Annotated in this window: 43 protein-coding genes and 1 riboswitch (1 of these 44 running past the window's edge); of the genes, 20 read left to right on the top strand and 23 right to left on the bottom strand. The window is 61.4% G+C overall.

What is annotated here, in order from left to right; translation table 11 throughout:
• From Q0L57_RS32615 to Q0L57_RS32605, 3 genes are all read left to right on the top strand, one after another.
• Positions 1 to 180, top strand: partial view of a type I secretion system permease/ATPase gene (locus Q0L57_RS32615; protein ID WP_296747226.1) — the 3' end only. It extends 1,953 nt beyond the left edge of the window; the window shows 180 of its 2,133 coding nt (coding positions 1,954-2,133); its start codon lies beyond the left edge, outside the window; the stop codon is at positions 178 to 180.
• Entirely contained in the window at positions 177 to 1,598 is a 1,422-nt protein-coding gene (locus tag Q0L57_RS32610; RefSeq protein ID WP_296747210.1) for an HlyD family type I secretion periplasmic adaptor subunit, read from the top strand. Before Q0L57_RS32615 ends, Q0L57_RS32610 begins: the two co-directional genes overlap by 4 nt.
• A gap of 369 nt (positions 1,599 to 1,967) precedes the next feature.
• Positions 1,968 to 2,183: a hypothetical protein gene (locus Q0L57_RS32605; protein WP_296747209.1), complete on the top strand. Its 216-nt coding sequence runs from the start codon at positions 1,968 to 1,970 to the stop codon at positions 2,181 to 2,183.
• Between the two features lie 44 nt (positions 2,184 to 2,227).
• On the opposite strand, the gene Q0L57_RS32600 is transcribed toward Q0L57_RS32605, so the two are convergent.
• The 4 genes from Q0L57_RS32600 to Q0L57_RS32585 all read right to left on the bottom strand — a co-directional run bounded on the left by Q0L57_RS32600 (position 2,228) and on the right by Q0L57_RS32585 (position 7,394).
• Positions 2,228 to 3,370: a LuxR C-terminal-related transcriptional regulator gene (locus Q0L57_RS32600; RefSeq protein WP_296747208.1), complete on the bottom strand. Its 1,143-nt coding sequence runs from the start codon at positions 3,368 to 3,370 to the stop codon at positions 2,228 to 2,230.
• Between the two features lie 200 nt (positions 3,371 to 3,570).
• A complete protein-coding gene (locus tag Q0L57_RS32595) occupies positions 3,571 to 4,023 on the bottom strand; it encodes a hypothetical protein (RefSeq protein WP_296747207.1) in 453 nt (150 codons plus the stop codon).
• A gap of 219 nt (positions 4,024 to 4,242) precedes the next feature.
• Positions 4,243 to 6,282, bottom strand: coding sequence for an ankyrin repeat domain-containing protein (locus tag Q0L57_RS32590; RefSeq protein WP_296747206.1), 2,040 nt, complete (start codon positions 6,280 to 6,282; stop codon positions 4,243 to 4,245).
• Positions 6,279 to 7,394 carry a hypothetical protein gene (locus tag Q0L57_RS32585; RefSeq protein ID WP_296747205.1) on the bottom strand — a complete coding sequence of 372 codons (1,116 nt, stop codon included), beginning with the start codon at positions 7,392 to 7,394 and terminating at the stop codon, positions 6,279 to 6,281. The genes Q0L57_RS32590 and Q0L57_RS32585 overlap by 4 nt, the downstream gene beginning before the upstream one ends.
• A gap of 364 nt (positions 7,395 to 7,758) precedes the next feature.
• On the opposite strand from Q0L57_RS32585, the gene Q0L57_RS32580 reads away from it, so the two are divergent.
• The 5 genes from Q0L57_RS32580 (at position 7,759) to Q0L57_RS32560 (ending at position 25,067) form a co-directional block, all read left to right on the top strand.
• A complete protein-coding gene (locus Q0L57_RS32580) occupies positions 7,759 to 8,196 on the top strand; it encodes a MucR family transcriptional regulator (protein ID WP_296747204.1) in 438 nt (145 codons plus the stop codon).
• A gap of 602 nt (positions 8,197 to 8,798) precedes the next feature.
• Positions 8,799 to 9,785: a hypothetical protein gene (locus Q0L57_RS32575; RefSeq protein ID WP_296747203.1), complete on the top strand. Its 987-nt coding sequence runs from the start codon at positions 8,799 to 8,801 to the stop codon at positions 9,783 to 9,785.
• Positions 9,782 to 13,207 (top strand): ATP-binding protein, encoded by a 3,426-nt coding sequence (locus Q0L57_RS32570; RefSeq protein WP_296747202.1) that lies wholly within the window; start codon positions 9,782 to 9,784, stop codon positions 13,205 to 13,207. Before Q0L57_RS32575 ends, Q0L57_RS32570 begins: the two co-directional genes overlap by 4 nt.
• Entirely contained in the window at positions 13,207 to 23,430 is a 10,224-nt protein-coding gene (locus tag Q0L57_RS32565; RefSeq protein ID WP_296747201.1) for an RNaseH domain-containing protein, read from the top strand. The genes Q0L57_RS32570 and Q0L57_RS32565 overlap by 1 nt, the downstream gene beginning before the upstream one ends.
• Positions 23,427 to 25,067, top strand: coding sequence for an AAA family ATPase (locus Q0L57_RS32560; protein WP_296747200.1), 1,641 nt, complete (start codon positions 23,427 to 23,429; stop codon positions 25,065 to 25,067). The genes Q0L57_RS32565 and Q0L57_RS32560 overlap by 4 nt, the downstream gene beginning before the upstream one ends.
• A 676-nt stretch (positions 25,068 to 25,743) precedes the next feature.
• Here the strand turns inward: Q0L57_RS32560 and Q0L57_RS34335 are convergent.
• Together Q0L57_RS34335 and Q0L57_RS32555 are read right to left on the bottom strand one after the other, a co-directional pair.
• Entirely contained in the window at positions 25,744 to 25,953 is a 210-nt protein-coding gene (locus tag Q0L57_RS34335; protein WP_366940972.1) for a hypothetical protein, read from the bottom strand.
• On the bottom strand, positions 25,954 to 26,622 hold the full coding sequence (locus tag Q0L57_RS32555) for an ATP-dependent DNA ligase (protein ID WP_366940971.1): 669 nt from the start codon (positions 26,620 to 26,622) through the stop codon (positions 25,954 to 25,956). It abuts the gene before it with no gap.
• 123 nt (positions 26,623 to 26,745) lie between these two features.
• On the opposite strand from Q0L57_RS32555, the gene Q0L57_RS32550 reads away from it, so the two are divergent.
• The gene (locus Q0L57_RS32550) at positions 26,746 to 26,931 is read left to right on the top strand and encodes a DUF3606 domain-containing protein (RefSeq protein WP_296747199.1); all 186 of its coding nucleotides are present in this window, start codon (positions 26,746 to 26,748) and stop codon (positions 26,929 to 26,931) included.
• 632 nt (positions 26,932 to 27,563) lie between these two features.
• On the opposite strand, the gene Q0L57_RS32545 is transcribed toward Q0L57_RS32550, so the two are convergent.
• From Q0L57_RS32545 to Q0L57_RS32505, 9 genes are all read right to left on the bottom strand, one after another.
• Complete coding sequence (locus Q0L57_RS32545) at positions 27,564 to 28,280, bottom strand: substrate-binding domain-containing protein (RefSeq protein ID WP_296747198.1); 717 nt, start codon at positions 28,278 to 28,280, stop codon at positions 27,564 to 27,566.
• On the bottom strand, positions 28,210 to 28,476 hold the full coding sequence (locus Q0L57_RS32540) for a substrate-binding domain-containing protein (RefSeq protein ID WP_296747197.1): 267 nt from the start codon (positions 28,474 to 28,476) through the stop codon (positions 28,210 to 28,212). Before Q0L57_RS32540 ends, Q0L57_RS32545 begins: the two co-directional genes overlap by 71 nt.
• Before the next feature lie 138 nt (positions 28,477 to 28,614).
• Positions 28,615 to 29,631, bottom strand: coding sequence for an ABC transporter permease (locus tag Q0L57_RS32535; RefSeq protein WP_296747196.1), 1,017 nt, complete (start codon positions 29,629 to 29,631; stop codon positions 28,615 to 28,617).
• On the bottom strand, positions 29,606 to 32,215 hold the full coding sequence (locus Q0L57_RS32530) for an ATP-binding cassette domain-containing protein (RefSeq protein ID WP_296747195.1): 2,610 nt from the start codon (positions 32,213 to 32,215) through the stop codon (positions 29,606 to 29,608). Before Q0L57_RS32530 ends, Q0L57_RS32535 begins: the two co-directional genes overlap by 26 nt.
• A gap of 36 nt (positions 32,216 to 32,251) precedes the next feature.
• Positions 32,252 to 33,199: a transaldolase gene (gene tal / locus Q0L57_RS32525; protein ID WP_296747194.1), complete on the bottom strand. Its 948-nt coding sequence runs from the start codon at positions 33,197 to 33,199 to the stop codon at positions 32,252 to 32,254.
• Positions 33,200 to 33,359: 160 nt separating this feature from the next.
• Positions 33,360 to 33,914 (bottom strand): glucose-6-phosphate isomerase family protein, encoded by a 555-nt coding sequence (locus tag Q0L57_RS32520; RefSeq protein WP_296747193.1) that lies wholly within the window; start codon positions 33,912 to 33,914, stop codon positions 33,360 to 33,362.
• Positions 33,915 to 33,924: 10 nt separating this feature from the next.
• Positions 33,925 to 34,707 (bottom strand): ATP-binding cassette domain-containing protein, encoded by a 783-nt coding sequence (locus Q0L57_RS32515; protein WP_296747225.1) that lies wholly within the window; start codon positions 34,705 to 34,707, stop codon positions 33,925 to 33,927.
• A complete protein-coding gene (locus Q0L57_RS32510) occupies positions 34,704 to 35,771 on the bottom strand; it encodes an ABC transporter permease (RefSeq protein ID WP_296747192.1) in 1,068 nt (355 codons plus the stop codon). Before Q0L57_RS32510 ends, Q0L57_RS32515 begins: the two co-directional genes overlap by 4 nt.
• Before the next feature lie 58 nt (positions 35,772 to 35,829).
• On the bottom strand, positions 35,830 to 36,846 hold the full coding sequence (locus tag Q0L57_RS32505; RefSeq protein ID WP_296747191.1) for a sugar ABC transporter substrate-binding protein: 1,017 nt from the start codon (positions 36,844 to 36,846) through the stop codon (positions 35,830 to 35,832).
• A 179-nt stretch (positions 36,847 to 37,025) separates the two neighbouring features.
• Between Q0L57_RS32505 and Q0L57_RS32500 the strand changes: the two genes are divergently transcribed.
• The 11 genes from Q0L57_RS32500 to Q0L57_RS32450 all read left to right on the top strand — a co-directional run bounded on the left by Q0L57_RS32500 (position 37,026) and on the right by Q0L57_RS32450 (position 47,899).
• Complete coding sequence (locus tag Q0L57_RS32500) at positions 37,026 to 38,228, top strand: ROK family transcriptional regulator (RefSeq protein WP_296747190.1); 1,203 nt, start codon at positions 37,026 to 37,028, stop codon at positions 38,226 to 38,228.
• 103 nt (positions 38,229 to 38,331) lie between these two features.
• Entirely contained in the window at positions 38,332 to 39,864 is a 1,533-nt protein-coding gene (locus tag Q0L57_RS32495; RefSeq protein ID WP_296747189.1) for a mannitol dehydrogenase family protein, read from the top strand.
• A gap of 2 nt (positions 39,865 to 39,866) precedes the next feature.
• Entirely contained in the window at positions 39,867 to 40,640 is a 774-nt protein-coding gene (locus Q0L57_RS32490; protein ID WP_296747188.1) for a glucose 1-dehydrogenase, read from the top strand.
• A 36-nt stretch (positions 40,641 to 40,676) separates the two neighbouring features.
• On the top strand, positions 40,677 to 41,750 hold the full coding sequence (locus Q0L57_RS32485) for a Gfo/Idh/MocA family oxidoreductase (RefSeq protein WP_296747187.1): 1,074 nt from the start codon (positions 40,677 to 40,679) through the stop codon (positions 41,748 to 41,750).
• Positions 41,750 to 42,586 (top strand): sugar phosphate isomerase/epimerase, encoded by an 837-nt coding sequence (locus Q0L57_RS32480; RefSeq protein WP_296747186.1) that lies wholly within the window; start codon positions 41,750 to 41,752, stop codon positions 42,584 to 42,586. The genes Q0L57_RS32485 and Q0L57_RS32480 overlap by 1 nt, the downstream gene beginning before the upstream one ends.
• The gene (locus Q0L57_RS32475) at positions 42,583 to 43,386 is read left to right on the top strand and encodes an alpha/beta hydrolase (RefSeq protein ID WP_296747185.1); all 804 of its coding nucleotides are present in this window, start codon (positions 42,583 to 42,585) and stop codon (positions 43,384 to 43,386) included. Before Q0L57_RS32480 ends, Q0L57_RS32475 begins: the two co-directional genes overlap by 4 nt.
• Positions 43,387 to 43,445: 59 nt before the next feature.
• On the top strand, positions 43,446 to 44,096 hold the full coding sequence (locus tag Q0L57_RS32470; protein ID WP_296747224.1) for a ribulose-phosphate 3-epimerase: 651 nt from the start codon (positions 43,446 to 43,448) through the stop codon (positions 44,094 to 44,096).
• Positions 44,074 to 45,069 carry an ROK family protein gene (locus Q0L57_RS32465; RefSeq protein WP_296747184.1) on the top strand — a complete coding sequence of 332 codons (996 nt, stop codon included), beginning with the start codon at positions 44,074 to 44,076 and terminating at the stop codon, positions 45,067 to 45,069. Before Q0L57_RS32470 ends, Q0L57_RS32465 begins: the two co-directional genes overlap by 23 nt.
• A 1-nt stretch (position 45,070) precedes the next feature.
• Positions 45,071 to 45,829, top strand: coding sequence for an SDR family oxidoreductase (locus Q0L57_RS32460; RefSeq protein ID WP_296747183.1), 759 nt, complete (start codon positions 45,071 to 45,073; stop codon positions 45,827 to 45,829).
• Positions 45,819 to 46,430, top strand: coding sequence for an HAD family phosphatase (locus tag Q0L57_RS32455; protein WP_296747182.1), 612 nt, complete (start codon positions 45,819 to 45,821; stop codon positions 46,428 to 46,430). The genes Q0L57_RS32460 and Q0L57_RS32455 overlap by 11 nt, the downstream gene beginning before the upstream one ends.
• Before the next feature lie 182 nt (positions 46,431 to 46,612).
• Positions 46,613 to 47,899, top strand: a complete 1,287-nt coding sequence (locus Q0L57_RS32450; protein ID WP_296747181.1) for an AGE family epimerase/isomerase — start codon at positions 46,613 to 46,615, stop codon at positions 47,897 to 47,899.
• 452 nt (positions 47,900 to 48,351) lie between these two features.
• Here the strand turns inward: Q0L57_RS32450 and Q0L57_RS32445 are convergent, their stop codons facing one another.
• The 8 genes from Q0L57_RS32445 to Q0L57_RS32410 form a co-directional block, all read right to left on the bottom strand.
• On the bottom strand, positions 48,352 to 50,028 hold the full coding sequence (locus Q0L57_RS32445; protein ID WP_296747180.1) for a RecQ family ATP-dependent DNA helicase: 1,677 nt from the start codon (positions 50,026 to 50,028) through the stop codon (positions 48,352 to 48,354).
• A 293-nt stretch (positions 50,029 to 50,321) separates the two neighbouring features.
• Positions 50,322 to 51,104, bottom strand: a complete 783-nt coding sequence (locus tag Q0L57_RS32440; RefSeq protein WP_296747179.1) for a hypothetical protein — start codon at positions 51,102 to 51,104, stop codon at positions 50,322 to 50,324.
• A gap of 206 nt (positions 51,105 to 51,310) precedes the next feature.
• Entirely contained in the window at positions 51,311 to 51,916 is a 606-nt protein-coding gene (locus tag Q0L57_RS32435) for a cold-shock protein (protein ID WP_296747178.1), read from the bottom strand.
• Positions 51,917 to 52,370: 454 nt separating this feature from the next.
• Entirely contained in the window at positions 52,371 to 53,150 is a 780-nt protein-coding gene (locus Q0L57_RS32430; RefSeq protein WP_296747177.1) for a class I SAM-dependent methyltransferase, read from the bottom strand.
• Positions 53,147 to 53,917 (bottom strand): ABC transporter ATP-binding protein, encoded by a 771-nt coding sequence (locus tag Q0L57_RS32425; protein ID WP_296747176.1) that lies wholly within the window; start codon positions 53,915 to 53,917, stop codon positions 53,147 to 53,149. The genes Q0L57_RS32430 and Q0L57_RS32425 overlap by 4 nt, the downstream gene beginning before the upstream one ends.
• Complete coding sequence (locus tag Q0L57_RS32420) at positions 53,914 to 54,954, bottom strand: iron ABC transporter permease (RefSeq protein ID WP_296747175.1); 1,041 nt, start codon at positions 54,952 to 54,954, stop codon at positions 53,914 to 53,916. The genes Q0L57_RS32425 and Q0L57_RS32420 overlap by 4 nt, the downstream gene beginning before the upstream one ends.
• The gene (locus tag Q0L57_RS32415) at positions 54,951 to 55,979 is read right to left on the bottom strand and encodes an ABC transporter substrate-binding protein (protein WP_296747174.1); all 1,029 of its coding nucleotides are present in this window, start codon (positions 55,977 to 55,979) and stop codon (positions 54,951 to 54,953) included. The genes Q0L57_RS32420 and Q0L57_RS32415 overlap by 4 nt, the downstream gene beginning before the upstream one ends.
• 241 nt (positions 55,980 to 56,220) lie before the next feature.
• Positions 56,221 to 56,465: riboswitch (cobalamin riboswitch) on the bottom strand.
• A gap of 138 nt (positions 56,466 to 56,603) precedes the next feature.
• The coding region (locus Q0L57_RS32410; RefSeq protein WP_296747173.1) for an aromatic ring-hydroxylating dioxygenase subunit alpha at positions 56,604 to 57,671 on the bottom strand (1,068 nt) is incomplete at its 5' end.

Genomic DNA, 57,671 nt, shown 5'->3' with positions numbered 1-57,671 from the left:
GAAATCGCGGAGGGCCGCACCGTGATCATCATCGCGCACCGGCTTTCCACCGTGCGCGGCGCGGACCGAATCCTTACCCTCGACCAGGGGCGTTTGGTGGAGGACGGAACGCACGACGACCTTGTCAACGGCAACGGCCGCTACGCCTCGTTGCACAGGCTGCAGGCGGGCCACAAATGAGATCCGCCAGCAAGGTCGTTCCGTTTCCGAAGGCGCCGCAGCGGCGACATGAGCTCGCCTTCCTTCCTGCGGCGCTGGAGATCATCGAGACACCGCCCTCGCCGATAGGCCGCGCCATAGCAGCGGTCATCGTGACCGTCTTCTGTCTCGCCCTCGCCTGGGCGACGCTGTGCAAGGTCGACATCGTCGCGTCCGCGCCGGGCAAGATCATCCCAAGCGGGCGGACTAAGGTCATCCAGCCGCTCGAGGCAGGCGTCGTCCGCGCCATCCACGTTCAGGACGGGCAAGCCGTGAAGGCGGGCGACGTCCTGGTCGAACTCGACCCGACCATGAACGCGGCGGAGCGAGACCACCTGCGCGGCGACCTCGTGGCGGTCCAGCTCGACATCGCCCGCCTCGTCGCGGCGCTGAGCACCGCTGCTGATCCCCTGGACGATTTCAAGCCGCCTGACGAGGCTCCGGCGGAGCTTGTCCAGAACCAGCGCCAGTTCCTGGCAAAGCAGGTCGAGGAGCACCGGGCGAAGCTGGCGTCGTTCGACCGGCAGGAGGCGCAAAAGACGGCGGAACGCGACACGATCGACGCGCAGGTCGACAAGATGAACGCGACCATACCCGTCATCGAGCAGCGCCTGGAGGTCCGCAAGAACCTCCTCGACAAGGGACTGGATTCGAAGCTCGACTACCTGGATACCTTGCAGCAGCTCGTCGAGCAGCAGCAGGATGTCGTCGTCGGAAAAAGCCGCCACCAAGAGGCGGAGGCATCGCTGGCGGCTATCGTCGAAGCCCGCCGGCAGGCCGATGCCGAATATGACCGCACCCTCTTCAGCGACCTGACCGAAGCCAGGCGGAAGGCCGCAGGCCTCGCCGCCGACCTTGTCAAGGCCGAGCAGCTCACCAATCTCCAGGTCCTGACTGCGCCGATCGACGGGGTCGTCCAGCAGCTTTCGGTGCACACGGTGGGCGGGGTGGTCACGCCTGCGCAGCCCCTGCTCGTTCTCGTGCCGACCGACAGCCATCTCGAGATCGAGGCGATGGTTTCGAACCGCGACATCGGCTTCATCAAGCCCGGCCAAGCGGCCGCCATCAAGGTCGACACCTTCGACTTCACCCGATACGGCCTCCTGCACGGGAAGGTGCTGAGCGTCTCCCGCGACGCGATACCGCGCGATGCCGGGCAGGAGAATGCGGGCGCCGCAACGCTGGAACGATCCGGTAGCGGCGAACGGAGCAGCCAGGCTTCGGTCTATGTCGCGAGGATTTCGCTCGACCGGACGAGCATGAAGGTCGATGACAACGTGATCGACCTGTCGCCGGGAATGGCGGTCACGGCCGAAGTCAAGACAGGTTCGCGCAGGGTCATCGACTACCTGTTGTCCCCTTTGCTGCGGTACGGGCATGACAGCCTGCGCGAACGGTGACCGGCCGCCGGGAAATCTGGCTGGTGGAACCCTGTTTCGGTCGCTCCAGTGCAATCAAGGCTTGCGAGCCGGAGGCACTGCTCCAGATTCCCAGGAATATACAGTAAAGCCAAATCGTCGGCGGGTAAAAGCAACCGACACGTTCGTAGTCAGCATCTTCACCCTATCGAGCCGGAATAGCCGTTCCTGTCTCCTTGGCAGACACCTGCTCCCTACAGGTATATAGCCCCTCAACAGGCCGCAATTGTAGTCGCCACGAAGTCATTCCCATGCCCCATATGGGGTATGACTGACGGACGAAATTAACTTAGTTTGGCGTGGTCGTAGATATATTGCGCTTCCGCGCGCATTTCCGAAGGGGAAACAACCATGCAAAATCGAAAGCCGCTTCAGCTGGCGCTTCTGGCCTCTATCTCGCTTTTCCTCACCGACGCCGCTTTGGCGAAGGATGCTTACAAGACGCCTTGTCATGCCGACGCACTGCGAGTGTGCAAAATGACCAATGATATCAATGCACAGGGCTGTCTTAAGCAGCACCTGAGCGAAATCACCCCGTCCTGCAAGGCCTTCCTGACCAAGAAGTGAGATTTACCAAGGCGTATGAAGCCCATCAGTCCGTATGCGCGCCGCTAGTGGGAACGCGGCTTTTCCGCAGGCGGGCGGTCTATGATGTTCGAGGCGCTTGCGATGCCGCCGAGGAGCTTTACCAAGTCTGCCTGCCTGTGAGTTCCGGTCTTGGCGAAAATTGACTTCAGCTGGACGCGCACGGTGTCCGCCGACACTCCCCGCGCCCTGGCGATCTCCTCGATCGGCGTGCCCGAGAGCATGCTGTTCGTCACGGAAATCTCCGCTGGCGTGAAATCGAAGAGGCTGAGCAGTATCTCGGGGGCGATCTTCTGGCTTGTCTCGCTCGACGCGAAGATCATCAGCGAATCCGCGACCGGGAAAATGTCCCTCCCCGCTCCGGCAACGGGAAGAACGTGGACGATCATCATCGGGCGCGCTTCGGTCGCGGAAATGGGGAACGTTCCGTTCCGATGCATTGCTGGCTTCTCGAGGATGCTGGACCACCTCTGGTCGGCTGAAGCCTGCAGGAACGTCAGGCGCTGGCGTCGGTGCTGGACGACGTCGGGCATCAATATTTCAAAAAGGCCGTTCGCCACCTCCAGCCGCCCGTCCCGCAGGGCCGCGGCGGGCAGCCCGACGGAGTTCAAGACTTCCACTGCGGCATGAAGCTGAGCGAACCTCAGCCTTGCAGTCATGACGCAGGCGCGAGCGATGTGGGGTCTTAGCCTGTTCAGCCTGTCGACGAGCTTGGGATCGAGCGGTCCTGCGTCGTAACCCCTGTGAACCGAAACTTTCACCGTATCGCCGTTCGGCGACATGACGTTCGTACCAGCGTGCCAGTACATGCCGTACGGACGCATGAAATTCTGGTAGTAGAAGTTTTCCTGCATCTCCTCGGCCGACATCACCTCGGTGGCGAGAACGAACCGAGGCTGCGAAAACCGGCGCAGGCGTTCGTCGCTCTCGACGTACGGGTTCTGGGCAATCCAATTGTCGCGAAGGTAAACGACCAGTTTCGGAAATGCTGTCTCGTTGGCGGTCCATCCTGCTAGGGCGTGGTCGCGAACTGACATTATTGCGGAGTCTGTGCAGTCACAAAGGTTGGCCAGGGTCTCCAATACGCCCCTGCCGCCCCATTTCTCAGGTATCGTGGCGGCTTCATACAGGCGGTCGATGATGGCTTCGTCTTGCTCATCACGCAGCATGTTGTAACCCCGTCCTGTACCCTGTCTGGACTATGCCCTTGCTTTTATCGCATCCATGGCGGCCGCACCATAAAAACATTAGCAGCGCATGATATTTGGTGGGCCCTAACGCGAGGCGCTCTGAGTCTGAAGACCGCCTCGTTGAAGGACTGACAAGACTGCCTGATAACGGGCTTTATCGGGCATTGTCCGAGATGGAGCTAATTGCCGATGTGCAGCGTGTCCTCGATGCTAACGTCGATGCATTTCCACGACGCTGGCGTGTCGTTTTGATCGTTGATCAGCGTTCCGTCGTTGTGACAGTCTTGGTTCAAAATTGAAGCAACTTCACCCATCTTTACCTCGAGGCAATTTTGGAAATCGCCGGCTACTGCACAAGCCTGCCGAGCTTCCCCGTACTTCTTGCATAGTGCTACCCATCTGCAAAGTTCTGCGTGCCGGGCTTGGCTCTCCGCCTGCGCTTTCGCACTCTCCGCCTGTGCCTGCTCGCGCGCCGCCGCTCGCTCCTGTTCAAACTTCAACTGTACGGCGGTTTTCGGAGTCTCTGGAGGTGGTGGATTCGTTATATGATACGCAACAAAAAGGACACCGAAGCCGAGCAAGGGTAGTAGGATGCCCAACACTTCGGAGGAAGGCTTATCTTGGTTGCCCATAGCGCCGACTGGTCCTCATGATTTAGCAGGTACATTAGTTCTAGGGCGCGTGCAAATCACAGCCTGTTCAACCCTCGCTCCGAAATGGTCGACAAGTCGCTCCAACTATTCTTGGAGAGGGTGGGCTGAAATCTAGTCAGAACCCGATCCCGATATTCAGGCGCAGTTCGCGGATTGTCCGCCGCCACCGGAAGCCGACAGCCCCAGGCGGATGAAGGCTCACTTCAGTTGGACCTCTCCTTTCCATCCTCCGTCGCCGAAAAGCAGGATCTCTTCCGAGCCATCACCGAAGACCGTGTAGCCAATCCCGTGGGAGTTCCATTCGTTCCCTCCCTTGACGCAGCCGACGAAGCTGGCGGAAGAATTCCTGTTCCTGGGGTTCCAGTCGATGACTTTCCACGTGCAACCGCCTCCTTCGCTGGGCCAAGCCAACGTCAACTTGGCATCGCCTGGTGCTGCACCTGGTCTCTCCTCGCGCGGGATTGGATCGGAACCGCTCTCCTCCATCTTCCGGATCTCCTTGCCGCGGTCCTTGAAGAACGCCGCGGCGGCCGCCAACGCCGCCTTCCCGAAAGTCCCGTCCACCTTGCCTTTGTAGTATCCCCACTGGGCAAGGAGAGACTGAAAATCCTTCTTCACGGACTGCGACGCTCCTTTCTCGAGGCCGTCAGGAAGGACACGGTCGCTCGGCAGCCGGGCCAGGGCCGCCCACGAACCCCGGGCGCGCGCCAGGTCCTGCAGCGACATATCCCCTTTCACCTTGTCCGGTTCAGTTCCGGCATCGATGAATTCTTTCACGATGTCATCGTTGTCGGCCAAGACAGCCGCCTCAAGCGGGGTTATGCCATCTCCGTCCTGCGCATTGGCCAACTGCGCGACCTGGGCTCGGTCCATAAAGGAAACAAGATCATCCAGGTAGCGGGCATGGGCGGCCATGACTACTGCCGCCGACCTTCCTTTCGCGTCCTTCATGGTCAGGAGCCGCCGGGCTACATCAGGATTTCCCTCGAGCAATGTCTTCGCGATGGAAACCGCTTCTTCCGTATCCTTGCGCGCGTAGGCGGCAAGGATAGCGGAGACAGCGCCAGGACCGACAGTCGTCGGATCAGCTCCCGCCACCAAGAGGTCATGGACCAGACGGCTGTTCCCGAAAGCGGCCGCATAGACCAGGGCCGGATATCCTTCCTCATTCTTCTGGTTAGGGTCCGTCCCGGCACGCAGGTCGGCCTTCACCTTGTCCTCGTCATTGGCCTTTATCGCGGCAAACAGATCCGTCGCGGGTTTGAACGCGCTTGACCCGCCAAGCTCCTGTGCAAGGGAGGATTGTCCCATAACCGCGGCGACGTCCGCCGGCCTGGTGCCATCGTCCCCCTTGATTCCCTTGTCCGCCTGCGCGGCAAGGAGGAGGTCCACGATTTCCTTTCTGCCCGCGGCCACGGCCAGCGTAAGCGTCGGAACGCCCTGCACCTTCATGTCTGGATATGCGTGGGCGTCCAGCAAGGCCTTGGCCATCTCCGCGTCCCCGAGAACGATAGCTACCGCCAGCGGGGTGACCTGAGCCTTCGGCGAGCCGTCCGGGCCTGCGCCGAGCTTGAGCAGCGTGTTGACCGCTTCATGGTTGCCTGCCTGGGCTGCCTCCAGGATCGGAGTCACGCCTTGGCCGTCCGCCGAATTCAGGTCCACGCCGGACTTGGCCAACTCGCGAATGGCTTCCAGGTAGCCTTTCCTGGCGGCCAAGCGAAGTCGCTCCCCGGCATCGAGGACCTTGCCGTCCAGCAGGGCCTTCATCTCGATCGAGCCTACCTTGCTCGCATAGTCGAGGGGGGTGCTTCTCGCCGTCTCCGACTTCGGATTGGCTCCGGCGGCGATCAACGCCGATGCGGCGGCTAGGCTGTCCCCTCCGATCGCGACGATCAACGCGTTCGTGCCAAACGAGTTAGGCTGGTCTGGCGAAGCGCCCAAGGCTACGAGACGCTTGATCATCTCGGCATCATTGCGGCCGGCGAGATAGGAAAGGGCGTCTCCCACCGCCTTGCCGTCAAGTGACTTGAACTCGGCTTGGGTGAGGCTGCCTTTTCGCAGGTCTTCTATCGTCTTCGTCAAGCCAGCTGACGAGGAAGACGCACCTCCCGTCGTCAGTTTCGGCTGCGCACCCGCGTCTTCCGCGAATGCCGGACCCGTCGTGGCCCCGAGGCACGCCGCCAAGGCAACGGCGGCTCCGAAAGACAGGAAGCCAAGCGTGGACCTGCGTCCGGTCATCGACACCCCCTGTTGCAGGCGCTTTGGTTGGCGTTTATGCCCATCTGGATCATGGCGCCCTGCCCTGCTGCCGAATATTGAGGAAGTAGCTGATTGTATTCCTGGATTTGCTCCAGCAGCTGCTGACACTGTGTGGCTGAATACCGGGTGCCACTTCGCCCGCCGCCGTTCGAAGCAGGGCGACCGACAACTTTCCTGTACTCACGCTGCATGCTCGCGACGGCTTCTTCGTATGCCTCTCCCCTTCCGGCATACATGCCTTGGTGCTCGCGATACGCCTCCAGTTCCTCGTCCGACAACGTGTCCGCTCCTGACGAGCCCGACGCTGGCACGTTCCCCGAGAGAAGCGTGCTGTCGGCCCGGCGTGCGTCTGAAACCATGCGGTCAATCTCCGAACTGTCGAACGACGACAGTTCGGACTGCAGGGCCGACGTCGCCGCGCTGTTGATCGCAAGGAGCTCTCTAAGCGAGTTCTTGACCATGAAGGTCCGCAGCGGCCCCCACTGCTGTAGGTCTGAGACACCACCGACCAACTGGCTTAGGTAGCCTCCGGCCCCTCCACGTCCAGAGAGGTCGCTCACCGTCTCGCCGATCTTGTTCACCTTTTCAAAGATCGCCAGGTCTGGAGGGATTTTCCCCAGTTCATCCAAGGTCTTGATGCCGTTCAGCGCCGCTGCCTTCGCCACCGGGCCGCTCAGGTCCGCGGCATACTTCCCGGGCGAACCGTAAGAGCCAAGCCGCTGTTCGTCCTGATGGGACGCCTGATATGCATACACCTGCTTCATGCAGCGAAGACGGGCGGCAGAGCCTTCGGAGCGGATTTGGGAAGCCTCGTCGAACAGCTGGCCAGACTGCGCGTAAAGGGATTTGGCTTCCGGATCGCCAGGTCCCGACTGCAGGACGATCGCCCATGCCTGGTCTCCCGCCGCCTTGGCGCGGGTGCCAACTTGATCGGCGATCGCGGAATACTGGTCATAGACCTCGTCGCATTCGCTGGCCGAAGTAGGAGAAATCGGGTCAGACGGAAGCTGGTATTCCAGCGCACGCGCCATTCCGCCTGGAACGAGCAACGCCAGCGACACGGTGACAACGGACGCGAGTTTCCCCTTCATGCCCGTCCCCCTGGGAACGCCGCATTAGATTCTCAAATTGGGCAGTTATCAATCCGCCAACTAGAGCCTAGGAAGCGTTACTGCTGGCTGTAAGTATTGGACGCGATGGCTGGCCTTCTTTGGCTTTCCGTATCGGACCTCGGCGACGATGTCACCGAGGCCCCGTTCGCAGCAACCTATCCGACGTTGGCCCCATTAGCACTCGGCGGGCCGGGAAAACATTCCCCAAAGAGTCGGAAGATTCTACGGGAGCCGACCGAGCAGGCATAAACCAGTTGCCTTTACCAATATAAAGTGCAGTTCTTCTGTTGAACAAATCAACTGGGGTTTCTTGGTAGACCAATACCTTCAAAGGAGAATTTGCTTGGCCGACGATACCGTCAATCTGATCGAGCTTACCGCCGACATCGTGTCCGCATACGTAAGTAAGAACGCGGTGCCCGTGACCTCCCTGCCCGAACTGATTTCTAGCGTGAACTCATCGCTTTCAAGGATCGGCCAGGAAGCCGAACCTGAGACGCCGGCGCAGGCGCCCGCAGTCAATCCACAGAGGTCGGTATTTCCCGACTACATCGTGTGCCTCGAAGACGGAAAGAAGTTCAAATCGCTGAAGCGCCATCTTGGTGTTCATTATGGCCTCACTCCGGACGAATACCGCGAGAAGTGGAGATTGAAGGCGGACTATCCTATGGTGGCGCCCAATTATGCAGCTGCGCGGTCGGAAATGGCCAAGTCCATGGGACTTGGTCGGAAAGCCCAAGCCAAGGTTGCAAAGAAGTCGACACCGCGGAAGGCCCGCTGATAGCTTGAGGCGTGTGGCGACAACGGGAGGACGTGCGATGGGAAGGGCCTCGCGCTTGGTTGCCTCAGCTTTCCATGGCCTCGCGCTGGCCCACGTCCTGCCGATCACAATCGCTCGCGCCGACCGAGGCTGGGGATTGTCGCCAGACGAAGTGATGCAATCTTACAAGATCACATTGACCCAATCGACGCTCGAGGAGCAACCTGACAGCTCGCCGGTGTCGCCATCTATGGCCGCCTCCATGGCCTCAATTGCCCGATGTCGCACGATCAAGAGGATGCTGTCGGAACTAGGCTCGCCCTTCGAAAAGGCCCGTCTATTCCACCGTTTCCTTATTCGGCAGAATTGCGCTCCAGAATTAACTTGTATAGTCTCCCCAATTTCATTGGGTGGGGTCGCAATCCCGTGTTTCGGGGAAATGAACTGGCGTACATGTCGGTAGACAAGCATCGGTCTCGTTCGGTGCAAGCGTCACAGTTTGCTGAGGCACGACAAGTATAATGGACCGGGCGAGCATTGCCGTTCGAATGGCCGCGCGGGGATTAGTGGAAGCTCACCGGGCCTCTGTCACCTCCGGCGATGTGCTGTGCCAAGGACCGTCGATGCCCGAGACCCTCCGCCGAGGGATGGCGTTGGTCTCTGCAATTGCCCTCCGCGACGGTTACGAGCAAGATATCGGCGCCCAAGTGAATTCCTTCACGGCGATGGCCTGTCTGCCAGTTGGAGAGTGGGGTCCTATTGCCTTTGCCCGTTGCGATGAGCGGGCTGCTATACTCGTCGACCCAGGCTATGGCACCCCGACGGAGGACTGCCTCCAACTGGCCAATATCGGTGACGAGTCAGGAATTGCCGAAGATATATTTCACGAGCGCCTTCGAACCGCGTTGTCGGCTGTCGGTGCCGCAGCGCCCCAGCTTTACCGACTCGTTCGCGAGAACATTGTCCGCCAACCCTGTCGGCGCCGTTCGGAGGTGCTTGCATTTGCACAGGAGGTGCCAGAGCTCGCAGGAGACCTTCCCAGCTTTTTCCGGCCGTTGCCGGCCTCAGCACTTCACGGACGAACACTTCGTATCTGCGGCCACTGCTCGTCGCCACTTATTCCGGTTTCCGACCGGGTCTCGTATCCGCTTGGGCGCTGTGCAGTCCGGGAGTGCCGGATGTCGTGGCCAGAAGCCATCGTCGGAGACCAACATGAAGTTGCGGCACCGAACGAGTGGAGAGTCGCAGATCCCGCAATCATGACTTATTGGGTCGGTCCCGGACTCCCGGAGATTAGTCTCTATGACTTCCTGCGGCCTCGCAGGCCCGACGTCGAGCTGTACCCTATGTGTGACGCCGCCGACATCAGCATCGGCGGAATCGAGGTGGGTATCGACGTGAAGTCCTATTCGAGCGCGGCCGTGATCGGGGAGCGCTTCGCTCGCGGTATAGGCGGCTTGGCTGCGTTTCGTCGCAGGATCGTGGCGATACCGGACTTCTTGATCCGGATCGACCGCGATTACGTTCGCACCGCTTCTCTGGTGTCCGGTTGCCCGGAGGGCATCGAGTTCATGTCGGTCGGCGATGTGATGACGGAGTTTGGTGTTTGAGGGCAAAGCCGGAGGGTTTCACACGCATCGTTGCCGTGCAGTGGCTTTGCGCGGCAGTGGATCAATTCCTCGGTCTCTCGGCTCTTGCCGACATCCCGCCTCTTTTGACCGGCTTCGGCTCCGTGTCCGACCATGCGGCCGGGGCACCCTTCGCGCGCGCCGCCTTCTCTCTTCGTCAGTTAGGCGTGAGCTATACCTCCGAGAGTGATCTGCGCCAAGCAGTTTATGAGTTCCTCACCTGGGAGGAGAGCCGCCGGCAGGAAGACGATAGCTACGTCGACCAACCGTTTCAGATTAATCCCAAGTCTCGGAATATCAGCTTCCGGCGGACGGCAGGCAACGACCCCAGGATCGTCCAGTGGTCTGACGCACTGGCGGCGGGGCTGCCGCTTCGTGAGCATGGACTTGCCGCTGCGGACGCGAGGAGGTCGTTTGCGGTCGAGCCGAGGCAGGTCGGCGGACGCCGGATTACTCTCGATCTCTCGGACGTTGCCCAGAACCTCGGAGTCGCCCCCCGCCACGACAGCGCGCTGCGGCCCCGGGCGCCTGTGACGATTCCTCTCGCTGACCTTCAGGCCATCGCTGAGCGCTTCGACTCCATCGATGCTGCGGACGCCAACCGAGCATCGAAGGGCTGGTCCCGCCGCCTCTGGGATGCCGCCGGCACTGTCAAGGTGGAGGTTCTTCAGCCCGCCGCCGACCGTTCCCAGCTCGAACCTGTCGAATATATCCAGCTTGATGGGCTCAAACACATGATCGGATTGCCGGGCACGGGCAAGACCACGCTTGTGACTCTCCTGGTGGCCTGGTTTTACGAACGATCGCTACGAACGGTCGTGCTTCTTCCATCTATCGAAGTCTCCTTCAACCTTATGTCGGAGCTATATAGTTACGGCATCGAGGTCGGCCTGCTCATGGGGCAGTCGGCCGAGACACGTCTACGCCACGCGCGCAAACTCGCGGAGCGCATCGGGTCCCTGGACGAGGCGCGGGGCTTTGGCCGGACGGTGCCGTTCGCAGACCTCATGTCCGTCAATTGCGCACTCGCCGGTTTCGACGACGACTACCGTCCCGAACAACCCTTTCCTCACCTCGACCCGCCCTGCGCGAACGTCGTCCAGGCGCGACTGAAGGCGAACGGCGAATTGCGTCCTACCGAAAGCGTTTCGCTTTGCCCGGCAGCATCCTGGTGCGGACGCATGAAGGCTTCCCGCCAACTCGCCGAGCGCCATGTCTGGCTGGGCCACGTGATGTCGCTTGACACGCGCTTGCCGCCGCATTTTGCAGAGGAGCATCTCCGCCATCTAGAGATGGTCGCCCGGACTGCGGACGTCGTTATCGCGGACGAGGCCGACGGAATCCAGTCAGCACTTGACCGGCAGGCTGTTTCGGAAATCAGCATTTCCGGCGCGAAGTCCTCCTATGAAAACCGGCTGCTTGACGATCTTCTGAAGCCTCTAGCCCTCGGCGAGAACGACCGAACCGGGAGCAACGTTGCCGACTACGCGAGCAAGGCGACGCGGTTCATGGACCTCAACCGGGCGCTTATCCGGCAGCTTCAAGACGACCGTGCGCCGAGCGGATCTCGCTTCCTTGCTGAGTATGACGACGCGTTTGTCACGGGGAACCGCGTGGCTGCAGACCTCTTTCGACGTGGCGACCGCCAGACAATGACCGACGCCGAGCGCGCGGCCGAGGACGAGCGGATCGGCGCGATCATGGCCTTCTGGGACGGTTGCGTCCGCCAGGCCCTATTCCGGTCGCAGGATGCGGCGGGGCTCGGCGAGCGCGACTTCGACCTCGTGCGGACCGCGGTCGCGCTAGGAAAAAGCGAAGACGAGGTACAAGGCGCGTTCCGCGCGTGCGTAGACGCGCTGCTCGACTGGATTTCCTATCCATCGCACGTCCAGAAGGCTGAGGCGGTGGAATTGGCACGCGAAGCCATGTTCGGGTTCGTTCCGCCGAACCCCGAGCATGCCAAGCCGCGCGCCGTGGCGCTATTCTCGTTCCTGGTGAACGTCTCAAGCGTCGTCATGCAGTTCTTGTCTTTGGTCCCGGCCCAGCATGCTATGATGGCGGAAGGTGTGCACAAGGCGCCGATCTTCCGGGACGGCATCAGCGCGGATTCTGCCCGGCTCGTGCCAGACGCGGTTACAGGCCGCCTTGCTGGCGTGCGATTTCTGTTCCAGCAGCGGGGCCGCAGAACAAGCCTGTCGCTGCACTACGTCACCTTCGAGGGGGCTCCCCGCCTCTTCCTCTATCGCCTGCACGAGCTTCTGCGCCACGACGGCGTCAGTCGCGGACCTAACGTTCTCTTGACGAGCGCGACATCCTTCCTGCTCGACAGTCCGTCGTTCCACGTCCCAGTCGGTCCGGACTACGTGCTGCGCCGGGTCCAATCGGACGAGGCTTGGCGGGATTCACGCTACCTGCTCCGGCCAATATCGGACCCTCAGGATCCATCGCGAGCGCTCCGTTTCTCCGGAGCGCCCTATGACGACCGAGAGCGAATCCTGCGGGCAATGGTCGACCATTTCGTGCGAGGTGACAACGCTGCGCTGCCAGCCTTGGTCGCGGACAGGTTTTCTGGCGGCCGAAGGGTTGCGTTTGTCGTGAACGGTTACGAACAGGTCCGCTTGGTCAAAGACCATGCTATGGCCGTCGCCGAACGCGTCGGACGCCGGATAGTCGCTGTGGTCGATAGCGTGCCGGAAAAGAACCAAGGCGATTATATCACAGCAGCCCAAGTCGAGAGGCTCGGGCAGCGCGATGACTGGGACGCAGTCGTATTTCCAATGAAGGCATTGTCCCGGGGCGTTAACATCGTGTTTGGCGGCCCATTGTTTCGGAATTCAGATTTGTTCGATAAGGCGGCCATTGGCACAGTTGCCTTTCTCACCCGTCCACACCCAGCGCAGGAGAGCTTCGACTTCGTAGCCGGGATGGTCGGCCGAGACTCCATGAACTTCGATGCGCTGCGTTTCCCGGCGCACGATAGTGTGACAGATTTGGCAAACGCGCTGCGCGCTGCGCGCCGCGCCGCGCTTGCTGACGTGAGACGGCTCCTGCGCCATTCCATCCGCGTAGGCACACTCGGAAACCTCACCGACGCGTTTGTCGCCGATGTGATGATAGATGTGATCCAGACCATCGGGCGCTCGATGCGCAATGGGTGCAAGACCCGCGTCTTGTTCGTCGATGCGGCCTGGGCGCCGAATTCCATGCACCTGCGGGACCCGCGGCCGGACGGCACGCGCACGAGCTATCTCGTGGCGATGCAATCGATTCTTGAGCGACTCGTGAATTCCGGGGATGCCATCCACCGCGAAGTTTACGACGCGCTCTACCGCCCTTACTTAGAACCTCTCTCGCGCTGCGCGGGACTTATTCAGCGGACAGCAAAAGCGGCAGAGGACGCGTGATGTTCTTCAGGAGGAAGCCCGGTTCAGAGAGCGAAAGCATCCAGGTGCTGGGCCTTTCAGTAGTCCCTGGCGCGACCGAGCCTATTGAATGCGTTCGCGTCAGTTGGACGCCCCAAGCCGCCGACGCTTTCCTGGCGATCTCGGCTGCTGCCAGGGCGACCGACCCCGGCAATCGCCTGCCCTATTCAACCTTGCGGGCGCTTCTTTCGGCTGGGCTGCCCGACCCCCTGTACGTCGCCTCCGACCTCGCCCTCATCGGTCAGGCTGAGCGCGAGACCGGAAGGCCGCCGTTCGCGGAATGCGCTGGAGGGGAAGAGGCATGCGTCCGCGCCGCAAACCTCGCGGTACGCAGCTGGGCGACGAACGTGCTCGGGCCTTGGGCTCAGGCGCGTGGGATTCAGTCGGGGCTTGTGTCCGAGGTAACAAGCCTTGCACTCGGCGGCAGCATCGCGCGCGCTGAACGGAAAATAGTTGACCTCATCGCTCCCGATCCGCTTGCAAATGGGTTCCCTGACATTCGTGATGCCATCCACGCAGCTGCATTCCGCCGGATTGCCGGGACGGAGCTCTTTGCTGGCATGGGGCCGGTCCGCGCTCTGGTGCGCTCCCACGCCCGTGACAACGCGATATCGTTCATCACCTTCCCACGCCGTGTCCCTAGCGGTTCGTGGTCGATGCGCGCCCGTCTCGCGGTCGAGACTTCGCCAGGGCTCCCGCAACCATTCGTCCGCATCGAGGTCTCGCGGATGCGCTGGTGCCCAGAAATTCCGACCAACCTCATGCCCCGTCAGCGGAGAATCTCCGCTGCAGTATTCGGGATCGACGAACGCAGGGCAATCTCCTTTGACGTTCCCGTCCACCGCGGTACCGTGCAAAACCCTGAGGATCCGGCATATGCGCTCTCCGCGCTGAGGGCGGGGATCGACCCAGGCGAGGGGTTCGCCTCGCTGGTGTCTATAGGGCCGCGAGACGGCGCATTCGTCGGCATACCATATGCCCCGGCCTACAAACCCGCTCCATCAGTAGCAACTGGCGCCACCGAGCTTGACTGGCTAGATTGCCATGACGCGGTCGCTAGAGCGATGTCCGGTATCCTTGAGCCGCTTACGGGAATTTCGGTTCCGGCGGCCAAACGCGTGGCGCGTACGAGCGAGGATATTCCGGCCCTCAAGGCCGCCAACATCCTTAGCGATGTCGCCCGAGCTCTGGGCCATAACGAGATCGACGACGAAGCCATCGCGGATGCCTGGGAGATGCTCCACGGCGGGGCGTTGCCGCGAGGCGTGAGCATATCGCCCAAGGCGGACGATGAAGCGCGTCGCTTCGACGAACTCCGGGCTTCCAACACGGAACGCCTTCGCCAGACATTCGGCACGGAGGTGCCAACGATCGTCGTGCTTTCCGCGGACGCGAGAGAGGGAGCGGCGATCGCGGATGTTATCGGAACGCTTTTCGACGGGCGCATGCACATTGAACATCGGCTGCTCCCCCAAGGCGTGCATGGCTCGAGGAACTCCCTGGCCGCCGCGGGTCGTCCGGCCAGAGAACGCTACGAGAACCGCGTGAGCATCTGGAGGCCTTTTGCTGAGCATCTTCTTAAGGAGCACGGTCCCTGTCGCATCCTGGTCCACGCGTCCCGCTTTCGAGACGACCCGGTGAACAAGATAGCCGGGCGCATCGCTCTCGCGCGCTACGGCGACAGCAACGTCCAATACCTCGACGCGCGCGGAGCGAAAGCTGACGAGTGGTTCTTCCGGATTCAAGCTGCGGTCCTCGATCTGATGTTCGGCCATTCCGGTCTCGTCTCCCCAGTCGCACGGAACGTTTCCGAGGCTTTTCCTGAAGCGGCGGCGCGGCCTCGCTCAATCATCGGCATCTCTGTGGTCTCGCAGAATCGAACGTTCAGCCGCTCGGCAGCCTCCTTCTTCCTGTCCGTCAGCATCGATGTCGCGAGCGGGCGAACATCCGCCACCGCGGCGCGCCCGAAAGATGGAACGCTCGATTTCGCTGGTCCTCTCCCATTCTATGACCTCCTCAAGGCCGTCGCCGCCTGGGACGGAGCAAGCGTCGGCAGCGGCGAGACTGCCATGCAAGACTTTCAGGAGTTCGTCGAAGAAGTCGTCGGCAATGCCTGCGAGCGGGGAGAGAACCCCCTCGTCCTGTTCGATGGGACGCACGCTCGAAACCTGTGGCGCTTGATTTCAAACAAGGGATGGGGAGGACCCTACACGCTTCGGGGGCGCCCCCTCGACCCAGCAGTCGACTGGCCTGGCGCCCGAATCGTACGGGTCCAGGACATGATCGAGCCGAATGTGGTTACGCGGAAATCCCGAACATTCGTCCAGATTGACCAAACGACAGGGAGTGAGATCGAAAGCGTCGTGCAGTCTACGCCGACTTTGACAGAGGCTGGCCGGTTGGTTCGTCTTCCTGGAACGGCGCCAAACTATGTCTCATCAGGCGACCATGACGGGCAGCAAAAGATTGCCAAGGGGCTATCGGTGTACCGCACCCCACCGCAGTTCAAGCTAGTGGCTGCAGACGACCTTCCCACTTCCCTATCAGATGAGAAACTCTACTCGCCAGCAGTCCGCGACCTGACCGAAGAACCGTACAAGCTTCCGGGTACCATCGGCATCCTTGTCGCGCATTGCCTGCCTAGCGACGACCCTGACAGGATCGCTGCGCTCTGCCACGGCCTGCGGACGGGTTTCGGCCACACGCGCTCGCCGGTGAAGATGCCCGCACCGCTATTCCAGACGCGCAAGGTAGCAGAGTACATCCCAGCCTATATCCTCGACGAGCAGGAGGACGAGGACGAAGCCGTGGATGCGGCCGAGCCCGTCGAAGAGGATTCATCCGACGAACCGACGCCCGTCTCGCAACCATCGGAAGAAGACGATGAGGAATCGGCTAAGCCAGCCAACCATGACGCGTCGTCGTCACCGTCAACTAACAGAAGCAAACCGTCTACCCTTGATGCAGACGAAATAGCCTCGCCAGTGCGAAGTGCTGTTCACGCGCTTGAATCGGAGGCTATCCGCGCCTCCAATCCCCTGTTCATCCTTTCCAAAGCAGTCGCACCGTTGTCGTTGGACAGAGCGGCAGACATCTCTTCGAGGCCAGTCCCAGCTAGCGGAACCGCCCTGCCCACAATCGCCAGGAAGGGCATCGCGCTCGCACCTTCGCTCGCAATCCCAGCGGAAATACGGAATTTGGCCGCCGGGGACACTCTCCTCGAGGAATTGCTTGAGATGTGTTGGGTTGGCCCGCTGCCTTCGTTCATGAGCGAGGCATGGCTCCTACCCCTGGTATCAGCGCACGCCGCGCCAAGGACTCGGCAGCAGGTGAAGGACGCAGTGGGCAAAAGCCATTTGCCGCTGTGTCGCTTCCTGCCGGAGTTCGATCCCAAATCCGAAACGTCCTTCGCGCACTTCATGCTCGGATTGATGCACTTGGCTGACGGGATCGGGTTCCTCTGGAAGTTCATCCCGCGCACGATGGGCCGCAACTCGAAGCGCTGGATCTTTAACCCGGTCTACGATCAGCTTTTCAGGGATGTTCGATCGGTCAGGAAGTTCGACGCGGCGGAGAGTCTTCCCTACACCCTAGCCCATTCCCCGCTCCAGATCGGACGGTCTCTGCACCTAGCGGGGCATGGAAATTCAATGCGTCATTACCTGGCGCTTGAGTCACTTTTCATGCCGAAGCATTCCTCAACCTTTGCCGAAACCGCGGCAAAGCTGCTCGACGAATTCGGCAGCGAGTACGCAGACGTCGCGGCGTTCTGCGCGCGTGCCGCAGCCTGTCAGGCCCGCGCCGAAGAGGTCCGAGCCCGGATTGACGACTATGCGAAGCGCGAAGGCTCGAAGAAGGACCTGAGAAAGCTCGGTCGAGCCGATATGACTGACGTCGAGGAGGTAATCGACCTACCGCACATCCCGAAAGCGCCCGCGCCTGGCGTGGACGCTGGTTGGCTCCGGGACAAGATCTCTTTAAGCGGCGCGTTTCGCAGCCACCTTCACGCCCATCGCTCCTTGATTCGCCAGGCACTTTCTGACCCCGGAGCATGGCCTGATGACAAGCCATCGACGGAAGCAATCACCGCGTGCGTCGCACGGCTTTTCTCGGTACCTGAGCCGGTGCTTGCGGCGATTGACCTGAAGGACAAAGAGAGTCTCTTCCGGCCCTTCTATCGAAAGATCGAAAGCACTCTTCGGGCCATCGAGGAAAGCCGGCCCGCTGGCGCACTTCCTTCGCTATCAGCGAACTGGGTCTTGTCGAGCGAGGCGCCATCCGTTTTCGCCTTTCTGTCGCGCGGCGGATACCGGAACTACGCCGCGGAATTCGCGCTAGTCCGGGCGGTGGACAATCCGAGCCTTGGCCTAGAGCAGGCAGTGACGCAGGCGGGCGAGGAGTTTGACGAGGTAGCCAAGTATGTCTCCGCGCGGCGAAAGGCGACGTTGTGGTTCGCTGCGAATGACGAGCGTGCGGAGGACGAACTATTTGCGGGATACCTCGCCGCTTTCGACGAAGGCGAGGCGAGCCTTCCCGCAGAGCAAACTTTGGAGGGGGACATGGACGAACGGAATGACGGAGAGGAAAATGAAGGCGTCGTCATCGAAGCCATGACACATCACGGCAGGTTCGATTCTTCGCCGAGGAAAATTCAACCTGAAACGGATATTACGCCGCTGCAGCTGTCTGAAGTTCTTAAAGGAATCGAAGACGAAGCCCGCCAAACCAGAAACGCCTTGAACGATAATACATTTCTGGAACTTGACGGCGCTTTAGAACGCATAGGGGAGCTCCTAGCGCAAGCACTTAAGGCTGCCGCAAGGACTCCCCGGCTTGTGGAGAACAGTGTCCTTCTCCAACGAGCCGCAACCCTTGGCCGCGAGGCCACACTCATCTCAGAACACCTTGGCGAGTCGATTTCTATGCCGGCGCTCCCTCCTCAAGGAAGGATCCGCACACGAGACGCGGGAGTCGCCGAGGGGCACTTGCGGGCCGGCGAGGCCGCCGCGGAGGCCGCCCACGACGCCCTGCGCGAAGCAGGCCAGCTGCAAGCCGAAGCAATGACCGCGAAGCTTCTGGAACGCGCGTCCATCTACGAGGCAGCGCAGCAGCGCATCCAAGATGTCCAGTTCAGCCTTGAAACCGTGGTAAGGTCGTTCTCCGAAGCTATCTCGCTGTTGAATCCCGGCGCGCCCCCCGCAGCCCTTCGCTCGGTTGTCCCAGCAGCAGAGGGGCCGAACGACGGCGTCTCAAGCCCTCGGGAAGCAGCGCCATTGCCGGAAAAGACAGCAATGGTTTCAGGCGTTGCCGTAGAATCACCCCTGTCGGAAACCGGTGTGGACTTGACAGCACTGGCGAAAGGTTTGGGCACGGTTGATTCCGTTTCATCATCAGAGGAGCCGGAAACTTCCCTTGCGGCCGATGCCGAACCACTGGTCTATGACGAACTTGCCGCTGCAGCCGATGACAGCGATGCCGAAGATACACTCGACGAGGACGACGAATCCGACCAACTGAGCTTGAGTGAACTCGCGTCCGCCGTCGCAGCAATTGAGGAGAAGGCTCCACAGCAAGTCCCTGCGCCGTTAGCCAGGATGGGGTCCGGTCTTGGGTCCGTCGCGGGCGATTTCGAAGATCTCGAGGCTACTCGGATCGATGAGGCGCTGGAGCGGCTGATGACGGCCGGCAGCTATTCCCTCGCCTACAATCTGGCTTTGGCTTCCGAGAAGGCCCTGGCTTCAAACGAAGGAAATTCTCCTCGCCGCTTTTGTGTAACTTCGGATGAGGCGAAGCTCGCGGCGCTCTCTGGGCATCTCAACCATACGGCGCTTCAAAGCAATATCGAACTTGTGAACGATTGGATCCAGGCGGGTTTCCGTTCGATCGACACAATCGCTTCCGATCCCCACACGGAGCGCGCCGCCGCTAGGTTGATAACCTTGATGCCGCTTCTATTGGAACTCGGAATCTTTTTCCCCTCACTTGGCGCAGCAGAACTCCTTCGTTCGTTCGGCTCACTGCCCGGCGACCTGGGGACGCACGCGCAGGAAGTGTTCGAGAGCATCGAGCGTATTCAGCATACCAATCTGACATTCTCGCGCGCGATGCTGGCGAATGTGCAGAACGAGCTTGACTGCTCGAAGGCTCTCGCGGACACGCGCGCAGCGCTACTCAAGAAAGCAGCGGCTTTTCAGTCCATCAAGTTCGACTTTCAACTCGGAAACAAGATTCGCAATGAACTGAACCGGGGAGATAGCCTGGTCGGGAGCCTGCGCCTCCAGTTGCAGAAAGGCCTCGACGACACGCGCACCGCGGAGATGGTGAGGAATTTCGTCGATCGCGTGAAAGACCGCAGCCGCATCCTTCAGCTGTTCGAAGAAATCGAGAGCGCCGTAAACAACAGGATTCAGGGTCTCGATGGAGTCGCTCGAAATCGTCTGGTAGCCTTCTTCGAGAGCTTCCGCGATATCGCCAGCAACTACATTGAACTCACGTCTGAGGTCGAGCAGGCGAAAAACGCAGAGCGGCCCAAGGGACGCGAGTTCGCTATGCAAATTGCTCGTTCGCTCGAGGGCATGATCGCAGCGGTTGATGCCGCAGCTTCCGATCTAGGCAGGGTCAGCATAGCAGCTAGTCATGTCGGTCCTCGTTTGCGAAAACTCGCAGCCATCCTTTCGGGCGAACTTGGAATGTCCGTGGCGCCAGGCACTGACATCTACCAGTCCTGTCATGCCGAGTTGGCGTTGATAACCGAGCTGGAATTCGGGCGCTCGTGGTTGCCCACGCCATACGAACCTAGCCGCATCGTCGACATCCTGTGTGAGATTGAACCGCCTCTCCTGTCCACCGATACGGCGACTCGCGACGAGACCTTCGAGGATGCCGTTCGTGCCCGCATGGAGCGCAACTCCTACGTAGGCGCGAGGATGCTTCTGGACGCAGCCTCTTTCTTCGGAATCGACGAGGAACTCACCGCCGCCCTTGCCGGCGAGTTCGAGACCAGCGTCGCGGACGCGAAAGAGGCTCTGAAAGACGACTTCGACCGGGTCAGGCGGATAGTCGAAAGAGTCATTCGTTTCGGTTCGCTGCGGCAAGGCAGCGACGCCGAGGAGGCCACCGCCCTGCTCGACCGCATCGACAAGCTCGAAGCCATGCAGGTTCCAGCGATCGTCGGCCCTGGTGACCGTACCGAACAGGAGGCGGATGGCATCTACGACGTCAGTGTCGCAATCGACGAGACCGAGGCCATTAAGGCTGAGGCCCAAGCTCTCCTTGACGAGCCGCGCATCCGCCTTGAAGGGCGCATCGACCGGCTCCCCGCCACTGCAGACCGTCAGCTGCGCGACCGCCTGCGCCAGCTATGCCAGTCCGACGACCTTCTGACTGCGGAGGAGCACATCGACGAGGTGGAGAAGACGGGCCGTCTCTCTGAATCTCGCCGCCGAAACTGGCGTTTCGATGCGTTCTCGGAGGTCTTGCACGCTCTTGTCGACCACCGGCGCGACCTTCCGCAGCAGGTCGCTAGCGCCCTGCGAGGAGGCACCGATTTCGCCGGAATGCGGTTCAGCCAGCTCACAGACGCCCGTCGGGAGGAGTCGGCAGATATCGCCGACATCTGGCGCGATCTCTTCCGCCGCTTCCACGACACTTCGTTTTCCGCTCACCTGTCTTCTTTCCTCGACAAGCTGGGCATCTCGGCCGAGATCAAGCATCTATCCGGCCCGGCTGGCGGCCAGCGCAGGACATTCGTCGGAGACTTCCGCGTAAAGATTCCGACTGACCAAGAAAGCTTGCTTCTACCGGATTTCGGTTCCCGTACCGAGGGGACGTATCGGCTAGTCGTGGTCCAGACCATGCCGCCGGATTCTGTGATCTCCGAACATTGCTCTCAGGGCAAGCTTGGCGTGATCCTTTTCGTGAACGACGTGGTTTCTCCGGACCAGCGCAGGAATTTCCTCCTGCGCAACATCGCGGCCCATCGGCGCGTCCTACTCGTCGACTCTGCGACCTTGTTCTACGCCCTCGCCGAGCCGTCTATACGCGCGCTGACCTTGATCGAACTGGCCCAGCCTTACAGCTACGTTGCACCCTACAAGGACTGGGGCCGCGACGCGGTTCCGCCTGAGATGTTCGTTGGCCGTGAAGATGACATCGCCCAGATTTTCGATAGCGAGGGTTCCAACATCGTGTATGGCGGCCGCCGCATGGGCAAGACCGCCATTCTCAGGCATTTGGTCACGATCAGAAACGCCCCCGAAAAGGGGACGCTTGTCGCCTTTGTCGACGCGCAGGACATCGGACGCGGCAATACTGCTACTAAAGTCGTCTGGTCCGAAATAGCGACGGCCCTTCCGGACATCTTCGGGGCCTCACCCACGCCTGAGCCGAAGCGTGTCAGAGAGGCAATTCGCAATTGGCTCGATGAGGACGACCGTCGTCGAGTCCTTCTGCTGCTTGACGAATGCGACCACTTCGTCGTCAGCGACGCCGCCCAAGGCTACCGGGAATTTCGCGATCTCCAACAGTTAATGACCGACACCCGCCGCCGCTTCAAGTTCGTGCTGGCGGGCCTTTCGGATGTGACGCGGCTCGTCCAGACGGGCAACCCCCCGCTCAAGCAGATTTCCGCCAACCCACGGCGCATCGGGTCTCTGACCGGAGAAGAGCGGAAGGACGCAGAGGACCTTGTTCTGCGGCCCTTCGCTGCGCTGGGACTGGAATTGGAGCGGACCGACGTCTGGCGCATTCTGTCCCATGCCAACTACTACCCTGTCCTCATTCAAACTTACGCCCAGCGGTTGCTCCAAGCCGTGATGGATCACGTGAAGTCCAGCCAAAAGCCGATGCGCAAGGTTCCCACGGGTCTCGTCTCAGAGGTCATGGAGGACCTCGCCACCCGCTCGGAGATCAAGAAGATTTTCGAGTTCACCCTCGGCATCGACCTTCGCTACCGCCTCATTGCCTATGTCGTTGCGAATCTGGTGTTTCAGGCCGAAGCAGAGGGACGACTCGAGGAGGGCTTCCCAACTCACGAGATCCGCGATCAGGCGATCTATTTCTGGGAGGCTGGTTTCCATGACCGAAACAGGTTCTCCCTTTTCGATGACCTTCTGGATGAGATGGAAGGCTTGGGAATCGTGCGCCGCGTCGGCGGCGATAGGTGGACTCTGCGCTCTACGGCCGTCGTGCGGCTGCTGGGAAATCGCGACGAGATCGACACTGCCCTCCTTGAATTTGCCCACCGGGACGCCCCGGTCGGGTTCGATCCGAAATCGCACCGGCGCATCCTGGCGCCTGCGAAGAACGTGCTGTCAGAGCGCCGCCCGTCTCCCCTCACGCTTGGGCAGGAGCGTGACGTTCTTTTATCGAAGGCCCGCGCGACCGTTATTGTCGGCAATAAACTAGCCGACTATCCATTGGTGGCCTGGGCCCTAAAGAGCGTGCCAGACTCTTTCTCCGACGGCGAATCCTACGATGTGCGTCTGCTGTCGGTTTCATCGTTGGCTGAACTGGATGCGACGCTGAGGGACCAGAAGGTCGCCCAGGGGCGCAAGCTGATTGCGATCGTACAGGCATCAGCACCTTGGACCGCCGAATGGGTGCGCTCGGCAATCAACGTGAAGACTGTTGCGCGCGGCGACGTGCGTGTCGTTTTCGTGGGCGGCCCCGAGCACGCATCCTCAGTGATCGGAGACGGGCAGTTGGCCGCTCTCACATCGCATGTCGACGTCGTGCCTTTAGAGCCATGGTCGACCGCGTTCTTCACTGACATGGTGAACAAGGACAACGTAGTCTCGCTTTCGACACATTTCGAGGCTGCTGCAACCTCGAACGGTGGCTGGAACCAACCCATGTCGCAGCTTTTTGCTGGCGGACAAAAGGGAAGTGCGAGGGTGCAGCCTGATCCGATAGACGCTGAAGCGATCGGCCTGACAGGCCGCTACGGCAAGGCGCTGGCAATGCTGGCTCGCCTCCATGGCCCGTCGTCCCTGTCGCTCGCAGACATCGAGGAGTACATCGGGCTTGATGAGGAACTTTCCTCGCTCGGAGTTTCGGCGCAAGCGGTCGTAGATTACGGTGTAACGATGGGCCTTCTCGTCGCCGCCCCGGGAAAGCCGGCTGGTGAGCGAGCGCGGGGTCGATATATGCCATCCCCGTTGGTAGCCCAGGTGCTGGGCCTCGCGCCAGCAGCTGCGTCCAAATGATAGACATCGACGAGAACCTTTTTTGGTCGCTCGGCGGACCAGCCGGCTTCGTACGGGCGGTCGTGGATGCGGCGCAGCGCGATGGCTTCGTCGCCGTGCAGGTGCCGACATACCGCCCACCCGGCCTCGTCGATGCCTTAACCCGCGGGCTCGAAGCAGACGGCATGGCCCCCGTTCACAGGGTTTCTGACCGCTCCCGCGCATCCATTGTGCATAGGATGGCGTTTGCCGCGGGGGAGATCCGGCAATCGCTGCGATCCGTCGGCTCGATGCTCGACTCGCCGACGCTCCGCGGCACTGCATTCGTCGCGGACGGCATCGACCTTGAAGAGTGGTCAGCATGGTCTTCATTCCTCCGGTCATTCACAGTCGAACGCCGACGCAGGCGCAGTGCTGTCCTGCTACCCGTCCTCGTCGCGTTCATCCCGCCCGACACCCCCCAGGATGACGTTGATCGCCTGTTTCCCGGCGCCGTGGTCCGATGGCGTGGTCGGGTATCGTCGTTCGATATGCGCACCTACGTTGCGCGGCGAACCGGCCGGACCCTGGGCGAGGACCTGCTGGACCGGTCCGCCATCGAAGTGGCGATCGGGCTGGCCGGCTACGACCCATATCTGGCTGAGATGCTGTGCAGACAGGAGCCGCTAACGGCGATCGACCCTTGGGAACTTCTTCAGCGAGCATACGGGCGAAGCGCCGATGTGCATCCTCGCTGGGGCAATGGCCTTGTGGATACAGTCGATGGGGAGGTGTTCCTTCACACCGCTTGCCTGCTCGCCTCCGGAAACCGCAAGGCGTTCGATGTTAGGCGGTGGCGGGCAGTCAGTGGTCCCGTGCTCGATTTTAACGCAACGGTCTGCAGACATTTCGCAGACGTCTACGCACAAGCTATTGAGGCGCGGCTCCCCTATAGGATCGAGACTGCGAGGGGCGAGCAGCTTGTCACGCACAGGTACGACATGGAGAACAAGCATCTACGCGACTGCCTCGAAGGAATGCTCGAACGACAGGATGTCAATTTCTTGCGGGCCACCAACAAGGCCAGGAATAATATTGCTCACAATGAGGTGCCGGATCCGTCCCTGCTTAGTCTCCTGGCGTCTTCGTGGAGCACGTACGCTGTAACCGGCCGCAAGGAAGTGGCCGGTTGGAACTGGCCGCGCTGTGGACAGCGGCTGGTGTTGATGATCGGCCCCAGCGGCGCAGGCAAGAGTACTTACGCTAGAGCAAACTTCGCTGCCGACGAAATCGTATCGTCCGACGACATTCGGATCGAGCTATTCGGGTCGCAAGCAACGCCCGGCTCCCAGGCGCATGTGTTTGAGGTTGCGATGAAGCGTCTGACCACGCGCCTTGCGCGCGGAGACACGGCAGTTCTCGACGCGACTAACATCCAGCGCCGCAACCGCCTACAGGTAGTCGATCTCGTTCCTACTGACATGGAAGTTGAGTACGTCGTGATTGATCGCGATATCGAGGAGAAGCGCCGCGACGGCGGCTGGCGGAATGAGCGAGAGGGTCTCATAGATGGCCATTCCCAAATTTTTGCCAACGAGATCGCGGACATACTCGGGGGAGATGGAAGGATAAACGTTAGGGTTACGGACTTACGCATGCGCAAAAGCGTCGCGGCTTGAGGGGGAGTTGTCACCGCAATTCGATACCCTTCGCGTCGTTCGTTGGGGATGGCAACTGCACTTCATTCACTGCCCTATGGCAAAACTGTCGCTGCGGATTGAGACCCCAGTATTTGAGGTCGCAGCCGAGTTCCGACCGGCCTCCTTCCGCAGAAGAACGTGGCGATCACGCGAAAGGCCATCCTCGATCCACCCAATCAGGCTGCCATGAGCGACGAACCGCCCCGCCGCCCGAGAACCTGTACCAGCATCGCGAACGAGAGCGCAGAGGGTGTTGCTTGCGACTGCGGTCGCGAATCCTTTCAGGCGTATGGATCTTCCGATTTCAAGGGCTGGGAGGACTGACCCGCCCTCGCTGTTCAGGAGAACAACAGCCTGGCTTTCAGTCGCCGCGATCTGATTGAAACTTGAGGTCGTCATTTGGCTCGATGACGCCAGTGACTGCGATCACGTCCGGCGAGCCAGGGGATTGAGGCAGTTTCTGCACGACCGCCGCTTTGGCAGCGCCCGAAAGAAGAAGCGCAGCGACTAACCCTACCAGCCTTCTCATTCGACCACCCGATCCGACAAAGTCTGCCCGGATGATAGATTGCACAGTATGCCTTGACCTTGAAGCCCGAAAGGCCGGGCTGATTAAACCGAGGTCCCGCCCCGCGCACTCAAGATCCGCACGGACCTAATCTTGTTCCCAGAAGTCCTTGAGCGAGGCGTGGCGAAGCCTGCCCTCCCCCTTCAGGAACTTCACGCGGCCGCGCAGCCCGGGCTTGAGCCATTCGGCCTTCTCCTTCGCCAGGCCCTTCGGCGGAGGTGCTCCCGCCTTCCCTTGCGCGAGATCCCATAGCTGCTTCCGTCGGTCGGCTCTAAAGGTGACGAAGGCGCCCCCCATTTACCGGCCGTCGTCGGCCATAAGGACCATCGCCGGCTTGCCGCTATCGCGCTTCACGCCGATGATATCCATCTCCTTCTCGACGTAGCACTTGATCTTGCGCCAAGCCATTGTCGGGCCGCTGCGGTAGACGCTGTCCAGCCGCTTCGAGACAATGCCTTCCAGTCCCGCCTCGCACGCTAGTTGGTAGACAACGTCACCAGTCCCCGGAAAGGCCTCGCTGAACTGGATATGGCCGCCAGGAGCGAAGGCGGCCTGAAGGATCTCGCGGCGGTCTAAGAGGGCCATGTCGCGCAGGTCATGGCCGTTGAGATGCAGCAGGTCGAACGCGACAAAATAGAGACCGCGCGGGCGTTTTGAGATGGCCGACCTGAGAGCATGGAAGTCCGATAGGCCAGCTTCGTTGGTGACGATCACCTCCCCGTCGATGATGAAGCTTCCCGCCGCGATCGACTTGGCTTCTTCGGCAAGCAGCCGATATTTCGAGGTCCAGTCGAAGCCATTTTTGGTGAAGAGACGTATGCCCTCGGCATCCTTGATCATCTGGGTTCGATAGCCGTCGAACTTGGCCTCGTGGCTCCATTCGGCGCCGTTGGGCGGCTGCTCGACGAGCTCCGGCTCCATGGGCCTGATGAAGGACAGCCTGGCTGCGTCGACGGGCTTTCGCATCGGAACCCACGCGACTCCATTTTGGATTCAATATCGCACGGCCGCACCCGTTCCGTTAGCGATTGCTCAACAAGCAAGGGAACAATCGCTTCTGCCTAGTGTTCCTTCCCAAGGAGCAGGTCCATGGTAAACGACAAGAGCAAACAGGACTTCCGCGACCGCGAACAGGTAGCAGCCGACGAGGACGACGAGGTCGAATACCTCGCCAAGAGACACCGCATCTCGCCAGGCGTTGTCCGGCAGTTGATCCGTCAGCACGGCAGCGACCGGAAGGCGCTGGAGCATGAGGTCAGGAAGCTGAGATCGTGATTCCCAACGTCGGCCCCGCGATCAAGGGAAAACGCGCCGGCGGCGATATCGCCGACGAGCGCAGGCGCTTCTACACCTGCCCAAGCTGCGGCAAGCCAGTCGACATGCGTGACCTTCGCCAGGTCATCCTCCATGAGACGGCTGGGCACGGGCAGGCGCGGCGGTACGTTGCCGCGCCTGCCAAGAGTGCCAGTAGCCGGCGACGGCGCCTTCGTCGCTCATGAGCTTGGCGTAAGCCCGCTCCCGGTGCCAACCAACCGAACTGCCTCCAATGTCGGTGCAGCCAACAGAGTCACCGCTTGGTCAAAGAGCCAATTCGGGAAAACATTTCCCAACCCGCAGCCTTCTCCGAGCAAGCACGGCTCTCTAAACCTAGCCGGCAACGACCCTTCAACGTAACCTGCCAACCGCGGCGCTTGAGTCCGCCTGTCTCAATGATTGCGACAGGCGGAAGCGAAGTCCGGACTTCGCACGGCCCCCGAACGCCAATCTAAGAGCCGGACCGAGAGGCTTGGCAGCCGAGTGGTTTTCGGCCTCCTGGTACGACTGATCCGTTTGTGAACGGCAGTCTTAATTGGACTGCGTTGACGCCGCCTGACGGCGGCATCAACTTTCGGAAAAGAGCCCGAGGCTCAGAACTTAAATTCCTCAACGTTGCTGGGCGTTACGATCTTGGCGGGGCCGAGCACAACTTCGCCTTTGGCGCCCACCTGGTAGCTCCCCAACCGCCCCGCTTGGAGCTTCTCGCCGTCAGTGCCTGTGAGCTTGCACTGGGCCACCGCTTGCGCCGCATAGTAGGTCAGATAGCCAAGGTCAGTGACGTTCCACCAAATGACCTGCGCAGAGCCGTTGGCCACGTACTTCTTCATCAGCGATGCCGGAGCAAGGCCGGTGAGCTTTATCTTCCCGGCCAAGCCGGCTTCATCGAGCGCGCGGGCGGCAGCCGGCAGTCCGATGCCAGCCGGCACGATAATCCCCTTCAAGTTTGGAAACGCCTGCACGAGCGCCAGCGCCTGCTGCTGGTTGATTTGTTCGCTTTCTTCGCCATAGGCAATCTGGACCAGCTTCATTTTGCCGTACTTAGGATCGCTTGATAGCTTTTGCTTCATGAAATCGATCCAGGCATTCTGGTTCGTCGCGGTTGGTGTTGAGGAGAGGATCGCGAACTCGCCCTCCCCGCCAATCAGGTCATGCATGCTCTGCAGCATCATGTCTGCGAGGCTGTCGCCTTTCGCCTGGTTCACAAAAACGGTCCGGGCCTCGGCGGCTGCGTCGGAGTCAAAAGTGACCGTTTTGACGCCCTGCTTTGCCGCGCGCTTTGAGGGCCGGCGCGATCGCGTTGGCGTCATTCGAAGACAGCGCGATTATCTTGACGCCCTGGGACACCAGGTTGTTTACGATTTCGACCTGAGCTTCCGCCGTCGCCTGCGAAGGCGCTAGCCGGACTATCTCCCCGCCAATCTCCTTCGCCGCCTCCAGCGCTCCGTCTCCGGCAACCTGAAAGTACGGATCGGTGTCGAGCTTCGGCAGCCAACCGATCTTCACCGCGGATGTGGCGCAATTCCCCGCGAAAGCGGCCGACGACCAGAGCAGCGCCGCGGCGCCCGCGAACGCTATTTTCCTCACCTGTGACATCAAATTCCTCCAAATGGTTTGGGCGGGAAAGAGGGGCGCCCGGGACCCCTATGCCTTGCGCTCGCCGAAAATCGTCCGGAAAGATCCAGCAAGGAATCCTGTGGCGTTGCTGACGAGCAGCGACACGATGAGAAGCAGTCCGATGACGGTGCCTTGGGTATCGCCGCTGATCTGGTTGAGTCCGAGAAGGTTGCGGACCGAGGCGACAAGGACGAGCGCCCAAAGAACGCCGGTGAGTTTGCCCTTCCCGCCGAACACGCTCACGCCTCCGAGAAACGCGATAGTGATCACGTCGAGTTCCATGCCGACGGCGTTGTTGGCGCGGGCGTTCGCCAGCCGCGCCGCGTAGACTATCCCCGCTCCGGCACAGACGACTCCCGTGATCGTGAACAGCCAGAAGCGGATGCGCTGCGTCATGATACCGGAATACTTGGCAGCCTCGGGACTGGCGCCGAGCGCATAGATCCGCTTCCCGATCGGCATGTATTGCAGGACAATGGCGAACAGCGGCGCGATCGCTATGAATGGCACCAATGTCCACGGCACGGGCGTGCCGGGAACGTTGTCGATGCCGAAGTTCAGGAAGCTGTCGGGAAAGACGTTGATGGAACCACTGCCAAGCAGGACGTACCCGGCACCCCTGAACAACGCCATCGTCCCGAGCGTCACCACCAGCGACGGCAGACCGAGCTTGACCACGAACACGCCGTTAAAGGCGCCGAGCAGCCCTCCCGCCAGAAGCGCGATAAGAACGGCCAGCCACAAGGGAACGTCGCTCTGGACGAGCACGCCGAAGATCACGCTGCACAGGGCGAGCATCGAGGCTACGGAGAGGTCGATCTCCCGGCAGATGATAAGCAGCACCATGGGCAGCGTGATGAGCGCCTTCTCCGACACGCCCGCCGCCAATTGCGAGATATTGAATTCGGTCAGGAATCCCGGAGTCGTAAGCGCGCCGAACGCGATGAGCGCGATGGTCGCAATCGCGAGAAACGTCTCCCAAGCTGCTAGTCGTCGAATGCCTTTCAACGCGCCCTCCTCACTTCCCATGGGCAGCGGCACCACGGCGGATGACGAGCGAGTCGACGCCGATCGCCGCGAGGATCACCAGCCCGTAGATGCCCTGGAGCCAAAGAGGATCGACGCGGACGAGCGTCAGTCCGTTCCGGATGACGAGAAGCGTGATGCAGCCGAGCAAGACACCCTTCACGGTGCCCGCGCCCCCTCTGATCGCCACGCCGCCCACCACCACCGCGGCGATGACGGTCAGCTCGAAACCGTTGGCCACGCGGGCGTCCACGGTGGCGTAACGGGATGCCCAGAGCGCGCCGCAAAGACCTGTTAGCAGTCCGGCGATCGAGAACGCCCACATGACCAGCGATCGCGTCGGAATCCCGATCAACCTCGCGCCGTCCGGGTTCGACCCAGTCGCGTAGAGCTCCCTTCCGAAGGTTGTCCGGCCGAGCAACAGGCTACCGACAATCAGCACGGCGGCGGCGATGGCGACAATGAGCGGAACGCCTGCTATCCGCGAGGTCGTCATATCGAGCCAGGCCTGCGGCACCTTGTCGGCGCTGATTTGGTGTCCGCCCGCGAAGATCGCGTTCGCTCCCCGGTAGACGAACAGCGTTCCGAGCGTCGCGACGATGGCGGGAAGTCGCCCGTAGGCCACCAGCGCGCCATTGAACGCGCCCGCCCCCATCCCCACGGCACATGCGGCGGCGATGCCTCCTGCGATACCGACCTCGGGATGAAGCTCAAGGACCCGCGCGGCGGCGTAGGCGCTGAGGCCGATGATCGACGCCACGGACAGATCGATGTTGCGGGAGACCAGGACGAACATCTGCGCGAGCGCGACGATCGACAGCAGGGCGACGTCCATGGAGACCGCGGTGAGGTTCTCGAGACTGAATACCCTCGGGTTGATCAGGCCGACTGGGATGAGGATGGCGAGAACCGCCGCGACGAGCCCTATTTCACGCTGGGCCGCAAGCCTTCGCAACCAGGGCCGCCTCGATCCCGCCACCGGGGCGTCCAAACTGCCGCCTTGACCGAAGTCGGCCGTTTCGGACCTGCTCTTCGTCGCCGCGGCAAGCACCATTTCCTGGGTGGCTTCCTTGTCGGCGAACTCGGCGGTCTTCTGACCTTCGCGGAACACGACGATACGGTCCGAAACGCCCAGCAATTCCGGCAATTCCGAGGAGATCACCAGGATAGCCAGTCCCTGGCGCGCGAGCTCCGCGATCATCGCATGGACTTCGGCCTTAGCCTGGACGTCGATCCCCTGCGTGGGTTCGTCGAGGATGAGCAGGCGCGGTTTTGTCGCCAGCCATTTGGACAAGACCACTTTCTGCTGGTTACCGCCCGACAGGGTCGAAACAGGCTGATCGAGGTCGCTGTAGCGAAGCTGCATTCGCTCGAGTTCGGCGAGGGTGAGGCCGATCGCGCGCTTGCGGCTGTTGAAACCGCGACGCGTCGCGCGATCAAGCACGGCAAGCGATGCGTTATCGAGAATGGAGAAGTCCATGACGAGGCTTTGCCCGAGGCGGTCCTCGGAGACGTAGGCCACCCCTGCGCGCATCGCGTCGGCGGGCGAGGAAAAGGAAACTGGGTTCCCCGCCAGCAAGACATCGCCTGCGGTAGCCTCGTCGATACCGAACAGGACGCGCGCCAGTTCCGTCCTGCCGCTTCCGACCAGCCCGCCGATACCTACAACCTCTCCGGCCCGCACGGTCAGGTCTATATCCTTGAACAGACCCTCCCGGGTCAGGCCCCTCGTTTCCAAAACCACATCGCCAAGCGTTGCGCCGTGGTCCGGAAAGAGGTTGGACAGTTGCCGCCCCACCATCAGGCTGATCGCCCGATCCCTGCCGAGCGTAGCGGCGGGCTCGACCCCGACCAGCCGGCCGTCGCGCAGAACGGCTATGCGGTCCGCTATTCTGAAAATCTCGTCCATCCGGTGGCCAACGAACATCATCGCGACGTCGCGCCGCTTCAGGTCGTTGACCACCTTGAAGAGGCTCTCCACTTCCCTCTGGGACAGGGCCGCGGTGGGTTCGTCCATGATGAGCACCTTGGCGCGCAACGACAGCGCCCTCGCGACCTCGACAAGCTGCTGTTCGGAGATGCGCAGCGAACCGACCTTTTCGGAGGCAGCGTGCCGGATGCCGACGATGTCCATCCACTCCCGCGCCTCGCGCTCGAGACAGGCGTGATCCACGTAGCCGACGGAAGACTTGGAGAGGTGCCCGGCGAAAATGTTCTCGGCGATGGTAAGGTCGGGAAAGAGTCCCGGATGCTGATGCATGACCGCTATGCCAGCCAACCTGGCGTCGAACGGGCTGCCGAAGGACACGTCCCGGCCGTCCATCACCACGGCGCCATGGGTAGGCCGGTAGAGCCCGGCCATCAGCTTGACGCATGTCGATTTGCCCGCGCCGTTCTCACCCAGCAACGCCAACACTTCACCCTCGCGGAGGGTGAACGTGGCCTCGTGAAGGGCAACGACGGAACCGAACGACTTCGCCGCGCCCCTCAGGCCGAGCACCTCTTTGCGAGCGGAGTGAGCATTCGGGATCATGACGGGAACCTCCCCGCCGGCTGGCCCGATCGCGTTGGCGACCGCGGCAACGCTGCGATATGCGGCCACAAAACCTTCTCCTCGCCCCTTGGAAGCCTTCGACAGTCAGGCGGCCAGTTGCCGCTGCACCATCGCACGGAGAGTCAGCAGGTCCTTCGCGAACCCGCGAATGCCCTCGGCGAGTTTCTCCGAAGCCATCTGGTCCTCGTTCATCATCCAGCGAAATTTCGCCTCGCTCATTTCGATCCGATCCATGGCGGGGACTTGGTCGGCATCGAGTCTCCGATCGAGCTGCCCGTGGTCGCTCGCCAGTTCTTCAAGAAGCGCCGGGCTGATCGTCAGGCGGTCGCATCCCGCAAGCGCCTCGATCTCTCCCACGTTGCGGAACGAAGCGCCCATGACCACGGTGGGGATGCCTTGGGACTTGTAGTAGGCGAATATCTCGCGGACCGACCGGACGCCCGGATCGGTCTCGGGCGTGAATGCGTTCCCGGTCGCTTTGACGTGCCAATCGAGGATGCGGCCGACGAAGGGCGAGATCAGGAACGCCCCAGCGTCCCCGCACGCGATCGCCTGCGCCTTGCTGAACAGCAGGGTGAGATTGCAGTCGATGCCTTCCTTCTGCAGGACCTCCGCGGCGCGGATGCCTTCCCAGGTCGAAGCCAGCTTGATCAAGATGCGGTCGCGGGCGATGCCCCGTTCGTCGTAGGCCGCGACGATGCTGCGCCCCTTGGCGATGGACGGCTGGGTGTCGAACGAAAGATGGGCATCCACCTCGGTAGAGACCCGACCGGGAACGAGCTTGGCGAGCTCGGCTCCCACGGAGATGGCGAGACGGTCGGCGACCGCCGCCGCGGCGTCGCCGCTTTGGCGCTTGCCCCAGGCTATAGCTTCCGCGACGGTGTCGGCGAACTGGGCGTTGCCGACTGCCTTCAACACGATCGAAGGGTTCGTCGTGCAGTCCGTAGGCTTGAGGCGGGCGACCGCTTCGATGTCGCCGGTGTCGGCGACCACGGTCGTCATCGCGCGCAGTTGTTCAAGCTTCGATACCATTGGAAATCCGCATCGTCCGTTTGTTGAAGTCAGTTTTCTCCGGCTGCACCGAGCCGATTGCATTCAGCAGACGCGCCGCTTGCATTTCATTCCATCCTCCCTGCGCCGACCTCGTGCCGGGAGAGCTCGATCGCGCCGCCAGCCTTCGCGGCGAAGAAGGTCAGTCGGCGCGGTCGACGACCCGTAGTCCGTCGCCGCCCACGATGACCCGCTTTGCCATTCCCTTTTCGAGGATTTCCCCGTAGTCGTTCCCCGCTTCGGTATCGCAGACCCAAACGAACACCAGCGGCTCCGGGCCAACGTTGATCGAGCGGTGAGCCCAGTTGGGCGGGATGAACGAGCAGGTGCCGGGCAACATGTCCAAAAGCTCGACACGGCCGTCGCGGGACTGAAGGACCAGAACGCCTTTGCCGGACTGTGTGTAGTAGACCTCCCCCATGTCGTGGCGTTTGTGGAAATGGCCCCGGGTCATGAAGTACTCGCCGCCCACGTCGCCTGCTTCGATGATGGTCGTTCCGAACCAGAGGTCGCTGCCGTCCTTGCGGTAGGCGAGCACTTTGTAGACGAGAGGGTCCCCCTCCACGACCATGCGGCCGAGCGCTTCCCTGTCGGCAAAGATCTGGCTCAGCTCGGACAGCCGCTTCTCGTAGCGTTCGGTTTCCGGTGCGATCGCGCCGGAAACGCTGTCTATGCGGACGTTTTCAGGAACAAGCATCGGCCCGCCCTCAATCCGGTTTCCGCGCGCCCGTCATGATCGCGACCGCGTCCGACATCGTGTAGTCGGAGGGCTTGATCACGGCGATCCGCTTCCCGAGGCGGTGGACGTGGATTCTGTCGGCGATCTCGAAGACGTGCGGCATGTTGTGGCTGATCAGGATAACGGGCAGTCCGCGTCGCTTGACGTCCAGGATCAGGTCGAGGACCTTCCGGCTCTCCTTCACGCCAAGTGCGGCCGTGGGCTCGTCCATGATGATGACCTTGCTGCCGAAGGCCGCGGCGCGGGCGATGGCCACACCTTGCCTTTGGCCGCCGGACAGCGTCTCCACCGCCTGGCCGATGTTCTGGATGGTCAGCAAACCGAGTTCCGAGAGCCGTTGCCGTGCGAGCGCCTGCATGCCCTTGCGGTCAAGCAAACGGAACCATGTGCCCAGCGGGCCCTTCGCTCGCACCTCCCGGCCGAGGAAGAGGTTGTCGGCGATGGAGAGGGCGGGAGCCAGAGCCAGGTTCTGGTAAACCGTCTCGATCCCGGCGTTGCGCGCCTCCACCGGGGAGCGGAAGTGAACCTGCTGTCCGTCGAGATGTATCGAGCCTTGGTCGGGCGAGACCGCGCCGCAGAGCGCCTTGACCAAGGTCGACTTGCCAGCCCCGTTGTCCCCGATGACCGCGAGGATTTCGCCCGGCATCAAGTCGAAATCGGCGCTGTCCATTGCGACCACGCGTCCGTACCGTTTCGAAAGTCCACGCGCCTGCAGCATAGGGGTCTGGGATGGAGGATCCGCTTGGATCATGCCGCGATCCTTCTGATCCACTGGTCGATCGTGACTGCGACGATGATCAGCCCGCCGACGGCGAATTCCTGCCAAAGGACATCGACGCCCCAGAGAGCGAGGCCGTTGCGGAAAGTGCCGACGATCAAGGCTCCCACCAGGGTGCCCACGATGGAACCCCGGCCGCCGAAGAGCGAGGTGCCACCGATGACGACGGCGGTGATGGCGTCGAGATTGGCGTTGGCGCCGGAGAGCGGCGACACGGCTCCGATGCGGCCGATCACGATCCATCCGGCCAGGGCGCAGATAAACCCCGCGATCGTGTAGACTTTGACGAGGGTGGCAGCGGAGTTAATGCCTGCCAGCCGGACGGCTTCAGGGTCGTCGCCGGTCGCGTAGACATGGCGGCCGAAGGCGGTGCGGTTGAGGACGTACCAGATGAGGATCGCCAGGGCGATCATCAGCAGCGAGCCAGTCGTGACTACGGCGCCGCCGCCTATCGGGAACTTCGTGCCCATCCACTGCAGCATCGGGGCAGCTGCAGCGACGTCTTGAGACCGGATGGTTTCGGAGTGCGACACATAGAGCACCATTGCGCCGAACATCGACCAGGTGCCGAACGTAACGATGAAGGGCGGGAGCCTGATCAGGGCGACGAACAGACCGTTGATGAAGCCGCACGCAGTGCCGGTGAGCAGCCCGATCGCGAAAGCGAGTTCCGGCGGCAGCCCGAAAACGACCGCGAGACGACCCATCACGACTGACGACAGGACCATGATCGCACCGACGGAGAGGTCGATGCCGGCAGTCAGGACAATCAAGGTCTGGGCAATGCCGAGCGTGCCGATGATCGTCACCTGCTGGAGGACGAGACTGAGGTTAAACGGCGCGAAGAAGGTGCGACCGACGCCGACGGCGAACACCAACAAGCCGAGGGAAAGCACGAAGAATGGTATCGATGCGGGGTGTTTATGCAGGAAGCCCTGGAGCCGCCGCATCGGGCCATGGCGGTTCGTGGCAAATGCGGCCACGTCCGTCGGCGCGCCCTCAAGCCCGGCCTCGGCCGATATTGTTTGATCGCTCATTGTAACTGCGTCCGGTGGAAGGTCGCGTGGAGGCAGTCGCGCCTCCACGCCTTAGGGATCAGCCCCAGCAGAGCTTGAGGCCCTGCTGCGTGTCGATGGACTTGAGTCCCTCGACGGGCTTGTCGGTGACGAGCTCCACGCCGGTGTTGAAGAACTTCAGTCCCGGGGTCGCCTGCGGCTTAGCGCCGGTCTTGATGTATTTGTCGAGCGCCTCGACGCCCAGCGAACCCATGTTCTTGAGGAACTGCATGCTGGTTGCGCCGATCACGCCCGCCTTGACGTTCTTGACGCCGGGGCAGCCGCCGTCGATGGAGACGACTAGAACCGTACCATCATCCTTGCCTACCGCCTTGAGCGCTTCCCACGCTCCCGCAGCGGCCGGCTCGTTGATCGTGTAGACAACGTTGGTGTCCGGACACTTCTGGAGAAGTTTCTCCATCGCGGTGCGCCCGCCATCCTCGGCGCCGCCCGTCACCTCATGGCCGCAAATGCGCGGATCCGTTTCGTCGCCGTAGTGGTTCAGGTTCTTGAAGTCGATGCCGAAGCCGTTCATGAAACCGTGGTCGCGCAAATAGTCGACGCTCGGCTGGTTAACGGCAAGGTCGAGGAACGCAATCTTGGCCTTGGCGGCCTTGTCGCCAAGCGTCTTCTGCGCCCACTGGCCGATCAGCTCGCCGGCATGGAAATTGTCGGTGCCGAACGTCATGTCGGCGGCGTCGATCGGCTCCAGCGGGGTGTCGAGCGCGATGACGAGGACGCCTGCCTTGCGTGCAGCCTGGACGGCCGGAACGATGGCCTGGGTGTCGCTCGGGGTGATGAGAATGCCCTTAGCGCCGGAGGCGACGAGGTTTTCGATTGCCTGGACCTGGGTGTCGTTGTCGCCATCGAACTTGCCCGCGAAAGACCGCAGCTCGAGACCGAGTTCCTTGGACTTCTCCTCGGCCCCCTCGCGCATCTTCACGAAGCCCGGATTGGTATTGGTCTTGGTGATGATGCCGATGATTTCTGCCGAAAACGCGCTCGACGCGAACATTCCGGCGAGGCCAAACGCGACGGCGGCCGTTACGAACTTCATGGAGTTCCTCCCGTTGGATAGCCGCTCCTCCTTGAGCGGCGGCGACAAACAAGCATCGTCGTGCGACTTCTGTCAATAATTTTTTTAGTATAGTAATTAATTAGGGCCTTGCGTTGGCTTTCCAAGTGGCATCCGCTACTGATGTAACAAATTATCTCGTCCCGGGACCGAAGGCCGCCATGGCAGACCAGACCCTAGCCAAATACGTGAACGAACTCAGCATCCTGACCGTGCTCCGGACACAGGGCGGACAGAGCCGCGCAGACATCGCCCGAAAGCTCTCGTTGACCCCTGCAACCATTACTCGGCTGATCGCGAATTTGGAGGTTCGAGGGCTCGTCCGGGAGGTCCGCCAGCAACGTGTTTCCGGAGCCAGGGAGGTCGGTAGGCCCGGACTAAACGTCGAGATCGACCCCGAGGGGGCCTATTTTCTTGGAATCGAAATCGGCGTCGGCATCATCCGGTTTGCCCTCCTCAACCTGCTCGCCCTCACCGTCAACTCGTCCGAGGTTTTCGTTTCCAGGTCACTGGAGCCGGCCGAGGCTGTCAAGGCGATCGGCGACCACATCGCCATGCTGTCGCACGACATCCGGTTCCGCGACCGCATCCTCGGCGTCGGGGTCACCATCCCCGGACTCGTCACCAACAGCGGCTACATCATCAACCTTCCGATCCTCGGCTGGAAGGACGTCGATCTTGGCGCGCTGCTCAAGGAAGTCACGTCGCTCCCCTGCTCCATCGAGAACAACGCCAACGCCGCGGCCTTCGGATCGGTCTACACGCAGCCCGGGCTTTCAAGCGTTTCAGCCGTGTTTCTCAAGCTCGGAACGGGCGTGGGCGGCGCCGCCATCCTGAATGGCCGGCTTCTCCGCGGAGCCACAGGAACGGCGGGCGAACTGGGGCACATCAAGCTCTCCGAGAACGGCCCCCTTTGCAGCTGCGGGCAGCGCGGGTGCCTCGAGGCAAGGACCAATCTCCGAGCCCTGGCGCGCGGCTACCTCGGAACTGACGAGCTGTCCGAAGAGAAGCTCTTCGCTCTCCCGGCGGAAGTCGCGATGAAGGCCGCGGACGGGGACGCCAAGGCCATCGAGGCGATCAAGCAGCTATCCCACTGGCTTGGCATAGGGCTCGTCTCTCTGGTCAACGTGTTCAATCCCGGCACCGTGGTGCTGGGCGGGGCGATGCTGCCAGTCGCGGAGGCATGCCTCGAGGAGGTCAGGGACAAGATCAGGACCTCTATCATCCCAGGCATCGCTATGCCCGACGTCAGGCTCTCTCCCCTTGGAAAATACGAATGCGCGGTCGGCGCGGCCGCGATCGCGCACCACAACGCGTTCGACATTTCGAGGGTGAGCCTGGCCGAGCCTGAGGTCCACCCTTAACGAAAACCCGCATGCGCCGTCCAAAAAACGCCTTGATGACAATTTATTTCTTTTGTAAAGGAATTAATGGGACGGGGTTTGTTGTTGACTGGGAGGAGCCTTGATGGCTTTCAAAAATACCAACCGCGCGGAGCGTCAGGCGGGCGGCCGCGAGCGGATTTCACTCACCCCGGAAACAATTTCGCGGATACATGGTCGCGCCTCCGCCTACGGCTATGACCGTTCCGCCGTCCGGCCTGGCATCGTCCACATCGGTGTCGGCAACTTCCATCGGGCGCACGAAGCGCTTTATGTCGACCGCTGCCTCCACCTACCTGGGGTGAGCGATTGGGGCATCATCGGAATCGGATTGGGGGACAGCCCTGCGGCGTCGGGTAAGGCACGGGCCATCAGCCAGCAGGACGGGCTCTACAGCCTTACGGAATTCGCGCCCAATGGCACCAGCGCTACGCAGATCATTGGCGCGCTGCTCCGTTACATCCACGCGCCTACGGCAGGCGCTGACGCTCTTGCCGCGCTGACCGCCCCCAGCACGCGCATCGTCTCTCTGACCATCACCGAAGGCGGCTACAACATCGATGAGGCGTCGGACGCGTTTAATCTCGCCAATCCCGATGTAGTGGCGGATTTGCGCCAGCCAAGCCAACCCCGCACGGCATTCGGTTACATCGTCGAGGCGCTCGAGCGCCGTCGCGCGGCAGGTCTGGCCGGATTCACCGTCCTGTCCTGCGATAATCTGCGCAGCAACGGCAAGGTCGCCGAGAAGGCGATCCTCGGCTTTGCCGGCGCCCGCGATCCGGAGCTTGCTTCGTGGATTGCCGCCAACGTCACCTTCCCGAACAGCATGGTCGACCGGATTGCGCCACGGGTCGACGATGCAACCATAATGCAGATCCGCGACCTGACCGGAATTGATGACCGGGCTCCGGTGACGGCCGAGTCCTTCACCCAATGGGTGGTCGAGGACCGCTTTGTCGCGGGACGGCCGCCCCTCGAGCAGGTCGGAGTTGAACTGCGCGACGACGTGGAGCTCTTCGAAGCCGTGAAAGGGCGGCTGCTCAACGCCTCCCATATGATGCTCAGCTATCCGGCGCTGATGTGCGGCTACCGCCTGGTGCACGACGCGCTGGGTGATCCGGCCATCCGCGCCTACCTTGACGGTTTCCTCGAGCGCGATGCCATGCCGCGTGTGTCGGGCCCGCAAGGCCTGTCGCTGGCCGCCTACAAGGATATGGTCCTCGAGCGTTTCGCAAATCCGGCGATCGGCGACCAGCTGGAACGCATCGCCAACAACGGCGCCGCCAAGCTGCCGGTGTTTCTGACCAAAACTCTGTCGATGATGCTCGCCGGCGAAGCCTCGTTTGCCAGGGTGGCTCTGGCTTTGGCATGCTTCGAGCGCTACCTCGCCGGCAGCGACCTGCAGGGCGGGCCGATCCTCGTCAACGAGCCGAAGCTCACCGCCGAAGACCGCGCCATCCTTGAGACGGATGACCATCTCGCGATCCTGCGTCTCTCCATGTTCAAGTCGCTCCGGCTTGCCGATGACCCCCGCATGGTCGAAGCCTTCGAAAAGGCGCACGCGATGATCGACAATGGCGACATGCTCGGCGCCCTCGAACACGCTTCACGGGCCTGACCATGCCCGACTTTGCTGGGAAAACGGTTCTCGTGACCGGCGGGGCGGCCGGCATCGGCCGGGCGGTCGCGGCGGCGTTTGCGGTTGCAGGTGCCAAGGTTGTGGTCGCGGATGTCCGGAAGGAACGGACCGTTGCAGCCGCCGCCGAGATCGGACGCGGGGCCGTGCCGCTCGAGCTCGACGTCGCCGACGTCGCGAACATCGGTGTACGCCTCACGAAGCTGGCGGACGAGGTCGGCCGGATCGACGTGCTGGTCAACAATGCAGGCGTTTTCGGCATGGAGCCGTTGCTGAACGTGTCGACCGAGAATTTCGACCGCCTGTTCAACGTCAACGTGCGCGGCCTGTTCTTCGTAATGCAGGCCGTCGCCCGGCAGATGAAGTCCGACGGCAAAGGCGGCTCGATCATCAATATGGCGTCGCAGGCCGGGAGGCAGGCCGAACCTGCATCGTCGGTGTACGCGGCGACCAAGGCAGCCGTTATCAGCTTCACCCGATCCGCCGCCATCGCGCTCGTCAAGGACGGCATCAGGGTCAACGCGATCGCGCCCGGCGTGATCGAGACCGAAATGTGGGACCGCATCGACGAACTCTACGCCCGCCAATACGGAGTCGCTGCTGGCGAGAAGCGCCGGCAAGCCGGCGCAGCCGTGCCGATTGGACGAATGGGAACGCCCGCCGAGATCGCCTCGGTAGCGGTGTTCCTCGCATCGGCGGATTCCGAATACATCGTCGGCCAGACACTCAATGTCGACGGCGGCAACATTTTGAGCTGACACGGGCGCACCTGCGTCCAGGATATGGAGAGAAACATGACTGAGGGTAACCGGATGTTGAAGATAGGCATCCTGGGCTGCGGACCGATCTCGCAGGCGGCGCATTTCGAAAGCGCGGTTAAGGCCAAGAACGTTGAACTCTATGCGATCTGCGATGTGGCCGACGACCTCCGCGACCGCATGGCGGCGACCTATGCCCCTGCCAGGAGCTACAGCGACTATGACGCGATGCTCGCCGATCCGGATGTGGATGCTGTCATCATCGCCACGTCCGACGCTTTCCACGTCCCGGCGTCAGTCGCAGCGCTCAAGGCGGGCAAGCACGTCCTTTGCGAGAAGCCGATCGGAACGTCGGTTGATGAGGTCGAAGAGCTTCGCACCGCCGTCGGCAAGAGCGACCGGGTGCTGCAAGTCGGACACATGAAGCGCTACGACGCTGGCCTCCAGAGCGCAAAGGAGTTCATCGGTGCCGAGATGGGCGAGATGCTCGCGCTCAAGGCCTGGTATTGCGATTCAACCCACCGCTACGCTGTCACGGACGCCGTACAGCCCTTCATGATCAAGAGCGCCAACGCCAAGAAGCCTTCGGGCAATCCCAAGGCGGACCTCGCCCAGTACTACATGCTTGCGCACGGCAGCCACCTCCTCGACACGGCGCGCTATTTCGCCGGCGAGATCGTCGAACTCCAGGCCCGCATGCGGAACCGCTTCAACGCCTTCTCGTGGTTCATCGACGTCGAGTTCTCAAACGGCGTGATGGGCCATCTCGACCTCACGGTCCCGGTCCGGATGGACTGGCACGAGGGCTTCCAGATTTATGGCGAGAACGGCAGCATCGTCGCCAAGACCTACAATCCGTGGCTCTTCAAAACCAGCGACGTCGACATCTTCAGCGAGAAGACCGGCGCGACGAGCCGGATACTCGGTGCGGACGGCCATTTCTATCGGCGCCAGCTTGAGGGCTTCGCGAACACCATTCTCAATGGCGCGCCGATGACTGGCGCGAACATCGACGACGGCGTCGCCTCGGTCAGGGGCATGGTGGCGGCGATGCAATCGGTCAAGAGCGGCAAGTCCGTCAAGCTCGCCGACGTCGGAGGCAAGGTCTGATGCGCCTCGGTATCTTCGCGAAGACCTTCCCAGGCGAAAGCCCGATCGGGGTCCTGACAGCAGCGCGCGACGCCGGGTTCGCCTCGGTCCAGTACAATTTCGCCTGCTCTGGCATCGGCGCGTTGCCGGCGTCGATCCCCGACGAGGCCGTGAAGGCGATCAATTCGGCATCCGCGGAGACGAATGTCGCGATCGCAGCGATTTCAGCGACCTACAACATGATCCATCCAGACCTCGCGACGCGCGAAAAGGGCCGGCGCAGCTTCGAGGCCATTGCCGCCGTCGCTCGCGAGATCGGCTCCGACTTGCTCACAGTGTGCACGGGCAGCCGCGACGCAGCCGACCAGTGGCGCGACCACCCGGAGAACCAGTCATCGGAAGCATGGGCGGAGATGATTGCAGAATTCCGCCATTTGGTCGCCGTCGCAGAGCGGTACGACATCTACATCGGCGTGGAGCCAGAGCTCGCCAACGTCATCAACTCCGCCCACAAGGCACGAACGTTACTGGACACGATGGGCACGGATCGCATCCGCATCGTCTTCGACCCCGCGAACCTCTTCGAGGTCGAGGACGACGACAAGCGGGCCGCGATCATCGAAGAAGCGGTGCGTCTGCTCGAAGACAGCATCGCGATCGCGCATGCCAAGGACCGCAACGCGGACGGATCGTTCGCCACCGCGGGCAAGGGCGTCATCGACTATCCAAGGTACATCGCGTCGCTAAAGGCAGCAGGCTTCCACGGCGACCTCATCACCCACGGTCTCGGTGCGGCTGAAGCCCGGGGGGTCGCCTCGTTCCTCAAGACTGCCTTGGGTGAGAAGGCGCCGGGATGAGCCGGAACTTCCAGACCGCCGGCGGTGTCCGCCTTGCCGTCTATGCGGAAGGCGAAGGAATGCCCTTCGTCTTCCAGCACGGGCTATGTGGCGACCAGGCGCAGCCGGGTCAGGTATTTCCGTCGGGCGAAGGCTTTTCGCGCGTGACAGTCGAGTGCCGCGGCCACGGAGCCTCGGACCCGGGGCCCCTGGCCGACTTTTCGATCCCGACGTTTGCCAGGGACATCGCCACGGTCATCCAAGGCGCCGGAATTGAGCATCCTGTGATCGGCGGAATCTCGATGGGGGCGGCGATATCCCTCCACCTCGCGGTGAAGCGGCCCGACCTCGTGAAAGCTCTGGTCATCGCCCGCCCCGCGTGGCTCAGTGCCAGCGGTCCCGACAACATGTTTCCCAACCTTCTTGCGGGCGAGCTGCTCGAGCTTTTCCCGCCGGACGAGGCGAGGCGCCGTTTCGAGCTCTCCGACGCCGCCGAGCATTTGGCCAAGGAAGGTCCGGACAACCTGACCTCGATCCGCGGTTTCTTTGCCAAAGAGCCGATCGGCGTCACGTCTGCGCTGCTGCGCAGGATTTCCGCGGATGGCCCAGGTGTCACCGAGGAAGAGCTCCGGGCCATTTCCGTACCGACGATTGTCATCGGACACGGCCGGGACGCCGTGCATCCGATCGAATACGCCCGCAAGATCGCGTCCTGGATTCCCGGAGCGAACTTCGTGGAAATCACCCCCAAGGCTGACGACGCCCTCGCCTACCGCAACGACTTCCGTTCCGCGCTCTCGAAATTCCTGAAGGAGATCTGACTTTGAAACCGCCCTCCGATTGGCTCGAAGCCCTGCCCACGAACCGTTTGCTAGCGGAGATGTCGCTCTGGTCGGCTGATCTCGGTAGGCTCGCCGAGGAAATCGACCGCGTCGATAGGCTCACCGACATCTACCATATCGATGTCGCCGACGGACATTTCTCGCCCGCGTTGCTCTTCTTCCCCGATCTCGTCGCCGTATGCCGGAAGAAGACGGCCAAGCCTCTCCACGTTCACCTCATGGCTACCGACGACATCCTTGAAGACCAGATCCGCCAGTTCGCCGACGCAGGAGCCGATCTCATCAGCATCCATGCGGAGAACGGCAACCTGCATCGGGGACTCGACCTCATCGCGTCGCTCGGCGCCGAAACGGGCGTCGTTCTCCAGCTCCAGACCCCCGTGTCCCATGCGGCTGGTTATGTCGACCGGATCGGCATCCTGACCCTTCTCGGGACGCGGATCGGGGTCAAGGGTCAGGGGCTCGATCCGGAGGCGGAACTCCGTCTCCAAGAAGCCAGGAAGCTGATCGCCGACGCCCACTTGCTGCAGCGAGTCCTGCTCGCCGCCGATGGCGGCATCCGGGAGCATACCGTGCCTGGACTTCGTCGGGCCGGAGCCGAGACGATCGTCATGGGCTCGCTGGCGTTCAACGCCGAGGATTTCCCCAAAAGGATGGAATGGGTCCATGCTCAAGCGATTGAGGGCTGAGGAAATGCCCGGAAATCACGCCATAGGTTTCGACCTCGGCGGGACCCAGGTCCGCGCTGCCCTGGTCCGAGACGGTGAAGTGCTCGTCCGCACCGCTGCGGCCACGGACATCGCCGGGCCCGCCGCCGTCATGCGCCAGTTCCGGAACCTCGCGGCCATGGTGCGGGGCGATCTTCCGGAGTCCGAAATCAAGGCGGTTGGAGTAGCCGCACCAGGTCCCCTGGATACCGTCAGCGGCGTCGTCGACCACATCCCGACGCTGCCTGGCTGGGATCAGTTCCCATTGCGGCGCGCTCTTGCAGACGCGTTCGGCCTTCCGGTGGCGGTGGAAAACGACGGCACTGCCGCAGCCTGCGGCGAGTGGAAACACGGTGCGGGCCGCGGCCTTGACAACATCGTCTACGCGACCGTCAGCACGGGCCTTGGCGGAGGAGCCGTCGTCGACGGCCGCCTGATGCATGGCCGTCGGGGAATGGGAGCCCATATCGGGCATTTCCAGATCGTCCCCAATGGTCCGGTTTGCTCCTGTGGAACGAGAGGCTGCTTCGAGGCCCTCGCCGCGGGCACTGCCTTGGGCAAGCGCGCCAAGGCGGCCGCCGCCGCAAACCCCAATGGCTATCTGGGACATCGGGCCGCGACCGCAGAGGTCTTGTCGAAAGACGTCGTCGAGGGCGCTCGCCAGGGCGATGCGGAATGCGTTCGGCTCATGGCCGAAGAAGCCGATTATCTCGGAGTGGGTTTCACCGGCCTAATCCACATCTTCAGTCCGGACGTCGTCATCATGGGCGGCGGGGTCTCTAAGGCCTTCGACCTGCTTTCGGACGGCATCCATGCCGTGATCAGGCGGGACGCCATGGCGCCGTTCAAGGACGTGAAGGTCGTCCCCGCGGAGCTCGGCGACAACGCGGGATTGGTCGGCGCGGCATCGCTCGCGCTTGACTTGATCAAACAACCTGCGGCCATCGGAGGCTAAGATGGACTACTTCTCGAAATTCAGATTGGACGGCATGAAGGCCGTCGTCACTGGCGGGGCCGGAGGCATCGGCGCTTCCTGCGTGGACGCGTTGCTGCAGGCGGGAGCCGAGGTCATTGTAGTCGACTACAGTGCCAATAACCTCGCAGCCGCGAAACAGCGTCTCGACGGGTTGGCGGTGTCTTTCGAACAGCTTGACATCACCGACGCGAAAGCGGTGCGCGCTCTCGCCGACCGGCTGCCGCCGGTCGACATCCTGGTTAACAATGCCGGGATCGGCAGACAGACTGCTGGCGAAGACATCACCGAAAGCGAATGGAACGAGGTGGTGGCCGTCAACATGAACGGCGTGTTCTGGTGTGCGCAGGCATTCGGGCGGCATATGATCGAGCGCGGCAGCGGATCGATCGTGAACATCGGCTCAATGGCCGGCGAGATCGTCGTACGGCCCCAGAAGAACGTGCATTACAACGCCTCCAAGGCGGGCGTGCACCACATCACCAAGTCGCTGGCCGCCGAATGGGCTCCTCGCGGAGTTCGCGTCAATGCCGTCGCGCCGGGCTTCATCGAGACACCGATGAACGCCTTCGCTTTGAAGAACGACGTCGAGACGACGAAGATTTGGCTCGGAAACACGCCAACCGGACGGGTCGGCCAAACGCATGAGATCGCGTCGATCGTTCTGTTCCTGGCTTCGGAAGCGTCGAGCCTCATGACAGGCTCGATCGTCGTCGCCGACGGAGGATACTGTGTCTGGTGATCGAACAGCCGACCCGCCGGAACTGATCGACATCTCGGGCTATGACTTCAAGGCCCTGATCTTCGACTGCGACGGGACGTTGGCTGAAACTGCTCCGCATCATTTTAACTCGCTCAGGTCGGCGCTCGCAGAGCAGGGCTTAGTGTTGCCGACAGGCTGGTACTTTGCCCGACTCGGGCTGTCGCGAGGGCATCTCTTCGACGAGTTCGACGCCCAGTTCAACGTGAAGATCGATCGGAATGCGGCTATCGCAAGGAGCGAGGAAATTTATTGCGACGCCTCGCTTCCTATATTGGAGATCAAGCGTGTCGCCGGCATCGCCAAACAGTTGAGGGGCCAGCTTCCAATTTCCGTCGCGTCCGGCGGCCCCCGCCGACTCGTACACCGCACGCTGACGGCCTGCGGCCTTTGGCCGTTCTTCGACCACGTCGTCACTTTCGACGACGTTGGCATGGGCAAACCTTCGCCTGCGCTCTTTCTCGAGGCCGCCAGACGGATGGGCGTTGAGCCTGGCGACTGTCTAGTGTTCGAAGATAGCGACGAGGGCATTGAGGCAGCCGGCCGCGCCGCCATGGCAGTCGTGGATGTCAGGAAGGCATGACCGAAACGCAAAAAAGCCAAACTGAAGGCTGTCGTTCCGGCCGGTACGCAACCGCCTCTCATCACGGCTACCCGAATGCTTTATGTGGTTCATGCGGCTCAGCTGAGCGTCAACGGCGCGCGTCATCATGCTAGCTGCCACAACTGATTGAACATCGCCGAACGCCACGAAGGGATTGCTCAATGACTGATCGCACTCAGCCATCCTGGATCGGAACCGCCGCGCCCCGTTTCATAGAGCGCCCTGTCCACCGTCATTGGCTATTGTCGCAGGCGCGCTCGCTGTTCGACTACTTCCAATTCCCGTCCTTCAATCCGAAGGGCGGGTTCTTCACGCTGGGCGATGATGGGCAACCCAATCCTCCCTCTCCAGGCCATGTCGGTAGTTTACGTCGACTCCACGACACCGCGCGAATGGTGCACTGTTTCTCGGTTGCTCATCTTCTCGGTCTGCCCGGCGCCGAACGAAGCATCGATCATGGTATGGATTTTATCTGGAAACGCCACCGAGACACTACAAACGGCGGCTATTTTTGGGGCGTCGACGACGAAAAGCCGATAAGTCCGGAAAAACTGGCTTACGGCCACGCCTTCGTGATCCTGGCTGCGTCCTCAGCCAAAGTCGTGGGTCATCCTGACGCCGATCGCCTGATGAGCGACGTCCTCGACGTGCTCGACCTCCGGTTCTGGGAAGCCGGCGTCGGGGCGACCTCAGAAGAATACGCGGCGGACTGGGGCGAGATAAGCGGCTACCGCGGTCAGAATTCCAACATGCATTTGTGCGAAGCGCTGATGGCTGCGTTCGAGGCCACTGGCGAGCAACAGCTCCTGGACAAAGCTGTAAAGATCGCCGAGCTGATCATCGGGCGTCATGCGCGCGAGCAGGGCTGGCGTGTAGCCGAGCACTTTAGGCGCGACTGGACCGTCGATCTCGCATATGCCGGCGATCCGATGTTCCGACCGAGAGGCACAACGCCAGGACATGCCCTGGAGTGGAGCCGACTGCTGATCCAGCTATGGGAGTTGGGCGACCGCACCCATCCGTGGATGCTCGAAGCGGCGAAGGGCCTCTTCCTCAAGACGGTGGCCACCGGGTGGGACAATGAGACCGGAGGCTTCTACTACACTTTGACCTGGGACGACATTCCTGATCGCAGTGATCTGTATTGGTGGCCCTGCGCCGAAGGCATCTGCGCAGCAGCCGTGCTGGCGTCCGTCGATGATAGCCCTTGTTTCGAAGAATGGTATCGACGCATCTGGGCCTTCGTGAGCAACCACTTCATCGATCGGCGCGCTGGCGGGTGGATCCCCGAACTCGACAGGCAGTTGCGGTCTGTTAATCGGGTCTTCATTGGACGTCCCGATATCTATCACGCCGTCCAGGCGTGTATTATCCCGCTCCTGCCAGCCAAAGGAAGCATCACTCGCGGTCTCGTTGGAAATGGCACGCTGTCCGTGCTTCTCGGATAGGGCGCAGTCACGCTCAAGGCAGTTCCAAAATTTTCTTGACGCCGCAACTGCTCTGCCATCTGCAGGCAATGGGCCGGCGTCGAGACGTCCGTCGTCGAGGGCAAATATGCTAGCGAGAACGCCGGCGTCGGTGGCGCCGGGTTTGGACGGACCTCGCTATGAAAATCGGTTTGACCAATGGTGGAAACGCGCTGGTGCGCAGCAGCGCGATCGGCCGTCAAAACACGGCATTCGGTTGCGGTTGCTACTCAGCTCAATTCACGACTTTCGGGCTGCGATCCAACAACCTCGCCGGTAGCGTTGGCGATGCAAACGCGCCATTTTCGTCAGATGAGACGCAGTTGGCTTGGGAACCATTATCGAATCCTCATAGGGGGGGTTCAACAAAGAACTCAGGAAAACATTTCCCAACCCGGCGGCAGCAGCCAACTAGCATCGACCCTTGTGAAAACCTAACCAGCAATCACCCGGGCAACGTATCGCGCTGCGCCGCGGCGCTTGATCTCCGCCTTGTCGCAATGATCGCAACAGGCTCGGAAACGCCGAGATTTTGTTCGCGCGCCGAATGCCCAATCAAGAATCCTGATTGAAAGGCTTGGCCGCCGAGTGGTCTTCGGCCCCTGAAAATACTCTGAGATTGAAGCGCGCATGCAGGCTCGCGCCTTCATCATCTCGGCGACCTGATCAATCTGGCGATAGCGCTGTTCCAGCATCTGCTCCAAGTCGAGCCCAGGGACGTGTGCAGCCTCCACCGTTTTTTCGGCCATGAAACGCAGCCGCGAGATATCGCGGCCGACGCTCGCCCCAGTGTGGAACATAACTGCCACGGCAGCCTTTCCATCCCTTCCGGCTCGGCCGAACTCCTGCAGTTGGTCTTCAACCGAGGCCGACTGCTGCCAATGGATTACCAGACGGACATTCGGCACGTCGAGCCCCATGCCAAAGGCATTGGTGCAGATGATCTGGTCTAAGGGTGGCTTGCTCTGCCCAAGGAACCTCTTGACGAGTTCCTGCCGCTCCCACGCGTTCCCCAGCTTGGAATGATAGAGGGGCACGTCGAGCCCCAAATTGCCGAGCGCAGTTTGTAATTCCTCTCCGACCTTCGTCGACGGCACGAACACCATCGCCTTCTGTCCCTTGAGCTCTCGCAGTCGCAGGAGAGATGCGATTTCCCCTGCCCGCTGTTCGGCGGCGCATCGCCAGCGAAGGAGCGCAATGTTTGGTCTGTCGACATCCCGGACAAAGACCTCAACGTCCTCGATCCCAAGCGACAGCAGGATGCGCTGCTGCATCTCGCGCCCAGCGGTCGCAGTGAACGCAAGGACTGGTGGTGCACCAAGCTTTTCACGAACTTCCTTCAGCCGGCCGTATTCCCGCCGGAAGTCCCTGCCCCATTGATCGACGCAGTGGGCCTCGTCCACGACGATGAACGAAGGCTGCGTCTGCTTCAGGCGAGCACGTTCGCTCTCGCTCCTGACGAAGAAGCGCTCGGGAGCCAGATAGAGCAACTTGATCGCGCCCCTTTCGAGCATTGAAAAACGGGTCTGTTTCTCTTCAATGCTCAGGTCGCTATTGATGAAGGTGGCAGGGACCTTCCTCGCCAGCAGATCGGACACCTGTTCCGACATCAGCGTTTTCAGGGGGCTGACAACCATGGTCAGGCCACTACGGAGGACGGCAGGAAGCTGGAAGCAAAGGGTCTTGCCTGATCCAGTCGGACTGACGACCAGGACAGATTTTCCAGCGAGAGCGGCCAACACGATCGGCAGCTGACCTTCCCGGAAGCGATCCTTTCCGAAAAGACGAAGGACCGGGCCGAAGTTGCCAACGCCCTCAGAAACCGTGCCCTCGGTGTCCAACCAACGGGCAAGCCTGGCCGCCCATCGCTCAATAATCCGCCTCGCGAGACCACCGGCCAGGTTGGGGTGATGGACGGCATGACAGCCATCGCAGAGAGTAATCAGGTTGGAGAGCTCGTCCGTTCCCCCCATCGACCTGGGCAAAAGATGATGGATGTCCGCTTCTGCCGACCTCACCGGGGTCGAGCACGAAACGCAGCGATGGTTGTCACGCTCCAGAACCTGAAGGCGTATTTCGCGCCACGAGTCGATGGCATTACGCTGACCCATTTCTGCTCGCGCCCCAATCCCTGGAACGACGGGAGTAGCAGAACAGGTTTATGAAAGGGAGACCAACGCCGTGCTGATTATCGGCGCAAGCCACTTAGCAGGCCAGCGGGATCGACTTCGAGCGAGTGAAGCGCGAGCTATCGTTCAATGCTGCAAATCCGCGGATCGCAATATCCTCCTTTGGAAGGCCGCAAGACTGGACCATTCGCCGGGACGGAACATTTGCTCGCTGATATAGGTCCTGCAGTTCTACTAAGCCGTCGCAGGCTAGCTACGTCTCCCCTGTATGTAGATCATGCGTCCCCACGACCTGCTGATGCGAGGCGCTTCAGTGCTTCTGCAACAGGTACTCGACGATAGGCTTCCGAGCCGAGACCTCCGGTCTTTACTAGCTCTCGGCGCGCTCGAGCGAATGCGCGATCCTCATCCGTCACGTCAGCGTCACGTTCAACTATCCAGTGAAGAAAGGTGTCGTCCGCTTCCTTCATGGGACGCCCTGTCGCCGAAGAGATCCGATTCAATCGCAACTCCGAAAGGGGCCGAAGAGTCTGAGTGGGATTGTACTCTGTACGCTTGTCCTTGCCGGCTATCGTCACGTCCGACCCAGCTGCCCGCCCCGACGAATCATAAACAAACGCGGAGGCAATCCGATCGAAGGCGGCATCCTCTTCTTTTGGCCGATGGACAACATTACGCATCGGACGGTCGGGAACCGCGAGGCGGGTTATTCCACGATCGTTGATAGCGTCCAGGATTTCACGATGATCGTTAGTTGCTAAAATGACCTCCCGCCTGGCTGGCCAGAAGTCATAATGGGCGTGGGCTCCGTGGCCCTTGCCGATGTGAAACGCATAAATCTCCGGGTAGACCGTCAGCGTGGTACGACGTGATGGCTTGACATCGTAGTAGGCGGTCATACCCAACTGGAGCAAATGCGTCGCACCGATCCCGCCGAAAGCTTCGTCGATGACGAGCCCAAATCGGTCGTGTTGGTTCCAGCCCGGGAATAGGTCCTCCACCGAGGCAGGTCGACCATTTATCGAGATGTCGAACATTTCCGTCTTGAGAAGCGACATTACGTGCATTCGTCTAGTCCTTTCCCTTCGTTGTCGCCCTCATCGCGCAGTTAATGTGAGAACTTGCATATCGAGCCGCGGCTAACTCGAATGAAGTTGCCGCGTTGCCCTAGAGCGAACAGGGGATCATCGGCGCGGTACCTGCCGATCGTGTGGCCAATTAGACAGTCCGACATGATCCCAGTCTGGGGTCCGATGGCAGGTCCTCACCCCTCAAGGCGTATACTTTGGACTTCCAGGCCTTTCTTACCTTGCCCGCATTCCACAACGACCTTCTGCCCCTCCGCGAGCGCACTGAGCCCCGACCGGGCCAGTGCGGTCGCATGGACGAAGATGTCCCTGTCGCCGTTAGAGGGAGCGATAAAGCCAAATCCTTTTTCGGGATTGTACCATTTGACGGTTCCTTCGCTCTTCAGCTGCGACCTGCTCCCGCCCAAAGCCCCTGTGGGACGGCCGCTGTCCGCACGAACCTTCGAAACAGTGTCGCCAACCTCGAGCACCTGCGCGACCTGACGGCCCCGCGGCGTTTCTTCGACCGTCACTTTGAGACGCATACCCTCTGAAAGGTCGGGTTTTCCGACCATCTCCAGGGCACGCATGTGCAGGTAAACCTCAGCACCGTCTACGAGCTTGACGAAGCCAAAGCCTTTTCCTGAATTGAACCATACTACTTCTGCGTCGGCTTGAATCGCGGCAACGACGGCCGGCCGCTGCTGGAAGTAGCTCGGTTCTGGTGTCCTCTCTGAAAAGCGAGCGTCCTCATCGTGATGCCGATGCCGGCGCTGATCTCGATGGTCCTTGTACTTGCTCATTGTCTTCTCGAATGATCCGCCGGGCACGTGGCGCCGCAATAGTCCCGTGCACCGGACGACGCGTTTGAAACCTCAATCCTCGTATCCTATCACCGCCTAGTTCGATGCGGCAGCGGATTAGGCGACCAGGCTGGATTTCCTGCCGGCAATTTTCGGCTATCGGCGCGGTTAAGCAAAGCTAACATATTTTAGCAGGCCGCTCGGCGGCATATTTTGGTCCCCTGCGGAAGGTGCCGCTGACGCAGGTCGCTGCGGTCGAGTTGATGGTGGAATTCCGCGATGCCATACCGGCGATCGACGATCATCTGTCAGGACTGGACGATCTCAACCTCCGAGCGCTTGAGCATCGGCTGCCAAGAAACTCTCTGGCAGCAAGCGCAGAGATGGTGATGCTGAATCTGCTGTTTGGTGGGATGGCCAACGTGATGGATAGTCTATCGAGCGCTGCCTTCCCTCAAATCGCCTTGGCTGTAGCGAGGAGAATGAAGCGCCGGTACACAAAGGTTCGCAGCCAGTTGCGCCAATTCGCTTGCGTTCGTTGAGCCTTGGCTATTGGCGAATGGCTTGCCACCTGGAAGCCCTCGAAACCAGCCTCAGCGAGAAGCGGCAGGATGCGACCAGGAACCAAACCAGACCCAAACGGAAGTTGCGTCATGATCGCAGAGTGACGGTCGCCCATGGCTCCGTCGTAGTAAGCGTCTTCACCTTGAAAGCGATCGATCATCGATATGAGGCTGGACGCCACTCGTCCCAAGCTCGTCGGCTTGGCCCAATCTCCGTCAAAGATGAGAAGAATTCCTCCTGGTCTCAGGAGGCTATGCCATTCGTTGAAAGCCTTAGCCGGATCAGTGAGCGTCCATACTAAATGCCTGCATATGATCGCGTCGTAGCTTGCCTCAGGCTCCATGGGATTTTCGGCATCGGCCAGTAAAAATCGGAGCCGATCCTTCGCCGCTTGTTTGGTCTTGGCGACCGCAAGCATGGCTTCTGAAAAGTCGAGCGCGGTCACGTCATGGCCGAGGTCATGAATGAGTGCGGTAACCTCGCCGGTTCCGCATGCCAGTTCCAGAACGCGCAATGGCTTCGGGCCCAGATGATCCCTGATCTGCTTCTGCCAGGCATCAAATTCAGGGCCTCGGGGTATCCTGTGCCCGAACGCCACGTCGAACGTTTCGGAACGTTTGGACCAGTATTCCCTGATTTCATCTTTCAGGCTGAAATTTTGAGCGGTCACGTCACCCGTCCAAGATAATGAATGTGATGGCGACCGTGGTGGGGCGAGCGCTCGACGCGGACCCTCACGCCGAACACGTCGGCAAGCAGGTCCTCGGAAAGCACATCCTCCGCCGCGCCGGACGCGACAACACGGCCGCGACTGAGCACCGCTACGGAATCGCAGAACATCGATGCGAGATTGAGATCGTGCAGCGCAATAATGCTTGTCGCCGGCAGCTTGGTCACCAGGGACAAGATTTCCAGCTGGTGCTGGATATCCAGGTGATTGGTCGGTTCGTCGAGGAGCAACTCCGTCGGCGTTTGAGCGAGCGCTCGAGCGATGTGCACACGCTGGCGTTCACCGCCCGACAGGGTATGCCAGAGCTGTTGGGCCTTGCCTGTCATGCCAACATAGTTGAGGGCATTCGTCACCGCCTCGTCGTCTCTGGCGTTCCAGGGCGCAATTGGCCCTCGATGCGGCGTGCGGCCGAGGCGCACCACATCCAGCACGGTCACGCGTGCTTCCGTGGTTGCCTGCTGCTCCACCAGTGCAACACGCTTGGCGATGTCGAGCCTGCTCATGCTCGAAAGCTCTGTCTCGCCGAGCGTGATGACACCGCTTCTGACCTTCCGAAGCCGGCAGATCAGGCGAAGAAGACTGGACTTCCCAGAACCGTTCGGGCCGAGAAGCCCAAGGGTTTTGCCAGTGGCCAAATCGAGGCTGACCCCGTCGACGATCAGGACGCCGTTCGTGCCCCAATGCACGTCACGAACAGAGATGCTCATACGGATTGCCTCGCCCTGTAGAGGATGAAGGCGAATGCAGGAGCACCAAAGAGAGCCGTGACAACGCCGATCGGCAGAATCTGCTGCGGGATAATGATCCGCGATACGATATCGGCGAGCACCATGAATATCGCACCTGTCATTGCAGTCGCGGGTAACAGACGGCCATGACCAGGACCGACCAGGAACCGTGCGGCATGTGGAATGACGAGCCCCACGAAGCCGATCGAGCCGACGATGCTCACCATCGTAGCCGTCAAAAGGGCAGTCAGGCCGAGTAGGACGAGGCGTACGCGCATGACCGGGATGCCAAGCGCGGCAGCGGCATCCGCCCCGAAGGTGAAGGCATCGAGAGCCCGAGCGTAAAGCATGCATAGCGCGAAGCCGCCTATGGCGACTGGGCCGGCGAGATAGACATCTGGCCATCGCACGCCCGAAAGACTGCCCAGCAGCCAGAACATGACGCCGCGTGCCTGTTCGGCATTGGCTGACGTGGTCACGATGTAGGACGTCAGGGCATTGAACATCTGCGAGCCGGCAACGCCGGCCAGGATAATGCGATCCGAGCCTCCGCCGGCGCCGGCGGCAAGCAGGGACACCATCACGAAGGCCACCACCGCGCCCACAAATGCGCCTGTTGAAAGCGTGAGCACCCCGTAGCCGAAGCCAAGGATCATCACCGCAACGGCGCCGGTTGACGCGCCTGCCGAGATGCCAAGCACGTAGGGCTCAGCCAGCGGATTGCGCAGCATGGCCTGAAGGATGGCGCCCGAAACCGCCAGGGCCGCTCCTGCGCTCGCCGCCACCAAGGCACGGCTCAGGCGATAGTCCCAGACGATACCCTCATGGATGCGGCTCAATTGGAATGTCGTTCCTAGAAGGCGGTTCGCTACTGCCTTGATGGTGGTGTCGACAGGAATGGAAATCTCGCCGATTGAAACGGCGAGACTGATCGCAACACCGAGCGCGACGACCGCCAGGATGGAGAATGCCGCAAGTGCTCCCCATCCATGCCGGGCCAAAATGCCGTGGCTCACTTCACAAGCCCAAAGGACTTGATCCCGGCAGCCAGGGTTTCGATGCCGTCAATGGTGCGGATCGTAGGATTCATCGATTGCGCATCCATCTCAACGAAGTGCTTGTTTTTCACCGCGTCGAGTTGGCTGGTGACGGGGTCCTTTTCCAAAAAGTCGATTTTGACCTTCGGATCGTCAGCGGCGTAACGGCGGCGGTCCATGGTGGCAATGACGATCACGGCCGGATTGGCCTGAGAAATCGTCTCCCATCCGACCAGCGGCCATTCCTCCTCCGTCGTCACGACATTCTTTGCGCCCAGCGTCTTCAGGATGTAGGCGGGTGCGCTGTTCTTTCCGGCGATGAAGGCGTCGCCCTTAACTTCCTTGCTGGAAAACCAGAAGACGATCGGGAGGTCCTTGGCCGACCCGCCCAGCGACGCGACGGCATCCGCTTCACGCTTCTTGAGCGATGCAATCAGCGCATCGCCGCGATCCTGCACGTCGTATATCTGAGCCAGTTCGCCGATCTCCTGATAGATCAGGTCCATCGTGAACAGTTCCTTGCGCACGCCGTCGCCGCCGTCGGTGTTGATCTTGGCAACGCAGTCCGCGGGAGCAATGTAGGTGTTGATCCCGAGCGCCGAGAACTGCTCGCGTTTGCCCACCGACCCCTGGGCGCCGACATGCCACTCGAACTCGGCGGCGACGAGGTTCGGCTCCTGCCCGACGACGGCCTCGAAGCTGGGGTCGTTGTCGGCGAGGCGCTTTATCTTCTTGTTGGCATCCGCGTAAGCCGGCAGCACCGGGCCGACCCAGACCGCGGTCCCGACGATCTTGTCCGCCAATCCAAGCGAGTACAGGATCTCGGTCATGCCCTGGCCGATCGACACGGTTTTTTCCGGGGCCTTGTCGAAGGTGACGGATTGGCCGCAGTTTGTGATGGTGAGCGGATATTTGGTTGCAGCCGCATTTGCTTCGGCAGCAAACAGGCTGGTCGAAATTGCCGTCACGGCTAACACTGCAGTTCGTATTATGTTGCGGTTCATGATTATCCTCGGCGTTCGTGGGTGGGCGCAGCGGCGAAGCTGCAACGACAACAGACAGAGAGCGCTCGCGGTCTCGGGCGCACGCAGGAGATCTGGGCTAACCGCGACCGAGTGCGTTCCTAGGACGACCGTTTCAAGGATATGGCCGGCGATTTTGCGTGAAGAGGAATTGAGCGCTGCTTGGGCGCTTTGGATCGCAAACCGTCATTTTAGCTCCTATCCGGATAACCCCGTCCGGGATGATGAACTCTGTCTTGACGGCAGGTCTCCTGGCTCGCGATTTGCGCCTCACATCTACCTTCCCACAGAGAGCGAAGCTCTTTTGCAGTGGCATGGTGCACGAGATGTGCGCACCACAAGGATGTCAGACAATCCGCTTACAGTTGCGGGTGCAGCCACGGCTTAGGCGCGGTCGAAGCGCTTGCACCGTGTTCCCTATTATTCCCGTCGGACTGCCCGTCGGGAACCGTCAGCCTCAGTTAGGCGAAGGCTTGCCAACACGTCAACTCACGAGAATTTCAGTAAAAGCTAAAGAGGCTTCCTGCCTCTTGGCAGCAGAGTTTCGGGATGCTCGAAGAGACTGGCCCAGCCGCGACGTAGTCGGCCGGGCTAGTCCCGTGGAGGTCAGGCAACGCTGCGCAGCGTAGGTTTCCCACCCTCAAGCAACCGGGGCTCCATGAAAGTTGTATACCAATCGACAAACCCAATCACGCCGCCCTCATGCAATTCCGAGTACGGGCCGGGTTCGTACGCTGGCGAATTGATGCCGAACGCATTTTCCTCGACGATGCGTCGGTCTTCATCATTGGTTTCAGTCCAGACGTGGATCAAGTCGGCCAAATCGTAGTCAGCACCTTCGACGGCATCCTTGTGCACCAGCCACTTGGTCGTCACCGCCGTTTCCGTCGCGCTGATTGGCAACACGCGGAAGGTGATCGCGTGGTCGCCCAGCACGTGGTTCCAGGTGGTCGGATAATGATAGAGCAGGAGAGCGCCGATCCGATCGGTCGCTACGCTGTCGGACAGATTTCTCGTAACCGCACGCCGCCCTGTTGCCGTATAGCTCACCGCATCACGTAGAAGCGGCACGCGGGTGGCTCGGTACTGCCCTGCCTCGTCAATGGTAAAGCGCGAAGGCAAGCCGGCGGCCTCACAGCGCTGCCAGAGCGCGTCTACCTCAGGATCGCTTTCAGAACCCGTGGCTAAGATCACCGTCGGCGCCTCCGGAAACGTCTTGCATAGCTCGGGATGGTTGGCGGCGCAGTGGTAGCACTCGCGGTTGTTTTCCCAGACCAGCTTCCAGTTGCCCTTCTCGATGATCGTCGACTCGTAGGCCACCTTGGCTTCCGTCAACCGGTGCGGCGCGAAATAGGGTTCCATCATGGCGCGGAACGGCGCGAAGTCGGCCGGCTCCTTTGCCAGGCAGATGAAGATGTAGCCACCGACGCTCTCGCAGGCTACCGGCTTCAGACCGAACTGGCTCTTGTCGAAGCCTTCCGCCATCTGCCGGGCGAACAGCAGCTTGCCGTCGAGCTCATAGGTCCACTGATGATAGGGGCAGACAAGCTTCGCCGCCGTGCCCTTGTCGGCGTTGCAGACGCGGCTGCCGCGATGGCGGCAGGAATTGTGGAAGGCGTTGATCCGGCCCTGCTGGTCGCGCACCAGCACCACCGGATAGTCGCCGACCTGGGC

Origin of the sequence: Mesorhizobium sp. (genome assembly GCF_024509055.1) — a bacterium.
Classification (GTDB): Bacteria; Pseudomonadota; Alphaproteobacteria; order Rhizobiales; family Rhizobiaceae; genus Mesorhizobium.
The sequence above is the reverse complement of the archived record's forward strand: the minus strand, read 5'-3'. Positions and strand labels throughout refer to the sequence as shown.

Bases quoted from the DNA above. Each gene is read 5' to 3' on its own strand.
- Q0L57_RS32415 (WP_296747174.1), bottom strand. From the start codon at position 55,979: ATGAACCGCAACATAATACGAACTGCAGTGTTAGCCGTGACGGCAATT.
- Q0L57_RS32460 (WP_296747183.1), top strand. From the start codon at position 45,071: ATGGACTACTTCTCGAAATTCAGATTGGACGGCATGAAGGCCGTCGTC.
- tal (WP_296747194.1), bottom strand. From the start codon at position 33,199: ATGGTATCGAAGCTTGAACAACTGCGCGCGATGACGACCGTGGTCGCC.
- Q0L57_RS32520 (WP_296747193.1), bottom strand. From the start codon at position 33,914: ATGCTTGTTCCTGAAAACGTCCGCATAGACAGCGTTTCCGGCGCGATC.
- Q0L57_RS32470 (WP_296747224.1), top strand. From the start codon at position 43,446: ATGTCGCTCTGGTCGGCTGATCTCGGTAGGCTCGCCGAGGAAATCGAC.
- Q0L57_RS32445 (WP_296747180.1), bottom strand. From the start codon at position 50,028: ATGGGTCAGCGTAATGCCATCGACTCGTGGCGCGAAATACGCCTTCAG.
- Q0L57_RS32590 (WP_296747206.1), bottom strand. From the start codon at position 6,282: ATGACCGGACGCAGGTCCACGCTTGGCTTCCTGTCTTTCGGAGCCGCC.
- Q0L57_RS32565 (WP_296747201.1), top strand. From the start codon at position 13,207: ATGTTCTTCAGGAGGAAGCCCGGTTCAGAGAGCGAAAGCATCCAGGTG.
- Q0L57_RS32510 (WP_296747192.1), bottom strand. From the start codon at position 35,771: ATGAGCGATCAAACAATATCGGCCGAGGCCGGGCTTGAGGGCGCGCCG.
- Q0L57_RS32465 (WP_296747184.1), top strand. From the start codon at position 44,074: ATGCTCAAGCGATTGAGGGCTGAGGAAATGCCCGGAAATCACGCCATA.
- Q0L57_RS32495 (WP_296747189.1), top strand. From the start codon at position 38,332: ATGGCTTTCAAAAATACCAACCGCGCGGAGCGTCAGGCGGGCGGCCGC.
- Q0L57_RS32480 (WP_296747186.1), top strand. From the start codon at position 41,750: ATGCGCCTCGGTATCTTCGCGAAGACCTTCCCAGGCGAAAGCCCGATC.
- Q0L57_RS32555 (WP_366940971.1), bottom strand. From the start codon at position 26,622: ATGCGAAAGCCCGTCGACGCAGCCAGGCTGTCCTTCATCAGGCCCATG.
- Q0L57_RS32610 (WP_296747210.1), top strand. From the start codon at position 177: ATGAGATCCGCCAGCAAGGTCGTTCCGTTTCCGAAGGCGCCGCAGCGG.
- Q0L57_RS32435 (WP_296747178.1), bottom strand. From the start codon at position 51,916: ATGAGCAAGTACAAGGACCATCGAGATCAGCGCCGGCATCGGCATCAC.
- Q0L57_RS32490 (WP_296747188.1), top strand. From the start codon at position 39,867: ATGCCCGACTTTGCTGGGAAAACGGTTCTCGTGACCGGCGGGGCGGCC.
- Q0L57_RS34335 (WP_366940972.1), bottom strand. From the start codon at position 25,953: ATGGGGGGCGCCTTCGTCACCTTTAGAGCCGACCGACGGAAGCAGCTA.
- Q0L57_RS32450 (WP_296747181.1), top strand. From the start codon at position 46,613: ATGACTGATCGCACTCAGCCATCCTGGATCGGAACCGCCGCGCCCCGT.
- Q0L57_RS32485 (WP_296747187.1), top strand. From the start codon at position 40,677: ATGACTGAGGGTAACCGGATGTTGAAGATAGGCATCCTGGGCTGCGGA.
- Q0L57_RS32500 (WP_296747190.1), top strand. From the start codon at position 37,026: ATGGCAGACCAGACCCTAGCCAAATACGTGAACGAACTCAGCATCCTG.
- Q0L57_RS32425 (WP_296747176.1), bottom strand. From the start codon at position 53,917: ATGAGCATCTCTGTTCGTGACGTGCATTGGGGCACGAACGGCGTCCTG.
- Q0L57_RS32575 (WP_296747203.1), top strand. From the start codon at position 8,799: ATGCCCGAGACCCTCCGCCGAGGGATGGCGTTGGTCTCTGCAATTGCC.
- Q0L57_RS32545 (WP_296747198.1), bottom strand. From the start codon at position 28,280: ATGACGCCAACGCGATCGCGCCGGCCCTCAAAGCGCGCGGCAAAGCAG.
- Q0L57_RS32505 (WP_296747191.1), bottom strand. From the start codon at position 36,846: ATGAAGTTCGTAACGGCCGCCGTCGCGTTTGGCCTCGCCGGAATGTTC.
- Q0L57_RS32475 (WP_296747185.1), top strand. From the start codon at position 42,583: ATGAGCCGGAACTTCCAGACCGCCGGCGGTGTCCGCCTTGCCGTCTAT.
- Q0L57_RS32550 (WP_296747199.1), top strand. From the start codon at position 26,746: ATGGTAAACGACAAGAGCAAACAGGACTTCCGCGACCGCGAACAGGTA.
- Q0L57_RS32515 (WP_296747225.1), bottom strand. From the start codon at position 34,707: ATGATCCAAGCGGATCCTCCATCCCAGACCCCTATGCTGCAGGCGCGT.
- Q0L57_RS32595 (WP_296747207.1), bottom strand. From the start codon at position 4,023: ATGGGCAACCAAGATAAGCCTTCCTCCGAAGTGTTGGGCATCCTACTA.
- Q0L57_RS32585 (WP_296747205.1), bottom strand. From the start codon at position 7,394: ATGAAGGGGAAACTCGCGTCCGTTGTCACCGTGTCGCTGGCGTTGCTC.
- Q0L57_RS32440 (WP_296747179.1), bottom strand. From the start codon at position 51,104: ATGTCGCTTCTCAAGACGGAAATGTTCGACATCTCGATAAATGGTCGA.
- Q0L57_RS32560 (WP_296747200.1), top strand. From the start codon at position 23,427: ATGATAGACATCGACGAGAACCTTTTTTGGTCGCTCGGCGGACCAGCC.
- Q0L57_RS32605 (WP_296747209.1), top strand. From the start codon at position 1,968: ATGCAAAATCGAAAGCCGCTTCAGCTGGCGCTTCTGGCCTCTATCTCG.
- Q0L57_RS32600 (WP_296747208.1), bottom strand. From the start codon at position 3,370: ATGCTGCGTGATGAGCAAGACGAAGCCATCATCGACCGCCTGTATGAA.